The 47,254-nt window shown below is 56.2% G+C and carries 59 protein-coding genes; 54 read left to right on the top strand and 5 right to left on the bottom strand.

Annotated elements, in window-relative coordinates; translation table 11 throughout:
- The 4 genes from AS26_RS04835 to AS26_RS04825 all read right to left on the bottom strand — a co-directional run.
- The coding region (locus tag AS26_RS04835; RefSeq protein WP_062306650.1) for a recombinase family protein at positions 1-1,493 on the bottom strand (1,493 nt) is incomplete at its 3' end.
- 54 nt (positions 1,494-1,547) lie between these two features.
- Positions 1,548-1,826, bottom strand: a complete 279-nt coding sequence (locus tag AS26_RS04830) for a helix-turn-helix domain-containing protein (protein ID WP_062306648.1) — start codon at positions 1,824-1,826, stop codon at positions 1,548-1,550.
- 22 nt (positions 1,827-1,848) lie between these two features.
- On the bottom strand, positions 1,849-2,409 hold the full coding sequence (locus AS26_RS13775; protein ID WP_083515987.1) for an ImmA/IrrE family metallo-endopeptidase: 561 nt from the start codon (positions 2,407-2,409) through the stop codon (positions 1,849-1,851).
- 37 nt (positions 2,410-2,446) lie between these two features.
- On the bottom strand, positions 2,447-2,812 hold the full coding sequence (locus AS26_RS04825) for a helix-turn-helix domain-containing protein (RefSeq protein WP_157068448.1): 366 nt from the start codon (positions 2,810-2,812) through the stop codon (positions 2,447-2,449).
- A 96-nt stretch (positions 2,813-2,908) separates the two neighbouring features.
- On the opposite strand from AS26_RS04825, the gene AS26_RS14925 reads away from it, so the two are divergent.
- The 4 genes from AS26_RS14925 to AS26_RS04815 all read left to right on the top strand — a co-directional run bounded on the left by AS26_RS14925 (position 2,909) and on the right by AS26_RS04815 (position 4,728).
- Complete coding sequence (locus AS26_RS14925; RefSeq protein WP_083515986.1) at positions 2,909-3,157, top strand: helix-turn-helix transcriptional regulator; 249 nt, start codon at positions 2,909-2,911, stop codon at positions 3,155-3,157.
- Positions 3,158-3,509: 352 nt separating this feature from the next.
- A complete protein-coding gene (locus AS26_RS04820; RefSeq protein WP_062306640.1) occupies positions 3,510-4,178 on the top strand; it encodes a Rha family transcriptional regulator in 669 nt (222 codons plus the stop codon).
- 14 nt (positions 4,179-4,192) lie between these two features.
- Positions 4,193-4,354, top strand: a complete 162-nt coding sequence (locus tag AS26_RS14180) for a hypothetical protein (RefSeq protein ID WP_157068447.1) — start codon at positions 4,193-4,195, stop codon at positions 4,352-4,354.
- Between the two features lie 17 nt (positions 4,355-4,371).
- Positions 4,372-4,728 carry a hypothetical protein gene (locus AS26_RS04815; RefSeq protein WP_062306638.1) on the top strand — a complete coding sequence of 119 codons (357 nt, stop codon included), beginning with the start codon at positions 4,372-4,374 and terminating at the stop codon, positions 4,726-4,728.
- On the opposite strand, the gene AS26_RS14920 is transcribed toward AS26_RS04815, so the two are convergent.
- Positions 4,712-4,951 carry an MJ0042-type zinc finger domain-containing protein gene (locus AS26_RS14920; protein ID WP_157068446.1) on the bottom strand — a complete coding sequence of 80 codons (240 nt, stop codon included), beginning with the start codon at positions 4,949-4,951 and terminating at the stop codon, positions 4,712-4,714. The genes AS26_RS04815 and AS26_RS14920 overlap by 17 nt on opposite strands.
- A gap of 361 nt (positions 4,952-5,312) precedes the next feature.
- Here AS26_RS14920 and AS26_RS04810 point away from each other — a divergent pair, with 361 nt between their 5' ends.
- The 50 genes from AS26_RS04810 (at position 5,313) to AS26_RS04575 (ending at position 47,171) form a co-directional block, all read left to right on the top strand.
- Positions 5,313-5,594, top strand: a complete 282-nt coding sequence (locus AS26_RS04810) for a hypothetical protein (protein WP_062306635.1) — start codon at positions 5,313-5,315, stop codon at positions 5,592-5,594.
- Positions 5,585-6,028 (top strand): hypothetical protein, encoded by a 444-nt coding sequence (locus tag AS26_RS04805; RefSeq protein WP_062306632.1) that lies wholly within the window; start codon positions 5,585-5,587, stop codon positions 6,026-6,028. The genes AS26_RS04810 and AS26_RS04805 overlap by 10 nt, the downstream gene beginning before the upstream one ends.
- A complete protein-coding gene (locus AS26_RS04800; protein WP_062306630.1) occupies positions 6,028-7,212 on the top strand; it encodes a DUF2800 domain-containing protein in 1,185 nt (394 codons plus the stop codon). The genes AS26_RS04805 and AS26_RS04800 overlap by 1 nt, the downstream gene beginning before the upstream one ends.
- A complete protein-coding gene (locus AS26_RS04795; protein ID WP_083515985.1) occupies positions 7,209-7,847 on the top strand; it encodes a DUF2815 family protein in 639 nt (212 codons plus the stop codon). Before AS26_RS04800 ends, AS26_RS04795 begins: the two co-directional genes overlap by 4 nt.
- 3 nt (positions 7,848-7,850) lie before the next feature.
- Positions 7,851-9,818 (top strand): DNA polymerase, encoded by a 1,968-nt coding sequence (locus tag AS26_RS04790; protein WP_062306628.1) that lies wholly within the window; start codon positions 7,851-7,853, stop codon positions 9,816-9,818.
- A gap of 103 nt (positions 9,819-9,921) precedes the next feature.
- Positions 9,922-10,152 carry a hypothetical protein gene (locus tag AS26_RS04785; protein ID WP_062306625.1) on the top strand — a complete coding sequence of 77 codons (231 nt, stop codon included), beginning with the start codon at positions 9,922-9,924 and terminating at the stop codon, positions 10,150-10,152.
- Positions 10,116-10,454 (top strand): DUF3310 domain-containing protein, encoded by a 339-nt coding sequence (locus AS26_RS04780; protein ID WP_083515984.1) that lies wholly within the window; start codon positions 10,116-10,118, stop codon positions 10,452-10,454. The genes AS26_RS04785 and AS26_RS04780 overlap by 37 nt, the downstream gene beginning before the upstream one ends.
- Positions 10,451-11,539, top strand: a complete 1,089-nt coding sequence (locus AS26_RS04775; RefSeq protein WP_062306623.1) for a hypothetical protein — start codon at positions 10,451-10,453, stop codon at positions 11,537-11,539. The genes AS26_RS04780 and AS26_RS04775 overlap by 4 nt, the downstream gene beginning before the upstream one ends.
- A gap of 11 nt (positions 11,540-11,550) precedes the next feature.
- The gene (locus AS26_RS04770) at positions 11,551-11,739 is read left to right on the top strand and encodes a hypothetical protein (RefSeq protein WP_062306620.1); all 189 of its coding nucleotides are present in this window, start codon (positions 11,551-11,553) and stop codon (positions 11,737-11,739) included.
- Positions 11,736-12,539, top strand: coding sequence for a nucleoside triphosphate pyrophosphohydrolase family protein (locus AS26_RS04765; RefSeq protein ID WP_062306618.1), 804 nt, complete (start codon positions 11,736-11,738; stop codon positions 12,537-12,539). The genes AS26_RS04770 and AS26_RS04765 overlap by 4 nt, the downstream gene beginning before the upstream one ends.
- 375 nt (positions 12,540-12,914) lie before the next feature.
- A complete protein-coding gene (locus AS26_RS04760; RefSeq protein ID WP_157068445.1) occupies positions 12,915-13,178 on the top strand; it encodes a hypothetical protein in 264 nt (87 codons plus the stop codon).
- 77 nt (positions 13,179-13,255) lie between these two features.
- Positions 13,256-13,546, top strand: a complete 291-nt coding sequence (locus AS26_RS04755) for a DUF4406 domain-containing protein (protein ID WP_062306613.1) — start codon at positions 13,256-13,258, stop codon at positions 13,544-13,546.
- A 13-nt stretch (positions 13,547-13,559) separates the two neighbouring features.
- Entirely contained in the window at positions 13,560-16,139 is a 2,580-nt protein-coding gene (locus tag AS26_RS04750) for a virulence-associated E family protein (RefSeq protein ID WP_083515983.1), read from the top strand.
- Between the two features lie 597 nt (positions 16,140-16,736).
- Positions 16,737-17,021 (top strand): PDDEXK family nuclease, encoded by a 285-nt coding sequence (locus AS26_RS04745; protein ID WP_062306610.1) that lies wholly within the window; start codon positions 16,737-16,739, stop codon positions 17,019-17,021.
- On the top strand, positions 17,018-18,409 hold the full coding sequence (locus tag AS26_RS04740; RefSeq protein WP_062306608.1) for a DEAD/DEAH box helicase: 1,392 nt from the start codon (positions 17,018-17,020) through the stop codon (positions 18,407-18,409). Before AS26_RS04745 ends, AS26_RS04740 begins: the two co-directional genes overlap by 4 nt.
- Positions 18,410-18,412: 3 nt before the next feature.
- Entirely contained in the window at positions 18,413-18,727 is a 315-nt protein-coding gene (locus AS26_RS04735; protein ID WP_062306606.1) for a hypothetical protein, read from the top strand.
- A 543-nt stretch (positions 18,728-19,270) separates the two neighbouring features.
- Entirely contained in the window at positions 19,271-19,825 is a 555-nt protein-coding gene (locus tag AS26_RS04730) for an HGGxSTG domain-containing protein (protein WP_281176943.1), read from the top strand.
- A complete protein-coding gene (locus AS26_RS04725) occupies positions 19,822-21,039 on the top strand; it encodes a PBSX family phage terminase large subunit (protein ID WP_062306600.1) in 1,218 nt (405 codons plus the stop codon). Before AS26_RS04730 ends, AS26_RS04725 begins: the two co-directional genes overlap by 4 nt.
- 19 nt (positions 21,040-21,058) lie before the next feature.
- Positions 21,059-22,609 (top strand): phage portal protein, encoded by a 1,551-nt coding sequence (locus AS26_RS13765; RefSeq protein ID WP_157068444.1) that lies wholly within the window; start codon positions 21,059-21,061, stop codon positions 22,607-22,609.
- Positions 22,610-22,625: 16 nt separating this feature from the next.
- Positions 22,626-23,330 (top strand): phage head morphogenesis protein, encoded by a 705-nt coding sequence (locus AS26_RS04720; RefSeq protein ID WP_169793469.1) that lies wholly within the window; start codon positions 22,626-22,628, stop codon positions 23,328-23,330.
- Positions 23,331-23,351: 21 nt separating this feature from the next.
- The gene (locus AS26_RS04715) at positions 23,352-24,977 is read left to right on the top strand and encodes a DUF2213 domain-containing protein (RefSeq protein ID WP_062306595.1); all 1,626 of its coding nucleotides are present in this window, start codon (positions 23,352-23,354) and stop codon (positions 24,975-24,977) included.
- Positions 24,978-25,034: 57 nt separating this feature from the next.
- The gene (locus AS26_RS04710) at positions 25,035-25,559 is read left to right on the top strand and encodes a structural cement protein Gp24 (protein WP_062306592.1); all 525 of its coding nucleotides are present in this window, start codon (positions 25,035-25,037) and stop codon (positions 25,557-25,559) included.
- A gap of 46 nt (positions 25,560-25,605) precedes the next feature.
- Complete coding sequence (locus tag AS26_RS04705) at positions 25,606-26,613, top strand: DUF2184 domain-containing protein (protein WP_062306589.1); 1,008 nt, start codon at positions 25,606-25,608, stop codon at positions 26,611-26,613.
- Between the two features lie 14 nt (positions 26,614-26,627).
- On the top strand, positions 26,628-26,942 hold the full coding sequence (locus tag AS26_RS04700; RefSeq protein WP_245629618.1) for a Rho termination factor N-terminal domain-containing protein: 315 nt from the start codon (positions 26,628-26,630) through the stop codon (positions 26,940-26,942).
- 17 nt (positions 26,943-26,959) lie between these two features.
- Complete coding sequence (locus AS26_RS04695; RefSeq protein ID WP_217997429.1) at positions 26,960-27,457, top strand: DUF4054 domain-containing protein; 498 nt, start codon at positions 26,960-26,962, stop codon at positions 27,455-27,457.
- Positions 27,458-27,473: 16 nt separating this feature from the next.
- A complete protein-coding gene (locus AS26_RS04690; protein WP_062306584.1) occupies positions 27,474-28,142 on the top strand; it encodes a phage virion morphogenesis protein in 669 nt (222 codons plus the stop codon).
- Between the two features lie 125 nt (positions 28,143-28,267).
- Positions 28,268-28,498, top strand: coding sequence for a hypothetical protein (locus AS26_RS04685; protein ID WP_062306582.1), 231 nt, complete (start codon positions 28,268-28,270; stop codon positions 28,496-28,498).
- Entirely contained in the window at positions 28,498-29,061 is a 564-nt protein-coding gene (locus AS26_RS04680; protein WP_062306578.1) for a phage neck terminator protein, read from the top strand. The genes AS26_RS04685 and AS26_RS04680 overlap by 1 nt, the downstream gene beginning before the upstream one ends.
- A complete protein-coding gene (locus AS26_RS04675; RefSeq protein ID WP_062306576.1) occupies positions 29,062-30,183 on the top strand; it encodes a DUF3383 family protein in 1,122 nt (373 codons plus the stop codon).
- Between the two features lie 14 nt (positions 30,184-30,197).
- On the top strand, positions 30,198-30,638 hold the full coding sequence (locus AS26_RS04670) for a tail tube family protein (RefSeq protein WP_062306573.1): 441 nt from the start codon (positions 30,198-30,200) through the stop codon (positions 30,636-30,638).
- Between the two features lie 17 nt (positions 30,639-30,655).
- Positions 30,656-31,132 (top strand): phage tail assembly chaperone, encoded by a 477-nt coding sequence (locus AS26_RS04665; protein WP_062306571.1) that lies wholly within the window; start codon positions 30,656-30,658, stop codon positions 31,130-31,132.
- 175 nt (positions 31,133-31,307) lie between these two features.
- Positions 31,308-33,083 (top strand): hypothetical protein, encoded by a 1,776-nt coding sequence (locus AS26_RS04660; RefSeq protein ID WP_062306569.1) that lies wholly within the window; start codon positions 31,308-31,310, stop codon positions 33,081-33,083.
- The gene (locus AS26_RS04655; RefSeq protein WP_062306566.1) at positions 33,083-33,658 is read left to right on the top strand and encodes a phage baseplate protein; all 576 of its coding nucleotides are present in this window, start codon (positions 33,083-33,085) and stop codon (positions 33,656-33,658) included. The genes AS26_RS04660 and AS26_RS04655 overlap by 1 nt, the downstream gene beginning before the upstream one ends.
- Before the next feature lie 68 nt (positions 33,659-33,726).
- Positions 33,727-34,464 (top strand): DUF4352 domain-containing protein, encoded by a 738-nt coding sequence (locus tag AS26_RS13760; protein ID WP_157068443.1) that lies wholly within the window; start codon positions 33,727-33,729, stop codon positions 34,462-34,464.
- A gap of 58 nt (positions 34,465-34,522) precedes the next feature.
- A complete protein-coding gene (locus tag AS26_RS04645) occupies positions 34,523-34,882 on the top strand; it encodes a phage baseplate plug family protein (protein WP_062306562.1) in 360 nt (119 codons plus the stop codon).
- A 4-nt stretch (positions 34,883-34,886) separates the two neighbouring features.
- On the top strand, positions 34,887-36,350 hold the full coding sequence (locus tag AS26_RS04640; RefSeq protein ID WP_062306559.1) for a phage protein: 1,464 nt from the start codon (positions 34,887-34,889) through the stop codon (positions 36,348-36,350).
- 18 nt (positions 36,351-36,368) lie between these two features.
- Entirely contained in the window at positions 36,369-36,917 is a 549-nt protein-coding gene (locus AS26_RS04635) for a Gp138 family membrane-puncturing spike protein (RefSeq protein ID WP_062306556.1), read from the top strand.
- The gene (locus AS26_RS04630; RefSeq protein ID WP_062306554.1) at positions 36,914-37,285 is read left to right on the top strand and encodes a contractile injection system sheath initiator; all 372 of its coding nucleotides are present in this window, start codon (positions 36,914-36,916) and stop codon (positions 37,283-37,285) included. Before AS26_RS04635 ends, AS26_RS04630 begins: the two co-directional genes overlap by 4 nt.
- Positions 37,282-38,457 (top strand): baseplate J/gp47 family protein, encoded by a 1,176-nt coding sequence (locus AS26_RS04625; RefSeq protein WP_062306551.1) that lies wholly within the window; start codon positions 37,282-37,284, stop codon positions 38,455-38,457. The genes AS26_RS04630 and AS26_RS04625 overlap by 4 nt, the downstream gene beginning before the upstream one ends.
- A 17-nt stretch (positions 38,458-38,474) precedes the next feature.
- A complete protein-coding gene (locus AS26_RS04620) occupies positions 38,475-39,035 on the top strand; it encodes a baseplate wedge 1 family protein (protein WP_062306549.1) in 561 nt (186 codons plus the stop codon).
- A gap of 15 nt (positions 39,036-39,050) precedes the next feature.
- The gene (locus AS26_RS04615) at positions 39,051-40,214 is read left to right on the top strand and encodes a hypothetical protein (protein WP_062306547.1); all 1,164 of its coding nucleotides are present in this window, start codon (positions 39,051-39,053) and stop codon (positions 40,212-40,214) included.
- Positions 40,215-40,217: 3 nt separating this feature from the next.
- Positions 40,218-41,033: an H-type lectin domain-containing protein gene (locus AS26_RS13755; RefSeq protein WP_083515981.1), complete on the top strand. Its 816-nt coding sequence runs from the start codon at positions 40,218-40,220 to the stop codon at positions 41,031-41,033.
- A gap of 368 nt (positions 41,034-41,401) precedes the next feature.
- On the top strand, positions 41,402-41,908 hold the full coding sequence (locus AS26_RS04610; protein ID WP_157068442.1) for a hypothetical protein: 507 nt from the start codon (positions 41,402-41,404) through the stop codon (positions 41,906-41,908).
- 68 nt (positions 41,909-41,976) lie between these two features.
- The gene (locus tag AS26_RS04605) at positions 41,977-42,720 is read left to right on the top strand and encodes a C1 family peptidase (RefSeq protein ID WP_062306542.1); all 744 of its coding nucleotides are present in this window, start codon (positions 41,977-41,979) and stop codon (positions 42,718-42,720) included.
- Entirely contained in the window at positions 42,720-43,226 is a 507-nt protein-coding gene (locus AS26_RS04600) for a hypothetical protein (RefSeq protein WP_062306539.1), read from the top strand. Before AS26_RS04605 ends, AS26_RS04600 begins: the two co-directional genes overlap by 1 nt.
- A gap of 5 nt (positions 43,227-43,231) precedes the next feature.
- On the top strand, positions 43,232-43,525 hold the full coding sequence (locus tag AS26_RS04595; RefSeq protein WP_062306537.1) for a hypothetical protein: 294 nt from the start codon (positions 43,232-43,234) through the stop codon (positions 43,523-43,525).
- The gene (locus AS26_RS04590) at positions 43,522-43,899 is read left to right on the top strand and encodes a hypothetical protein (RefSeq protein WP_062306534.1); all 378 of its coding nucleotides are present in this window, start codon (positions 43,522-43,524) and stop codon (positions 43,897-43,899) included. The genes AS26_RS04595 and AS26_RS04590 overlap by 4 nt, the downstream gene beginning before the upstream one ends.
- A 36-nt stretch (positions 43,900-43,935) precedes the next feature.
- Positions 43,936-44,463 (top strand): phospholipase D-like domain-containing protein, encoded by a 528-nt coding sequence (locus AS26_RS04585; protein WP_062306531.1) that lies wholly within the window; start codon positions 43,936-43,938, stop codon positions 44,461-44,463.
- A gap of 40 nt (positions 44,464-44,503) precedes the next feature.
- Positions 44,504-46,645: a glycoside hydrolase domain-containing protein gene (locus AS26_RS14825; RefSeq protein WP_062306528.1), complete on the top strand. Its 2,142-nt coding sequence runs from the start codon at positions 44,504-44,506 to the stop codon at positions 46,643-46,645.
- 139 nt (positions 46,646-46,784) lie between these two features.
- Positions 46,785-47,171, top strand: a complete 387-nt coding sequence (locus tag AS26_RS04575; RefSeq protein WP_062306526.1) for a hypothetical protein — start codon at positions 46,785-46,787, stop codon at positions 47,169-47,171.
- Positions 47,172-47,254 lie beyond the last annotated feature (83 nt).

The raw sequence follows: 47,254 nt of genomic DNA, 5'->3' as shown, positions 1-47,254 counted from the left end.
TTAACCCGAACTCGCAAGTTGCAGTCGAATTCGTCGGTTCCGTTGTCGAAGGTTAGGATGACGGAGTCGACGAATTCTTGTATGACGGCCTTCTTTGCCGCGTCGTCTCCGTGGAGGAGCTGGTACTTCTTTTCACGGATCACAGCCTCAATCGCCGTGTCGTCCAGATAATCCCGTTTTTTCATGACTTCAAGACGAACAAGCGCTTTTTCGATTTCATCCTTCCGGTCCTTAGCTTCATTGATGTACGACCAGACAAGCTCCTGATCTTTAATACCTCTTAACGAATTCATCCAGGCTTGAATGTCCTGGTTAATTTCCGAAAGCTCGCGTCGCAGCGCTTCTTCGTTTTGTTTCAATTGCGTACGCTGTTCTGCGTACAGTGCTTGGGTGTTCTTCACCATCATTTGGATGGATTCGTCTGTGAAATAGGTGTCAACTAAAAGCTTGATGATCGCATTCTCGATGTCAGACTTACGAATGCTCGGAAGACCACACTTCGCAGAACATGTGTAGTACTGATACTGACTTCCTTTGTTGGTATAGCTGTTCCCGTTACAACGAGCACCGCATTGACCGCAGTACAACTTATCGCTCAACAGATACGTCGCATCGCCTTTGTAATAGCTCGGTTTGAATTTCCGTGTGGCCATGATCTGATTCACCCTCTCAAAGAGTTCACGGTCAATGATGGGAGGGACTACACCCTCCACAGCAACCTGCTCATCTCTTGGTTTGAAATCATGATTATTCCGTGTTCCATCTTCTCGCTTTGAAGACCGTACGTCCCAAGTATAAATGCCGATGTATTTCTTGTTGCAGTGCCAACCGTCAAAACTATTGATGGTGAAAGGCCGCCCGCGTTGGGTACGGAAGCCGCGTTCATTGAGCTCTGCAGCGATCTCCGACTTGTTTTTCCCCTCGGCAATACGGGTAAAGAAGATTCGGACGGCTTCTGCGGCACGTTCATCGATTTCCAAACGCTTGGTCTCTGGATTGACTCGATAGCCATAAGGCGGCCGTCCACCTGTTGTCATGCCCTTTAGGGCGTTTTCCTTCAATCCTTTACGGCTTTCCCTTGCGAGGTTTTTGGAGTAGTACTCGGCCAAACCCTCTAATACTGATTCCAAAATAACACTTTCCGGTGAATCGTCCAAGTGCTCCAGGACGCTTTCAAGACGTACACCGTTCCGCTTCAGAATGCGTTTGTAATACGCGCTGTCGTAACGATTGCGCGCAAAGCGATCTAATTTATGCACGACAACCACATCAAAGAGTCCTTTTGCGCTATCTTGGATCATCCGTTGAAAGTTCGGTCGATCATCGGTCGTCGCCGACCGTGCCTCGTCTGGGTAAACCCCAACTAGTTCGTAGCCCTTCTGTCTACAGTATTCCTCGATCGCGCGCATCTGGGCATCAATCGACTCTTCGCGTTGGTTATCGGAGCTATAGCGGGGGTAAGCAACAGCTCGGACCGCGCTCTTTTTAGCCAAACAACCCCATCCCTTCTTGCAAAATATATAAATAAAACTTTATATTACCATATCTTATTTATTTTCCACTTGCTGTCGAATCCACTCGTCAACATCCACCTGTCGAACGAAGATTTGCCCTCGCACTCGAAAGGACGGAATAGCACGTTCTCGAATCAGTCGGCGTACAGTGGGTTCGGAAACGTGCAAATATTCGGCAAGCTCCGCAATAGACATGTGTCGCGCCAACAGAGCTTGTTCAATGCGCGGCTCAAGTCGTTCCCACAGGCGCCGTTCAAGTTCTACAAGCATTTCTTCCTTCATCTGTTGAATGGCTTGTTCAAATAAAGACATAATTAGACCTCCATTTCATTTCTTAGGAGGAGAAAGAGCCTGTGTCCTTAAAAAACAAATATGCGGCTGCTCTTTCGAGCGGTACCGGAATAAGCGCTTGTAGTCGGTTACGAACTCTCCAACTCAAGTGTTCTATACGTTTTGAGGCCGGCGTAAAATTAACATCGCACTTCTCTGCCAAATAACTTGGGATAAGGTCTTCAAGAGTTTCAAAACAATAATCAGGAATAAGAAGTCGAGATGCACACCAATTTGCTTCGACTTCAAGAATATTGAGTAATCCCCTTGAAACCCTGTCCAAAGTTTTGGTCGTATTCCAAGGCAGATTCCAATGAGCGATGACATGACTAAGTTCATGTGCCAACGTCCATCTTTGTCTACGATGTACGGTTTGCGGGTCGCCTTCTAAATCAGTCGCTATGTATATGTGATACCCTGTACCCGTTCTAACGGTGTAGCCTTCTGGGCCATTTAAATAAGTGAATTGTATGTCGCAATCAAATATTCGAGCTAGAGGTGCGAGATCAATTGGTGGTTTAGGGTTTCCAATCTCCGCAAGAGCGACACAGGCGATCTGTTCCATTTCATTAAATCGAGGAGAAGACAATACTGGATGGTCGTTATTTGTGCTTGTTTCCGTCCCTCATCGCCTCCGCGAGTTTCTTCGTGAGTTCAAGGAACCGTGTATACGCTTCCTCCGAGAGCTCATCCCGGGCTCGAGTAATAAATTCAATTGCGTCCCTCAATTGTTCGTCTTCACCCGCATCTTGGGAATACCCGTGCGGGTCATTAGTACGCCCGAGTAAATAGTCTACCGAAACCCCCAACACTTCAGCAAGTTTTTGTAATCGCTCACTTGGCGGTATGGATTTATCCCGTTCGTAATTTGAAATGTTTGCCTCGGTGACTCCTAAAGCCATTGCGATCTGACTTTGAGTTAAACCTCGCCGGATGCGCGTCTGCCGAATGCGTTGCCCCAACGTCATGTACTTCACCGTCCTTAAATAAAATTTTCGATTCACCCCCTTGCTTAAGCGATACTTAAGTGCTATATTCGAGGCACAAGGAGGTGAGGCCCCGAAATGGTCACGCAAACATCATCCTCAACGCCTTTGCGCGCTCGATTGCGGGAAGCCCGCAAGCAAAAAGGGACGCAGCGCAAAGTCGCAGCGGATCTCGGGATTACAGAGACATACCTTCGAGCTATCGAACATGGTACTTACTTGCCAAGCATTCGTATCATGAAACGGATGGAGCACTATTTTGGTGTTCCTCTGGACGAGCTCTTTCCTGAGTTGAACGACCCTAGTTTTTATTTGTCTGATAGTTAAGGGAAACTTGTTGTCGACGCCTATTATAAAGCATCAATTGAACTTGCGCAAGTGACGCTTACGGTGAAGGGCCGTCTTATGCCTTCTACTTAAGCGAAACTTAACTTTATCCTTGGGCCAAATGTCAACTCACGAAGACCGGTCCAGGTGTGAACGGCCATCACGCGGAAGGGGCTGACACCAATCAAGCGCGCTAAAGGAATTCGGATCACGGTAGAAGAGGTACCACACCCCGAGCCAGAGCGGCTTGCCGAGGTTTTGGCGCAGTTCTTCTACCCCATCGTGATGGAGGAACTAGGCGTGACTTCAGAGTTGGAGAGCATTCGTGCCATCAAGGAAGGAGGCCGTATGGATGGCCAAGCTCATACTCAACCCTGAATACCGACTGTACGAGCGTAACGGGCAAGCGTTTTGCAGCAGTCGCCAAATTGCCGAGGAATTTGGAAGGCGGCACGACCACGTGCTGCGTACGATCGACGAAATCACTGCCCCCACAAGTGGGGTGAGTGAACAATTTCGGCTCCTCAACTTTGAGGAGTCCAGATACAAAGACGCATCTGGGCGGTGGAACCGAGAGTTTCTTTTGACCAAAGACGGTTTCGTAATGACGGTCATGGACTTCAAGGGTCCGAAGGCAAGAGCCTTCAAAGAAGCCTACATCGCCCGATTCAACGCGATGGAAGCCTTCATCCGCTCGCTGCAAGCCGCCAAGATGGAATTTCCGGCGTTCACGGAAGCCGTGATGAACGCGCATGAAGAGCCGAAGCATTACCACTTCAGTAACGAGATCAACATGATCTATCGCATCGTGCTCGGCATGGACGCGAAAGCCTTCAGGCAACTGCACGGGCTGGACAAGGACGCTGTCATTCGCCCGTACTTGACGGTTGAACAAATACAAGCCATCGAAGCCCTCCAGCGGGTGGACATTGGATTGCTGGTGGCCGTACCGGATTATCAGCGACGCAAACAGCTGCTTCAAGAGCATTACGTGCGAATACAAAGGAAACGAATCGCGTGAGAGGAGGGCTTCATATGAACACCATCGACAGTGACGACGTCTTGATGGAGTTTTGCGACAAGACCGGCTTTGAAGACCCACATCCCAACGATTTCCCTATGTTTCTTGAGTTCTTGCAACACGAGTATCCCGATCTCGTCGATGCGGCGTGGCTCATCTGGAAGCAATGGTTCTGAAAGGAGGGCTTATCACAATGGACGCTTACTACGTCCGGATTTACACCCTGCAAAACGGTGAACAGATTGAAGCGCCTGTCGTGCATCAATGCTACGAGCAGGCGGAAGCCGACTTGGACAAGTTCCGCCTGCACCCTGAATTTGACCTCTCTCAAGTAGCTCACATTCGAATTGAAAAGCGATACTGCCCTCGGCCCTTCTGGGTGTCAGACGTAACTGAGAGTAAAACGGATGCCACGAACCGTGGAAACCTATACACCATCAAAGTTGCGCTCGACAGGAGTGAGCTAGCTAATCAACTGCGAGAACTGGCAGACATTTTGAGCCCCCAAAACGGGGAGGGGAACGGTTCGCTGCTTAAAGTTTCAGATTGATATGCGTCGTTTGCTTCCTAAGCAACTTGGATAAGTCGTCCAGTGTCCGCTGCACCGTGTCGATCGCTTCGCGATTGTCCAAACGGATCTCAGCGTTGCAGAGAGGGCAACGCACGACAGTGTCTGGTATGAACAAACTCTCAGCTGCCACTGAGAATTTGTTCCGACAACCCGGGCATTTCAGGTCTGCTGAATCACCCTTGAAAAAGTCTTTTGGTTCCATAACGTGCCTCCAGGACTTCCGCTCCCCTGGTGACAGTTTCGATGTGTAGACGGAAATTCCTGCATAAACGAAGTACCTGAAAGGAGGTGACCCGCATGGGCAACAGACGCAGGGGCAAACGGAAAAAGGGTTCCCGCGGCAACGGGAACCCAGGCACAGCACGTCTGACACAAACCACCGCCATAAGTGTACCAGACGTGCCTGTGTCTCCGCCAGCCCCTGCTGAGCCCGACATCTGGGACAGCGTGACCGTGGCGGACGTGCGAGAGCTGGTACGCCGCTACGGCCATTGGGGACTGCGGTTCCCCGCCAAAGTGGTCATCAAACTGCTCGACGAGATCGAGCGACTGGAGGGACAGGCATGCACAAGTTCTACGTCGGACAACCCGTCATCGTCGGCCCACACGCCGAGCACTCGGTAGGCTGTCAAGGCCGCATTGAGCGAATCCGCGGACGGATGTGCGATGTCCGCATCACCACAACGCGAGGCAACTATCTCAGCACCTTTGACGCCCGTACGCTGGCACCGTCGGACAGCCACGCACTGCATCCGGAACGGGCGCTGCAGCGCGCGTTGGACAAACTCCTGGCTGAAGCAAAGGCGGCGATCGCCGCGGAGGAGGTGAAGACGACATGGAGCTGACCGTACGCATCGAAGCGCCCGAACTGACGCACGCCATTCTCGAGCTCGCCTCCGTCCTCGCCATGGGCGTCTCCGCGGAGGCGGCCAAGGCCTCGCTGGCGCATGAGCGGGCCGTATCCGAGGTGACTGCACAGACTCCGCCACCGCCGAGCCCTCAACCCACGGCGACTCCGGCAACGGCGCCGGTCGCGACAACAACCCAATCTGCGGCACCCACGCCGTCGTCCGCGCCCACAGCTGCCGTGCCGACAGCCGCGCCGACCTATACGTTGGAGCAGCTTGCGGTCGCCGCGACACAGCTCGTCGACGCCGGCCGACGGGACGAGCTCATCCAACTGCTCCAGTCGTTCGGCGCACAAGCACTTACCGCATTGGCGCCTGAACACTACGGTGCGTTCGCGACAAAGCTACGCGAGATGGGGGCGAAGCTCTAGTGGTCGGGATACACGCAGAGCGACCCCACGCACTGCTCAGCGCGTCCGCTGCACATCGATGGTTGGCTTGTCCACCGAGTGCGCGACTGTGTGAACAGTTTCCAGACACGACAAGCGAGTACGCGGCCGAGGGGACACTTGCGCACGAGCTCGCCGAGTTGAAGCTGCGCAAGGCGCTGAAGCTGGGCGATCTCAACACTCGAGAATTCAACAAACGCCGCAAAGAACTCGAGTCGCATCCGCTCTACAGTGCTGAAATGGACACTTACACGGATAGCTATGTCGACTACGTCCTTGGTATCGTGCACAGCTATCGCGTGCCACCTTACGTGACGGTAGAGAAGCAGATTGACTACAGCACCTACGCACCTGAGGGCTTTGGGACCGGCGACTGCATCGTGATCGGCGGCGAAACCTTACACATCATCGACCTGAAATACGGGAAAGGCGTGCGAGTGAGCGGAGAAGGCAACCCACAAATGCGTCTTTACGCGCTCGGCGCCTTGCAGGAGTACGGTTTCCTGTACCCGATCGCGCAAATTCACACAGCCATCGTTCAACCTCGTCTCGACAGCATCAGCGAAGAGACGATCTCCGTCGACGATCTGCTCGCATGGGGCGCATCTATCAAGCCTATCGCCGAAATGGCGTATCGAGGCGAGGGTGAGTTCAAGGCGGGCGAACACTGTCGCTTCTGTCGCGCGAAGTCCGTCTGCCGGGCTCGTGCTGAGCAGTACCTGGCGCTTGAGGAGTTCGGACAAGCGAAGCCTCCGCTCATCACCGACAGCGAGGTCGGGGAAATTCTGCGTCGAGCCAAAGCATTGGCAGAGTGGGTGGCGGATCTCGAAGAGTACGCGCTGCAGCAGTGTTTGGCCGGCAACGAGATCCCCGGCTGGAAAGCCGTCGAAGGTCGCGGTTCGCGGCAATACGTCGACCTAGACGCCGCGTTCAAGGCGCTCATCGACGCCGGCATCGATGAAGCGGTGCTCTATGAGCGCAAACCGTTAAGCGTCGCGCAACTCGAAAAGGTACTCGGCAAAGCGCAGTATCGTCAACTGCTTGAGGAACCGGGACTCGTGAGGAAGGAACCTGGCAAACCGACACTCGTGCCTGAATCGGACAAGCGTCCCGCGATCACCGCGAAAATTACGGCCCAAGAGGCCTTTGGAGGAGACGAAGGATGACAAAACCGACCGCCGTGACTACTGGACAAGTGCGTCTGAGCTACGTTCATCTGACGAAACCGTATGCCGCGAATCCCGGACAGGAGCCGAAGTACAGCGTGACGCTTCTCATCCCGAAATCCGACGTGCAAACGAAGCAACGTATCGATGCGGCTATCGAAGCAGCCATCCAAGAAGGCGTCCTCTCGAAGTGGGGAGGCGTGCGGCCCCCGGTACTCAAGATCCCGGTCCACGACGGAGACGGCGTGCGCCCGAACGGCGAACCATTTGGACCTGAATGTAAGGGTCACTGGGTAGTCACCGCCTCCAGCAAACAGCCGGTCGAAGTGGTCGACCTCAATCTGAGCCCGATTCTCGACCAAACGCAAATCTACAGCGGCATGTACGGGCGCGTGTCGATCACCTTCTTCGCCTTCAATACGAACGGCAACCGCGGTATCGGATGCGGCTTGAACGCAGTGCAAAAGGTCGCAGATGGTGAACCACTCGGCGGACGAATCAGTGCCGCGCAGGCCTTCGGTGATGGTTTCACGCCAGCTACGACTACCACACCAACTGCGCCGCCAACGGCTACGAAACCTGCCATCGATCCGATTACTGGCCAACCGCTGAGCGGAGGCGTGATGGGGTTGTGAGCGATGCGACATTTGAGCGTGGACATCGAGACGTTCTCCAGCGTCGACATCAAGAAAAGCGGCCTGTACAAGTACGCGCAAAGTCCTGACTTCGAGATCCTGCTGTTTGCGTACTCGTTTGACGGAGGGCCCGTTGAGGTCGTCGACCTGGCTCAGGGCGAGCAGCTGCCGGCAGACATTCTGTCGGCGCTGCAAGACCCGGGCGTGATTAAACACGCCTACAACGCGGCCTTTGAGTGGTACTGCATCAATCGGTTCTGGCCATCTCCGATCGAGCAGTGGCGCTGCACCATGGTGCACGGCTTGTACTGCGGATATCCGATGGGTCTCGCCAATGTCGCCAAAGCGCTCCAACTCGAGGAAGACAAGCAGAAGATGAGCGTCGGCGCTGCGCTGATCCGAACGTTCTGTATGCCGTGTAAGCCGACCAAGGCAAACGGAGGTCGCACACGGACGCTTCCGTATCACGAGCCCGAAAAGTGGGCGCTCTTCAAGGAGTACTGCCGACGCGACGTCGAGGTTGAGATGGAGGTTGCACGACGTCTGGCGGCCTTCCCGGTGCCCGCAGAAGAGCAGCAGCTGTGGGTGCTTGATCAGCGCATCAACGCGTACGGAGTAGGCATTGACACGGACCTCGTGAACGGTGCCATCAGCCTAAGCGAGAGCATCAATCAGGCTCTTATGGAAGAGGCCGTTCAGCTGTCGGGACTCAACAATCCCAACAGCACGAAACAGCTCACGCAGTGGCTGAGTGAGGCGCTCGAGGAGGACATCGACAACGTCCGCAAGGACACCGTCGAGGCCCTCCTACAGACGACAGACGACACGAAAGTAAGGAGAATCCTAGAAATTCGCCAGGAACTGTCGAAAGCTTCGGTCAAAAAGTACGTGGCCATGCGAGAAGCTACCTGCGCAGACGGTCGCGCGCGCGGATTGCTCCAGTTCTATGGGGCCAATCGAACGGGGAGATGGTCGGGGCGACTCATTCAACCTCAAAATCTTCCAAGAAATCACTTGGATTGCATGTCCTTCGCACGAGACCTCGTCAAGGCGCGCAAGCTCGATGCCATCCGGGTGATCTACGGCAACCTGGCGGACACACTCTCGCAGCTGACGAGGACTGCGCTCATCCCTTCTCCGGGACATCTCTTCGTCGTCGCCGACTTCTCCGCGATTGAAGCGCGCATCACGGCATGGCTGGCGGGAGAAGAATGGGTGCTCGAGGTCTTCCGAACCCACGGCAAGATCTACGAAGCCGCGGCTGCACAGATGTTCGGCGTGCCGCTCGAGCGGATCGTCAAGGGCAACCCGGAGTACGAGCTGAGGCAGAAAGGTAAGGTCGCAACGCTTGCGCTTGGATACGGCGGCGGTTCAGGGGCGCTCATCAACATGGGCGCGTTGAAACAAGGTCTCACAGAGGATGAACTGCCTGAAATCGTGCAGCGCTGGCGCGCCGCCAACCGACGTATCGTTGACCTCTGGTACACCGTCGAAAACGCCGCACTTGAGGTGATGCGCACGGGACAAGCCATCGGCGTGCGGGGGCTCATCTTCGCACGAGAGGGCGATGGTCAACAGGATTGGCTCACCGTGCGGCTACCAAGCGGGCGCAAGCTCTATTACGCGAGACCTGCCATCGAGTTCAACGACCGTGGGAACGAACAGTTGAGTTATCAAGGCACCGCGATGAAAAGCGGCAAACCGGAGCGGACGTCCACGTGGGGCGGGAAGCTCGTCGAGAACCTGGTGCAGGCCATCGCCCGCGACTGTTTGGCGGTATCGCTCATGCGCCTTGCTGAGGCGGGCTACAAAATCGCGTTTCACGTGCATGACGAGATCGTGCTTGACGTCCCGGCTGAACACGCAGACATCGATGCGGTGACGAACATCATGGGCCAACCCATCGACTGGGCGCCAGGGCTACCGCTGAAAGCCGAGGGCTTTGTCTGCGAGTACTACCGAAAGGATTGATGGCCTTGCATGAAACCTGCTTCTACTGCGGCCGCACGACTGAAGAGCCTCTGAATCGATACGGTGTACACGACTATTGCTGCTATGAACAGGAGGACGACACATGCGAGACACCGCACTCACAGTGGGCCAACGCGTCACGGCTCTCGACCGACTCGGCATGCGCATTGGACATCGCTACGTGGACGGCACCATCGAGTACATCTCTCCTCGAGGCTGGGCAACCGTAATGCTCGACTTTGGATACCGGGAGTGCTTCTGGCTGGAAGAACTCGAGCCTATGGAGGAGGCGACACCATGGGAGAACTGTGGGAACGCGCTTTACGCGCCTTAAAGGCGCGCGTCGATGCCGGCGAACTCGACCCTGAAGACGTCGTTACACGGTTGACCGATACCATCCTACATCCAGAATCCCCTACATACGACCCGGTCAACCATCCCCGTCACTACGTAACCGGCGGCATCGAGACGATCGACTTCATCGAGGCAAAGCTCGGACCGGAACGGTTTGAAGGTTACTGCATCGGCAACGCCATCAAGTATCTCTCGCGTTATCAGCACAAAGGCGGCAAGGAAGACCTTGAAAAGGCCGTTTGGTACCTCAACCGCATCATCGAAAGGAGTCAAGAAGCATGACAACGACCACTGATTTGACCGTTGAAATTACGCAACCCATTCTCGCTGCCATGAAGGCCGCCGCGCGGCTTGCCCCGAAGAAACACCCTGTCCGTACATTCGAGCACATCCGCATCACCGCAGAAGGCAACGACCTGATCATCGAAGCGGCAAACAGCGATGTGTACTATCAACGAACCGTCTTCCTACCTGACGTGACGGTGTCTACGTCGGCGGCCGCGGTACTTCATCGTGACGTAATCCTAAACATCAAGGCGCCGACCGCTTTGCAATTCGGCGACCGGCCACGCCTGGGCCCGATGGTGCTCAATCCTGAAATCTTGCCCGAGGACTTCCCGAAAGCTCCGCCGGAGCCGACAAGCGAGGCCATCAATTGTGACAGGGACTACTTTGATGCGCTTGAACATGCGGCGCTCTCGGCAGCGAAGTCGGAAGCACGACCGATCCTGCAGAACATCTGCCATCGCGGCGATTCGCTGTTTGCATCGGACGGCTTGTCTGCATATTGGGCGAAAACAAACAAGTCTTGGCCTCAAGATCTCGTCCTACCCGCCTCCTACGCGGCGACACTCGGAAAACTGTTCGGGTACTCAGGGGCCTACATGGCCTGGAATGATAGCCACATCTGGTATTGGGACAACGGGCATAAGATTGCCATTCGGCCGCTTGTACACCATGTAGATGGGCGGCATTACCCCGACGTGGAACGGGTTTTTCCGCGGTCGACACCTATTGCGAGCGGCACGCTTGATCGCAAGGCCTGGATGCAAGCACTCGAATCTGTGATCTCGCTTTACAAATTAGTCAAACGCCGTGATCTCGAATTCCGGATGACAATCGAGGGGTTCATCGAAAAAGCCGTCATCTCTGCGCGCGCGGAGGGGCACGAACTGCAACAGGATGTACCGTGTCAGGCCAGCATGTCCTTCTGGCTACGGCTCAACGCGCAGCTGCTCCATCAGGCGCTGCAACAGTTGGATGACAGCAACGAAGTCGAATTTGAATTCTACGGTTCAGAGACGCCGTTTCTACTTTCCCAACGAAACGGGCACCGCAAAGTCTTACTTGCGGTCATGACCAAGTGAGGTGGGGCGGAATGGGCACTCCCGTCACTTCCGATGTCGTCATCGTCGAAGCGCGTCCGCTAAAAATGCACAAGGGCTTGCCCACGGTCATTGAGCTCACGTATGTCGTCGGTCAACAGGTCCGCGTGCTCGACTACATCCTGCGTCACCCTGACCAGGGCAAAGCCCGACCTCGCAAACGCGAGGTGGACAAGTCGTGACGTATCGGAATTATCACCGCACGCTCGCCGGCACCCCGGTCCCACACGCGGACCGGGAGCGCGCGGCGGAGCAATCCAGCGAAATGGTGGTGTATCACATGAGCAAAGCCGAAATGGAAGCGTACCTCGAGGAGCGATATGGGAACAAGCGCAAGGACAAGCCCGAACCGACGCAGGAGGCGTACCTCACGTTGCGATTGAATGGTCGAGGTCGAGCCCAGGCCATTCGAGAGCTCTTCAACTCGCACAGTCAGGGCTACCAAGCCCTTGAACGGTGGGGCATTAGAGATATGCACGCGGAGGCAGCCGCGCTTGACGAGCTACGTCGTCAACTCTCTGTCCACACAGTCGAGGTCGCACCAGTTGCCGATACGGAGGTCACGGACGCACAAGATCCTGCACAAGATACCGCGCACGATGAGCCGGACGAGAAGGCCACTAGTGAATCCGAATTCGAACCGTCGCTCACCTTCACCCTCGTGTGCCACGAGGACGTAGCACGAACGGTGCTCGAGGCGCTCATCGAAGACGTACACGTCACCGCGCGCAGCAAAGGCTGGCACGACACTGAAACACCATTGCCGGTGCACCTCGCGCTCATCCACTCCGAAGTCAGCGAAGCGCTTGAAGCGGACCGCAAAGGTTATGGCATGGAGCAAGTGGCCGAGGAACTGGCCGATGTCGTCATCCGCACATTCGACACTGCCGCCGCACATGGACTGAATCTCGCGGATGCGCTTTTAACCAAAATGGCGCGGAACAAGGCACGGGCGTACCGCCACGGCGGCCGGAAGTACTAACAGGAGAGAGGCCTACTCAACATGAGCGCAACGAACCGCGGCACAGCACGACACGAATATGACGCGTATCAAACGCCAAGATGGGTCATTGAAGCTCTGTTGGACAAGATCGGACCGCTGGTGCACGGCAAGACGGTACTCGAGCCGTGCGCCGGAGCGGGTGAAATCGCTCGGGCGCTTCAAGACCGCGGCGCAGTGGTGACAGCCTTCGACATACAAGCCGGGACTGACTTCAAGTTGTGTACGTGTTGTCCAAACGCCCGAGCTTTACAGGTCGAGGCACTGACAGCGCGGATTATGCGTGGGTGTTATGGAGGCCAAGACGGCACGACACTTCTTCCACGCTTCTGGAATGGATGTGAGGTGACTAGAAACATGAATGAACAACTAGGGCCTGGTACAAGGGTTCGATGGTTCATCCGACGCCGCGGCGAGCGAATGCAGATGACGGGCACCGTCATTGCGTTCGTGCCGGCAGGACATTCGGCACTCGCGTACGCACCAAAGGGAACGCCGGAACACTTTCTCAAGGCCAAAAACATGGCGAAGGTGGACCGATATCTCGTAGAAGTACGCCCATCATTCAACGTGTGGTTGTACTACTGCCCGCGCGCGTCACAAATAGAAATTGACGAGTAGCCGAGAGCATGTTCGCACAACATGACACGAGCCGTCAGCGCTGAACTGTTGGCGGCTCTATGTAGGAGTGAGACCGAATGAAAGTCTACATAGCGGGTCCCATGACCGGGCTACCCGACTACAACTATCCTGCGTTCTTTCGCGCCGCGGAGGTCATCCGCGCCCTGGGGGGTGAGCCGCTGAACCCCGCGGAAGGCGTGACCGACCTGCATCAACCGTGGGCCTGGTACATGCGTCGGGCGCTCCGGATGCTACTCGACGCAGACGCTGTAGCGATGCTACCGGGCTGGGAGTCTTCCCGCGGCGCGCGGCTTGAGTATGTGATTGCCCAACAGCTCGGCATGCCCGTCATCGAACTGGACGAATGAGGATGTGGTGACGATGCAATACGACAAACTTCTCACCATCGCAGCGGCAGGCAGTCGTAAGGCCACGCATTGGCCGGCCCAGCAAATCTACTGGTCGGAGCTCGTCGAACGCCTGCGCGTGCCGGTGCGAGGCACGGAGACGCTCGAGCAATACCTCCAGCTCCCTAAGGCGCAACAGGACGATCTGAAGGACGTGGGCGGCTTTGTCGGCGGTTGGTTCCACGGAGACCGCCGCAAGGCCGCGAACGTAGCGGGGCGGGATCTCATCACCCTCGACCTCGACCACATTCCCGCAGGCGCCACGGATGACGTCCTGCGCCGGCTGGAGGCCCTCGGGTGCGCGTACGTCGTCTACAGCACCCGCAAGCACGAACCGGCGAAACCACGGCTACGCGCGCTCTTCCCACTCAGCCGCACGGCGACGGCAGATGAATATGAGCCGGTCGCGCGGAAGCTCGCATCTATTCTCGGTATCGAGCTATGCGACCCGACGACGTTCGAGGCCTCACGGCTCATGTACTGGCCATCCTGTTGCGCCGACAGCCAGTACGTCTTCCACTACGGAGACAAGCCGTTCGTCGACACGGACGGCCTCCTGGCGATGTACGTCAACTGGCGAGACGTGTCGGAGTGGCCGCAAGTGCCAGGCGTACATGACGCGCAGGTCAAGCGCGCGACGAAACAAGCCGACCCGACCACTAAGACGGGGATCGTCGGGGCGTTCTGCAAGGTCTACGACATCTATCGCGCGATGGACAAATACCTGCCCGGCGTGTATGAGCCGACCGAACACCCGGACCGTTATACCTACACAGGTGGCACGACGACCGGTGGCGCCATCGTGTACGACAACGGATTGTACCTGTACTCGCACCACGCCACGGATCCAGTCAGCGGGCGGCTCGTGAACGCATGGGACCTGGTGCGGTTACACAAATTCGGCGACCTCGATGACGACGCCGCACCCGGCACGCCGCCCGCAAAGCTGCCCAGCTGGTCCGCCATGCGGCAACTCGCCATCCAGGACCCGGACGTCATGGCCGTGCTCGATGCCGAGCGTTACGCGCAAGTGCGCGAGGCGTTTGCGGACGAAATCACCGCGACCTCGGAAGCGCCGGCGGCAGACGTCGGCGTTTCGGGAGCAGCTGCGGAGACGGCGTCTACGGGGACCGACCTCAGTTGGCTGAGGAAGCTAAAGCGCAACCCGAACACCGGCGCGCCGGAGAAGAGCGCGTATAACGTGCAAGTGGTCCTTGAGAACGACCCGGCACTCAAGGGGCGCATCTATTTGGACACGTTTGCGGATCGACTGATGGTGGTTCCACCATTGCCGTGGGGAACACGCATGCACGAGACGGAAGAACAGCCTTGGGGACCGCAAGACGACGCGGGATTCAGTGTGTATTTAGACTCTCTTCTTGGGATGAAGCCGAGTCGGATCATTGAAGCAGCTGTATATGAACACGCTGCGCGACATGCACGCAATCCGGTCCGAGAGTATCTCATGAGCCTGAAATGGGACGGCGTACCGCGACTCGACACCATTTATATCGACTATTTGGGCGCAGAAGACTGCCCATACACGCGGGCGGTTGCGCGTAAAGCATTAGTTGCAGCTGTGGCGCGTGCCATGAGTGATAAGCCCGTGAAATTTGACGTTATGACCGTTTTGAGCGGGCCGCAGAACAAGGGAAAAAGCACGTTATTCCGTCGTCTTGGGCGACAGTGGTTTACGGATAGTATCAAAAGCTTCGAAGGCAAGGAAGCAGAAGAGCTCATCGCAGGAAAGTGGATTGTCGAAATCGCTGAACTTCAGGCGTTCAACAAAAGCGACGTCAATCGCATTAAGCAGTTCTTAAGTAAAGAGGAGGACCAATATCGACCGGCGTACGCTCGAACCGTCAAAAGTCAGATTCGTCGCTGTATCTTTTTCGGCACGACGAACGACCATGAGTATCTACGCGATCAGACAGGTAATCGCCGTTTTTGGCCCGTGGATATTTTAGTCCAAGAACCAAAGCTGTCCTCTTATGACGATTTGCACGACCACGTTGTCGACCAGATCTGGGCAGAGGCCGTGATGCGCTGGCGCCTCGGTGAACCTTTGACGCTACCGAAGGAATTGGAGGCGGAAGCCGACCGGCGCCGCGAAATTCATCTGGAGCGTGACCCATTGCAAGGCATCATCGAGGAGTTTCTTCAGAAACCCGTCCCGGAAGATTGGTCGAAGTGGAGCCTGGGTCGACGGTTAATGTATTGGGGCGGCGAAATGCAAACCGAGAGCCTCAAACTCGTTCCACGTGACCGCGTATGCGCCTTAGAGATATGGCGGGAGTGCCTAGGGGAGAGGCGTGCCATGACAAAGGCTGACGCCGCCCGAATCAACTCCATCTTGCAAAGTTTAGAAGGGTGGGACAGAGGAACAACTCTGTGGTTTGGACCATTATATGGAACGCAACGAGGGTTTCGACGCAACTCATCCCTACACGTAGTTTCCAGGGAACACAACGGGAGCGAAACCCAAGATAAGGAGGTTGCGTTGAAGCGCAAAGAAAAAGATTCCATGCTATACAGATCTATAACGGAAAAATAGCAGGTTAAAGGTTATAGAAGACCTTTAACGACAGCTTAAAAGGTGAGGAGGGTAAGTCTGGGAATGTTTAAGATGTTATGAGTTTAAGAGTAGAAATCCTTTATATATCAAGGATTATGAAGTTAAACAACAACAACAATAGGGTTTAGAGAAACATAAAATTAAAGGATTTATAGACTTTATAACCTGCAAAAAAGTCTATAAATCCTTTACGGGTTATCTTTTTTACTATTAAGCTCCCCCTACGAATGTTAGTTAGATTGTTTAAGTCGTGAGGGAGAGAGGCGGGGTGGAATAAATGGGTCGTATGTCCAAGAACGATTTCATCCAATTTCTGTGGAAAGAGTTGCCGTATGGAGTAACGATCTTTGAAGACGGCACTATGCAATTGTTTAACCGCGACTACGAGCCGATCTATTCTCGTAAACCGTTGGATTCTTCAGTATGGGTCGTACCGATGAGGAAACGAGGACTTCACGTTTTTCGAGGAGTCGTCCCCAAAGACGGCGTACGCGACATGATTTGGTTTTATAACGACCGATGCCCTCCCTGGAGAGTGCAGAAGGTTCGAAACGTATGCAAGGAGATTTTGCGACGATGGTAAGAGAACGCGACATCGAGGCCTACCTGCGCAAGCGCGTGGCTGCGTTGGGTGGACGAGCCTATAAATTCGTGTCGCCGGGCAATGCCGGTGTGCCTGACCGACTGGTCCTTTTGCCTGGCGGCAGGGCGGTGTTCGTGGAGCTGAAGGCGCCGGGGCGGCGGCCGACGCCGCTCCAGCGGGTGCAGCAGGAACGGATTCGAGCGTTGGGCTTTGCGGTGTACGTCCTGGACAGCAAGGAGCGCGTGGACGCGTTCATCGAGGAGGTGCAAGGCACGTGAAGTTCGAGCCGCATAGCTATCAGCGCTACTGCATCGAACGCGTGATTCGGGACGAGGCGCTAATTCTCATGCTTGATATGGGCCTTGGCAAGACGGTGATCACGCTAACCGCGATTAACGACCTGAAGTACAACCGGTTCGCCGTATCGAAGGTCCTCGTTATCGCCCCGAAGAAGGTGGCCGAGTCGACATGGATTCGTGAGGCGCGGAAGTGGGATCATTTGCGCTTGTTGCGAATCGTCCCGGTGCTTGGGTCACAGACGAAGCGGATTCGGGCGCTGAATACGCCGGCTGATATCTACGTGATCAATCGCGAGAATGTTCCGTGGCTAGTCGAGTATTATCGCAACGCGTGGCCGTTCGACATGGTGGTCATCGACGAGTCGACGTCGTTCAAGAACCCGAAATCGAAGCGGTTTCGCGCGTTGAAGCTGGTGCGGGGCCATATCAAGCGCATTGTAGAACTGACCGGCACCCCCGCGCCGAACGGGCTTGAGGACCTGTGGGCGCAGGTCTACCTGCTGGACCAGGGCGAGCGCTTGGGCAAGTCGTTCGTTGGGTTTCGCGAGCGATACTTCGACCCGGATCAGCGGGACCGAGAGCACATCTGGAGCTACGCGCCGAAGCCGGGCGCGGATGAGGTCATCCGGCGTCTCATCGGCGACATCGCCATCAGCATGAAGGCGGAGGATTATCTCGAGCTGCCGGAGATCACGTATGTCACGGTGCCGGTGGCCCTTGATGCGAAGGCGCGAAGGGCTTATCAGACGTTGGAGCGAGACATGTTGTTGCGGGTGGACGAGAACACGATAGATGCTGGCAGCGCAGGCGTCTTGACCGGGAAACTGCTGCAGCTGTGTAACGGCGCGGTGTACGACGAGGAGCGTCAAGTCGTGCCGATTCATGACTGCAAGCTGGAGGCTTTCTTGGAACTCGTCGAAGCCTTGAACGGTAAACCGGCGCTCGTGTTCTACGGCTTTCAGCACGACGCGGCGCGTTTACAGGCGGCGCTGGCGAAGACCGGTCTTCGTGTGCGACAGTTGCGTGGGCCGCAAGACGAGGACGACTGGAACGCCGGGCAGATCGACGTCTTGCTGGCGCATCCGGCCAGCGCGGCGTTTGGCCTGAATCTTCAGCAAGGCGGCAATCATGTGATCTGGTTCGGCTTGACGTGGAACTTGGAGTTGTACCAGCAGGCCAATAAGCGCCTGCACCGTCAAGGGCAAACGGAACGCGTGATCGTGCATCACCTGGTGGTCGAGGACAGTGTGGACGAGGACGTGATGGAGGCCTTGGAAGGCAAAGCGGATGCGCAAGAGCGGCTGATTGAGGCCTTGAAGGCGCGCATTGAGCGCGTGCGTTCCGAGTCCGCGGTCGTGGGGGTGTGAGCGTTGACGACGTACGTGGTGGATAAGGCACGCACTCGCCAAGCGGTGCAAGCGTATTTCGCGGTGTATCGACGCTTCGTGCAGTTGCTTAACGCGGGTACGGTTCCGCGTGAAGAGCTGCAGCCCGTGCCAGGCTACGAGCATGCACAGCACCCAGATACCATCCACGCGCCGGGGTTTCGATCGACCTGGCCGTTGGTCGAGAAAATCGACGGAAAGCTGCGGTACATGCAGTGGTTTGTTCGGGACGTCGAGCGTGTGGTAGCCGGCTTGCCACGGTATCAGGAGGCGATCAGTATATGGGGCGCGAGCAACTGACGAATGAGGAGACGTATGAGGCGTTGTTGCGTGCGGATTCGCGGTGGTGCTACGGCATGCGATATTTCGAAAAACAGCGGTCGGAAGCGCTTATGGCCGTAGCGGACTTACTTGGTCTCACTCTATATCTGGAAAATTCCCAGTGAAGTGTGCGGAAATTATGCGGATTTCGTGCGGAAACCCCATGTTACAATGCCCTTGGAGAAGTGCACCCAAAATTCGAGATGAGCGATTCGGCTGCCCTACGGGGCGGCCTTTTTCGTTGACGCGGAGGAGGTCGGAATCGTGTTATGCCAGGAGGGTTACCCGTGTGTGTACATGACGCGGCTATCCGGGAGTCGTGCGAAATGCGCCTTGCCCCGGTGCGTGATGGAGCGCTACGGGAACTTTGTGCATGACACGATGACCGACCGGGTAACGCGCTATGTGGCGCAACCGATACGCGAGACAGGCGACGAAACGACGAATTGGGAATACGTGAAACGCGAACGGCAACGACAACTACGCGCGAAACGAACCTCATGCGTGTAAGAAGGTGGTGAAATGGCAAAGTGTGGTGCGAAGACGCGTAAAGGGACACCGTGTCAAAGCAACGCGATGGCGAATGGGCGATGCCGCATGCATGGCGGTAAGTCGACTGGCGCGCCGCCGGAAAAGTTGCGGGGTAACAAAAACGCGGTCACGACAGGCGAGTATGAAACGATATGGCTGGACACGCTGGACGACGCGGAACGCGTACTTTTTCACGCGATCGACATCGATGCACTCGTGCAACTGGATAACGAAATCCGTCTAACCGAGATTCGAGAACGGCGCATGCTTCAACGGATTCAGCGATTACGGCAAAGCGAAGATCTCGGCGTAGAGCAGCTCGTCCGTAGCGAGTCTGCGGACGAGACCGGCACGAAGACGTCAGAGACCGTCGTCATGCAGCCCGTATTGAACACCATTCAGCGCATCGAGGAGGCGCTCACGCGCGTGCAAGAGCGCAAGCTGAAGCTCATCGAGTTGAAACACCGTCTGCTGTCCGGAGACGGACGTGATCTCGATAGCTTGAGCGGGCTTGTCGAGGCGATTCGGGAGAGCTCGAGGCCATGAGCTTTACCTGGGGGCGATTTAGCGACAAACAGATGGCCTCAATTCGCGATTCGACGGCGCGGCTGAACATCTGGGAAGGCGCTGTGCGAAGCGGCAAAACGATCGCCAGTATGGTGCGCTGGTTGGACTACATTGCCACAGGTCCGCCTGGAGACCTGCTTATGGTCGGCAAGACCGAGCGAACCCTGAAGCGCAACATCCTCGACGTGCTCGAGCAGATCCTCGGGCCGCGACTGTACCGCTACAACAAGGGTGAGGGCGAGGTCTACATTTGCGGTCGCAAAATCTACGTCGCCGGGGCCAACGATGAGCGAGCGGAGGGCAAAATCCGAGGCATGACGTTGGCCGGCGCGTACGGCGATGAGCTGACGCTTTGGCCGGAGAACTTCTTCAAGATGCTCCTATCGCGTCTGTCTGTGCCTGGTGCCAAACTGTTTGGGACAACGAACCCTGATAGCCCATACCACTGGCTCAAGGAGCAATATCTCGACAACGCGGAACTCGATATGACGTCCTGGAGCTTCACGCTTGACGATAACCCGAACCTCGATCCGGCGTACGTGGAGTCACTGAAACGCGAATACACGGGTCTCTGGTACAAGCGATTCATCCTCGGGCTGTGGGTCATGGCGGAAGGCGCTGTGTACGACATGTGGGATGACACGCTTAATACATTCGCGGATGATGACATGCCGCCGGGGCTGAAGACAGTAGCGCGTCGATACGTGTCGGTGGACTATGGCACGCAGAACGCCACGGTGTTTCTCGACTGCCTGGATGATGGTGACACGTTGTGGGTCGTCAATGAGTACTACCACAGCGGGCGTGAGCACGGGCGGCAGAAAGAGGATGCGGAGTACGCGGACGACCTTATCCGCTTTGTCGGAGCAGACCGTCCGCGCTTTGTCATCGTCGACCCGTCGGCGGCGAGCTTCAAAGTAGCGCTGCGGCGCCGCGGCTTCTTGGTCAAGAGCGCTGAAAACGACGTGCTGGAAGGTATCCGCATGACGTCGACGATGATCGCGAAGCGGAAATTGCGCGTGAATCGTGACCGATGCAAGAACCTCATCAAAGAAATTTCGGGCTACGTGTGGGACGAGAAGGCGGCCGAACGCGGTCAGGAGAAACCGGTCAAGCAGAACGACCATGCAGTTGACGCCATGCGCTATCTCGTTGCGACGGTGGTCAGTCCGCGGCGACTCCATGCAATCTGAGGCGAGGGGGGTGAAATCTATGCGAACACTGAAGGCCCCATCCAGTGAACCCGAAGGCCTTACGCTCGATGAATTTGCGAAGGTGCTTTCGCGCGTGGTCACGATGGATGCCTTTAGCAACCCTCTTGCGCGCCTCGGCTACGGTACCCCGAACCTCATCGAGGGAACGGAATACCCGCTGACGCGTTTGACGCAAAACTATCAGTTGCTCAACAGCCTATATCGCAATAACTGGATTGTGCGGCGCGTGGTCGACATCATCCCCGAGGATATGTGCCGCAACTGGATCACCCTCCATACGCAGATCCCTCCGGAAGCGCTCGACAAGCTCAATCGCATGTGGCGTGCGAAACACTTGAAGCAGAAGATCCTGCAAGGGCTCAAGTGGGGGCGCCTGTACGGGGGTGCTGCGGGCCTCATGCTCATCGAAGGGCACGAGGATATCCTCGATGAGCCGCTTGACTATGACACCATCATGCCTGGGTCGTTCAAAGGCCTGCAGATCGTGGATCGTTGGACAGGCGTGTATCCGAGCGAGGAACTCGTTGAGGACATCAACGACCTCGAATTCGGTTTGCCGATGTACTACCTGATGACGCTCGAGGATGGGCGGGTGCTTCGGATTCACCACAGCCGTATCCTCCGCTTCACGGGTCGCGACCTGCCGTATTGGGAGCGGCTTGCCGAGGTTCATTGGGGATTGTCCGAGGTCGAGGTGGTCTATGAGGAGCTGCGCAAGCGCGACAACACGTCCTATAACATCGCGTCGCTCATCTTCCTTGCGAATCTGCGCGTGATGAAAATGGCCGATTTGGGGCAGACGCTGGCGCTGGGCGACCAGCAAGCGCAGACGGACCTGTACAACGTCCTGCAGGCCCAGAACTGGCTCATGTCCAACATGGGTATTTACGTGATGGATAAAGACGACGAGTTCCAGCAATTTCAATACACGTTTGCTGGCCTCAACGAGATCTACGAGTCGTTCATGATGGACGTGTCCGGCGCGTGTCAAATCCCTGTCACGCGCCTCTTCGGGCGGTCGCCGGCCGGGATGAACGCAACTGGCGAGAGCGACTTGCAGCACTACTACGAGACGGTGCAGCAGGCGCAGGAGACGTACCTGGCGCCGGTGCTCGATAAACTGTTGCCTGTGATGTGCATGTCGGAGTTTGGCGCGATCCCGGACGACCTGGACTACTCGTTCAACCCCATTCGCAATCCGTCGGACAAGGACATGGCGGACCTCGTCGAACAAAAGACGAATGCGCTCGTCAACCTGTACAACGCCGGCATCATTTCGCAGAAAACGGCGCTGCAAGAGCTGCGTCAGATGTCGGATACGACGGGCATGTTCACGAACATCACGGATGAACAGATCGCGGCGGCCGACGAAGGCACGTCGCCAGGTGAGGTGATCCCGGACGATGCCTTCTCGCCGCTATCCTCGGCATTATCCGCTGTGGGCGCCGAAAATGCGCATCGAGATGGAGTACCGCAGGGCGATTCGAGCGGCGCTACGGCAGCTCGGAAGTTTGTTGACTGGCTTAGAGGATCCAAGCGAGATCATTGAGCGCTTGAAGTCTGCCATGAACGAAGCGTGGTTCGTCCGGTATGCCGAAGCCGCTGCGATGAAGATGGTCACGCATCTCTTCACGGACGCAGGCCGGACGTGGCGACAAGCGGCGAAGGTGAACAGCCAAGGTCGCATGATCTATGAGGCGCTTCAACGCGAGCTGCAGGGCCCGCTAGGCGGTGCAGTCGTGGCGCAGGTGCGCAGGAATGCGGAGCTCATCCGTTCCGTCCCTGCGGACATTGCGCGCGAAATGACGGAGCACATCATGCGACGGTCATTCGAGGGCCTCCGGGCGTCCGATATCGCGCAGGAGCTCCTCTCGCTTTACCCCCACATCTCCGAAGTCAAAGCGAACCTCATCGCGCGTACCGAGACCAACAAGACGGCGACGGCGCTCACGCAGTCTCGGAGCGAAATCCTCGGGATCCGATGGTATCGCTGGCGGACGTCGGAGGACGCGCGTGTGCGCGAGAGCCACCGTATCATGGACAAGGTGCTGGTTGCGTGGGATGACCCTCCGAGCCCGGAGGAGTTGGCGCATGAGCGCAGCTACGGGCATTATCACGCAGGTTGTATCTTCAACTGCCGCTGCTATCCCGAACCGCTGATTGACCTCGACTTTGTGCAGTGGCCGTGCAAGGTGTACCGAAATGGCGCGATTCGTCTGATGACGCGGAAGGAGTTTGAAGCGATTTGGTCGCCGAGCATGGCTGGGTAAAGGGTCCGTTGAAGGGAGGTGATGCGTACGGCTAGGGCGTACTATGGTTCGCGCTTTTCGCCCAACCAGACCATGACGCCAGAAGGATTTTTGGTCGCGCACAACGTCCCCATCGCCCGTACGGGATGGTATGAGTACTGGGCGAGCGAGATCGGCGCGGACACATCGAATGGAGATCGGGTCGTGAAAGTTTATCGGTCTCCTGAAGAGGTGTTTGCACCTGCAGCCATGGCAAGTTTCGAGGGCAAACCTGTGACGGACGACCATCCTCCATCCGTGGTGACACCCGAGAACGCCCACCTCTACGCCAAAGGCGCAGTGCAAAATGTGCGGCGCGGATCTGGCGAGAACAGTGACCTCTTACTGGCCGACCTTGTCATCTATGACGAGCAACTCATCCAGGAGATTCGGGCCGGTAAGCGCGAGGTGTCGGCCGGGTACGAGTGTGATTACGTTGACAACGGCGACGGCACCTACTCGCAGCGCAATATCGTCGGCAACCATGTGGCTGTGGTGTATGCCGGCAGAGCTGGTGATAGGGTGCGAATCCTGGACCAGAAGCCGGATGTAGACGACGAAACGACAGAGGCGTCCCGGAAATATGGGATTGCGCCGAAGAGCGACGGGCATCGCTCGCCGCCCAAAGGCTACCCGGAGGACCGCGAGAAGTACGGCGATCCCGTGAACTATAAATATCCCATCGACCGGGAGCACATCGAACCAGCTGTCCAGTACTTCAATCGGGCCGGCCAGCGCGAGGATGGTGAGTACACGCCAGAAGAGTGGTCTATTATCGGCAAGCGGATAGCATCTGCCGCGAATCGGCTGCTGAGCGAGGGATATGAGTACAAGGACGGCAAGATTATTACGCCAAACGACAAGAAGGAGGCACAAGATCGTATGAGCACGAAGCTGAAGTTGCCGGCGCGCAAGCGCTCGCGTGTGACGGATTTCTTGGCGGCCATGGGCCTGAAGCACTTTGCACAGGACGCGGAACCCGAAGACATCATGGAAGCCGTGGATGCGATGGCCGAAGAGAAGGCTGAGGACCCAGCAGCGACAAACGACGAAGACACCCCCGAGGACGTGAAGGCCATCGAAGAGCTGAAGTCGCAATTTGAGCAACGCTTCGCTGCGCTTGAGGAGATGCTGAAGCAAGCGCTGGCAAAGGACGAGAACACCGAAGAGAAGTCTGCGGAAGAGCTCATCGATGACGCCATCGCGCAGATGGAGGATCCCGAAGATACGCCTCCGCGCGAGGACGAGAACGAGGAGAGCCACACGATCGACCCTGAGATGATTCAGGACGGAAATCCGGACGAAGGTCCTGTGGCACCCAAGGAAGATCGGCCGCAAAACGGGTTTGCGACGCTCGACACGGCGTATAAGATTGCGGCGCTTCGAGCCATCAAGCCCATCATTGCGGCCATCCCGGATCCTGCGGAGCGCAAGCGTGCTGCGGATGCCGCAATCAAGGCCATCAAAGGCAAGCCGAAGACCAATACGTATGCGCAGATTGAACGCGCGCGGAAGCGGGCTGCGCAGGACGCCGCTCAGAAGCAAGCTCCGAGTTTTGCGGTGGACCCGAATCTCGGCCGTGAATGGGCGAAGAAGTACAATCCGCATTACAAGAATCGGGCGCAGTGATGTCGCGAAGGCATTAGGCGCCCTATTTGTTTACCCAACAGAGGAGGTATGCACACTATGCCGGGCAGTGTGATTGGCAAGACGCTGAATTTAGGCTATCCGGGCAACGTGTCGCGCAGCGAAGACGCAGTGATCGTGAATCGTCCGGTGCGGCCGACGGATACGAACCCTATCCCCTTTGGCGCGCCTGTGGTGCTGAATGCGGACAATACGTATTCCCTGTTCGGCGCGTCGAATACTGCCGCGGATTTCGCGGGTGTCGCCATTCGCGAGGTCAAGCAGGCGACGAGTTATCTGGGTGCGCCGTATGGGATCACGCAGTACAACCCCGGCGACCCGTGCGACGTCATCGAGCGCGGTAGCGTCACGGTGACCTGCCAGCTCGGTACGCCCACCGCTGGAGGGGCTGTTTACATCCGCGTCGCAGCGAATGCTTCGTATCCGAATGCGGTGGTCGGCGGATTTGAGGCTCAGGCGGATGGTACGAACAACATCCTGATCCCGAATGCCGTGTGGAAGACCGGCAAGATCGACGGCAATAACACGGCGGAAATCACAATCCTGAACCGCAACAAGCCGTAACGATAGCCATTGTCGCGAGTTGGTCAACTAAGGGAGGTATTCACGCATGGCAGTTGTGTCTGGCTTGAAGACATACACCGTGGATGGTCTCGGTGGCGGTGTGGTCACGAATGACGCCGCCATTGCGAGCGGCTTGGCGTTTTTGAATGCTGAGCTCGAAAAGCGGGATCCCCGACTGCTCGAACCTCTGCAAAGTGTCACGTGGCCGCGGGATATCGTGGCCCGCACGGGCGGCGGCTGGGTCGAGTACAGCGGCCAGTACTTCGTCGATTACGCCACGACGGGCGGTTCGGACGGCGGCATCATCGGCGGCGAGACGAACGACATCCCCGTGATGCAAGCCAATATCTCCAAGGATATCTGGAAGGTGTTCACCTTCTCGAACATCCTGAAGGTCCCGTTTGTGGACCAAGCGAAACTGCAGGGGATCGGTCGCTCACTCGATGAGATTCTCGACAAGGGTATCCGCTTGAACTACAACAAGTCCATCGACAACATCGTGTACGTCGGTCTGCCGTCGCAAAGCATCTACGGACTGGTCAACAACCCGTCGATCACGGCGATGGCCGCTCCGAACGGTGCGAGCGGTCAGTCGGCTTGGGCCAATAAGACGCCACAAGAAATCCTGGCTGACATCAATACGGTCATTGAGACAACCTGGGCGAACAGCCAGTACGACTTGACGGGCATGGCCAACCACATCTTGATTCCGCCGGCACAGTACGGTTACATCGCGACGGAACTGGTGTCTCAGGCCGGCAATCGCTCGATCTTGGACTACGTGCTCGAGAACAACCTCGCCCACAACCAGGGCGTGGACCTGTATATCTATCCATCCCGTTGGTGCATCGGCGCGGGCGTCGGCGGTAAGGACCGTTTGGTGGCCTACGTTAACGACGAGGATCGCGTGAATTTCGACCTGACGGTGCCGCTGTCGCGTGTCATGACGCAGCCAATGGTGACCGAGATGGCGTATATGACGGCATATGCGGTGCAGTTCTCGCAGGTCAAGGTCCTCTACACGCAGACGATGGTCTACATGGACGGTATCTGATGGGAGGCGACATCATGCGTATCTTCGCGCGGCAGGCGTTGCGGTTCGACCATCCCCAGAAGGCGGAGGCGCCCGTTTTCGTGCGGGCGCTCGATTTTTCGGATGTGCCGGATTGGGTCGCGGAATCGACGATGTTCAAGTGGGCCGAAGAAGAAGGAACGGTCATGCGCGTCGATTCCAAAGCTGATGAGGTGAAGGCTGAGAATGCAGCCGCTGATCCGGAGCTCAAGGCACTGCGGGCTACAGCGAAAGAGCTCGGTATTCCGGGTTACACCAAGATGAGCAAGGAGCAGCTGACGCAAGCGATCGAAGCCGCAAAGGCATCGTGAATCGCGGGTGATGGGCGATGAGCATCAATCCGACGTTCATGGATGCCTACGGCTTTTATGCGTTCGGCGACGGCTCCAATCTGCGGAACGGGTCCAACCCGCCCTACGGCGTGTCTGATTTCCTCTCGATGTTCCCTCAATTTGGTCCGGACTCGAATGGGAACTATGTCGTGCCTCCATCCGTGATCCAGACGTTCATCAGCATGGCGAACGCCTGTCTCCAGCAAGCCAGATGGCGTAGCGTCTGGCCCTTGGCGATGGGCTGGTTTGTGGCGCACTTCTGCACGCTTTGGCTGCAGAGCCAGGCCGATCCCAACGGGGGCGCCGCTGCCGTGCTCGAGGCAGGGCGAGCCCAAGGCGTCATCACCGGTGAATCGGTTGGCGACGTCTCCTACTCAGCCGATTTGTCGCTGGCTACGGTTGACGGATGGGCGGCGTGGAATCTCACGAGTTACGGTCAGCAGTTGGTCACGTACGGCAAGCTCATCGGGAAGGGCGGCATGTACGTGTGGTGAGAGGGAGTGGTGGCGCGTGCTCAAGGCTCTCGCGAAGGTGACAAGTTCGAAGGACTTGACCAAACAGGTGCGACAGTCGCTGCGGTCGCTTGAGAAGACCGATGTGTATGTTGGTATTCCTGAAGGCCAAGACGGCAACCACCCCAACATAACGAACGCTCAGCTGATGTACGTCTTGACTCACGGTGTACGACGGAAGGAAATGCGCGATGCCATGGATGAATACATGGGGCTGACACCCGGTGGCATGCCCATCATGCGTGACTTCGAGCGCTTCCTAACCAACATGGAGACGATGCCGTACAGCGCCGCCTACCAACTCTATCTCTACGAACACGGGTCTCCGCTCTGGCGCATACCCCCGCGGCCAATTTTGGAGCCAGCAATTAACCATTACAAGGACATTATTGCAAAACCGCTTCGACAAGCAGCTGTTAACGCATTGGATGGTGGTGATCCAATGCCTGCGCTTCATCGAGCTGGCGAACTCGGTGTCGAAGCAGCTAAAGATTGGTTCGTGAATCCGCTCAACATGTGGCCGCCAAACTCGCCAGTGACCATTCACGGGAGCAAGCCCGATAAGCGCGGCCGAAAATTCATCGAGGGGAAAGGGAGCGACCAGCCGAACATCGACACCGGCAATCTCCGCAACTCAATCACCTATGTGGTGGCGAATGCGCCGTGAACGTAGGACGAGTGGTTACTGGGCGGTTAGCGCAGGACGTCACGATCTATCGGAAGTCGGGTAGTTGGGTCAGCGGACGTTGGGTCGCGAGCGAAACAGCGCTCACGGTACGCGGGGTTGTAGACATGCCAGACCCGACGGAGTTGGAGCAAATCCCCGAGGGCGACCGCCAGCGCGGCGCGATACGACTGCACACGACAGCGCCTATCCTGATCACGTCCACGTCCGGCACCTCGGACGAGATCCTGTGGCGCGGGAATCGTTATCGCGTGATGCAGGTGGTGCCTTACGCGGACTACGGCTACTACAAGGCGATCGCCGTCAAGATGGATCCATCTTCAGAGGTGACGCCGTAATGGCGGATACTGTGTTGTCCCTCGAACAACTCGAAGACTTTTTTCAATCATGGACAGGTCAAGCACTCGGCACGACCGATCCATCTGCAGTGCGCATCGGCTGGCCGACGGACGGGTCGCCAGGGTGGCAGGTCGCAGACGATGTTTGTTTCCTGATGGTGCAGTACACAGACAACTCGTACACGCGTCAGATCCAAACGGAATACGACCCGTTGGACGCTGCGAACGCACAAGTCAGTCAGGTCTACACGGTGGGAATTCGAGCCACGTGGACGTTTTACGGACCGAATGCGTGGTCGAATGCCGATCTGGTCCGTGCGTCGCTCTATCGTGACGCGACGACGCAGATGCTTGCCGCCAACAATCTGTCCCTCATCCCTGATGTCCCAATGCCTGTCAGGGTGCCGGAACTGTTTAACGGTCAGTGGTGGAATCGCGTGACGTTCTTCGCTGACTTCTATGAGCTGGTTATCCGCCAGACAAGCGTGCCGTACATCGCGGAAGTCGACGTCACGGTAGCATCAGAGGACGAAAGCGAAGGCGTCCAAATCATCGAAGGGTAGGTGCTTTATGTGACGGCACAATCGCTAAGCAATATCGTCAATGTGACCGTGAGCGTTTCGCCGTCCTTACCCGCGGCACCGTCGCTCAATGTGGGATTGATCGTCGGTACGTCGACGGTCATTCCGACATCGCAGCGTATTGCCACGTATAGCAGCACCACAGATATGCTCGGTAGCGGATGGAAAGGCACAGAGCCTGAGTTTCTGGCGGCAGAGGTCTATTTTTCACAGTCACCTGCGCCCACCAAAGTCATGATCGGTCGCCAGGACGCCACCGTACCTGAGACCGCGCTAGAGGCTGTACAGGCATGCCGTGCCGCGAGCAACGGATGGTACGGGGTGTACGTTTGCGGGGCGGCTGATAGCGACATCGAAGCGATCGCACAGTACGTGCAAAGCGCGCAGCCGCAGACGATGTTCTTCTACGATACGTCGGATACAGCCGTCGCTTCCGGTACCACCCCCAACATCATGTCTGCGTTGCAAGGGGCGAAGTATAGTCGGTCCTTCGGCGTGTATTCCGCGACGGAGCAGTATTCGGGTGCTGCGGCTATGGGGCTTGCCATGGGGTCGAATACGGGGCTTGCGAACAGCGCCTTCACCATGGCGTACAAGTCGCTGGTGGGTGTCCAGCCAGATAACCTGACTACGCAACAGGTGAACAACATTCTCGGGTGGAACGGCAACGTTTATACGATTTATGGCAACGGTTATGAGTTGCTCGTACAAGGTCGCATGGCTGACGGGACACCGCTGGACCAAGTCTTGTACCTTGATGTGCTCACGGTCGATATCCAGACGGCTGTCATGAACGCACTTGTGTCGGCGCCAAAGATCCCACTGACTGACTCCGGCGTTACGACATTGATGAATGTCATCGGCGTCGTCTGCGATCAGGCCGTCGAGACCGGTTTCTTGGCGCCGGGTGTCTGGAACGGGCCGCAGATTTTGACGCTTTCGCCGGGGGCAAACCTGTCCAAGGGCTACCAGATTCTTGCTGAGAAAGTGTCCACCCTTACCCAGGAGCAAATTCAGCAGCGGCAAGCGCCTCCGATTTACGTGTGCGTGAAGCTTGCGGGCGCCATTGAGCATGCCATCATCGGCGTGCAAGTGAGTCTGTAAGGAGGGATGACGGCATGCCAACCACCACGACTTATAGTTTCGCGGATTGCATCGTGGTTATCTCGCATCCCGCCCTCGGCCAGTACTCCGCTCAAGGGACGGGCATCGGGAGCATCACGGTTACGATGTCCACGGACCGAACGGCACACGACGTGGCGGCCGACGGTTCGGTGCTGATTAGCAAGATCGAAGGGAACAACGGGACGATCTCGTTCCAAATCCAGCAGACCTCCGGCTTCAACGCATGGCTAGTCCGCGCTTTTGACTACCTCATCACTGCGGATCCGTCGCAATGGGCGCAGATGGCCGTGACCATCCGGTCTGTTTCGTCGGGCAGCCTCATCAACGCGACAGGTGTATCGTTCCAGAACCGTGCAGAGCTATCGCTGCAGGCGCAGGGACAACAACGGACCTGGAACCTCATGGCGGCGAGTATCACGGAGACCGCGGCTTGACGAGAGGAGTAGCTTGAATGGAACGGTACAAGGTCGTGAAGGTCAAGGAGCGCGAATATCGGATCGGCAAGTGGTCGGCGCGCGAGGGCGTGTACATCGTGACCAAATTGGCTGGACTCCTGGCGCCGGTGTTTGCGCCCTTACTGAAGGGCATGGATGTGAATAAAGCGTTGAACGCGAAGGCGCCGTCAGATATCGACTTGCAAAATGTCGATATCGCGTCCATGTTCCAGCCGCTCGCTTCCATCCCGGAGGCGGATTTTCTCTACTTGCAGGACAAGTGCCTCAAAGTCGTGCAGGTTAAGTTACCGGCTGGGTGGATCGATGTGGTGAATGACAACGGCTCATTCGCCCTCCAAGACCTCGAGGAAGACGGGATGCTCCTGTTAACGTTGATGGTCCATGTCATCATTCACAACTTGGCGGGTTTTTTCGACGGAAGCCCCTTGATGGGGTTGTTTGGCGCTATCCAGGCTACGAGCTCTGCAACCTGACTAACATCGATCCATTCTTGTATGCGCCAGTGGTCGCGGGCTTCTGGAGCCATCGCGACTTAATTGAGGATGTGTTCACGCTGGACGACTTACTTGATGCCCATGAGATCTTGCAGGTGCGCGCCGAGAATGAATGGCGTTACGCCGAGTATCTACGGGAGAGGAGCGAGATGCCATGATCGAAACCATCAAGGAGTATCTCGTCTCTCTGGGCTTTTCCGTCGATAAGCCGTCTTACGACAACGCGGAGAAGGCCATCGAGGGGATTGGGAAGGTCGTCAATAACTTTGCGACAGGGGCTATGCGGATTTTCGGGCAAGCGTCGATGGCGATGGCGGCGTTTGCGACCACAGCCGCAGTGGGTATGACGAAGTTCCTGGCGGGTCTCGGTAATCAAGAGATCCAGATGGAGATCCTGTCTCGTCAGTTGTGGACGACCCAACAGCAGGCCATGGCCTTTAACGCGACGCTCAAAGCGCTCGGCGCGAACCTGCAAGAGCTGTACTTGTCGCCCACCCTGATGCAGCAATATGAAAAGCTGCACGCCGTGGCCGAGCAGATGCAGACGCCGGGGGACTATCAGCAACAGATCCAGATGGTCCAGGACTTGCAGCTGCAATTCCGTCAGTTGCGGCTTGAAGCGTACTACTCCCTGCAGTGGGTTGGTTACTACTTCATCAAGTACATGAGCGGTCCCATTACACGCGTGACCAATGTTCTTCAGGCGATCAACGACGCCATCGTAAAAAACATGCCCACGTGGACGAAGCAGGTTGCGCAGGTGATGGTGAGCTTTGTTCAGGCGGGGCAGTACATCGTCCAAGCCTTGACGTCCGTGTGGAACTGGCTGCGAAACTTGGCCCAGTACGTACCGCAATGGGCGAAGGTTGTGGGGATGGCGCTTGCGGCACTTGCGATCTCGAACCCGTTTTTTCGGATCATCACCGCTCTCACGATGGTCCTACTTCTCTTTGACGATTTTGAGACTTATCTACATGGCGGCAAAGCAATGTTTGGGTCGTTCTGGCAAAAGCTCATCGATTTCTTTGATAAGTTGTCGAAGAGTGCACACGGTCTGAAGACGCTCAAGGATGCTGTGCTGGCGGTGATTACAGCCATCTTGGGCGCTAGGGTTTTGCGTAGTGTAATACCGATCTTGAAGCTTGTTCGAGATGCTTTTGTGGGATTGTTTTCTATATTTAAGGCTAGCCCCCTCGTTACTGCTCTCACGTTGATCGGTCTCGCTATTGGCGCATTCCTCGCTCGTTTAAATCTAACTAGCAGGACAGGGAAGAAAACTCAAGGCGTGCTTCAAGATCTGCAAAACGTATTGTCGTGGCTCAATCAACAAGTGGACAAGGCCGCGAACTTCTTCGCGAAACTTTATGATCGATTCCAGCAAAACGGAACGATCAAGGCCATGACTGCAGCGATACGGTCGTTATTCAATGCCTTTGCGGATCTTGGTGCAGCGATCTTAAGTGTCGTAACAGGTCTCGGGACTTTATATGGCAAAGTTACGAACTCAAGCAATAAGAGCGGTCTGCAAAACTTCTTTCAGATGATCACCGACATGGCGATTGGCGCAATTAACATCGTAGCCAAGCTCGTTGAAGGCCTCGCTGATGTTGTGCAAATCGTAGGCGACATCCTACAGCTAAAGTGGAGCGCGGCGTGGGATTTTATCAAGAACCATATCTTATCAGGTCCAACAGTTGCGCAATATGTAGAGATGCACCAAAACAGAAGCAACTCGACCGCAGCGCAAACCACAAACTCAAAGAACGCGTATCCGTATATGTTCCAAGGATCGTCCACCACGACGAAGCACGTCACGGTGAACGTAAGTCAAACCAATCATATCCACGGGAGCAGCCCCCAAGCGACGGCGAACGCTGTCACGCGGTCCTTCAATCGTAACCTGCACAACATACGCGGGGTGATCAACTGATGGCATCGCCCATTCTCGATCTCACGAAAGCCCCGATTAAGAGCTGGGTGTACGCGAAGACGAACATCGGCGGGTGGTTCTTTGACGCGGTGCTGCAGGCTACGCATACGAGCACGCTGACCATCACGCAGCACCCAGTGCAATCCGGTTCGTCTATCACTGACTATGCCTACATGCAGCCGAGGACGCTTTCGCTAACGATCGGGATGTCCGACGTGGCGAAGAGTTTCATCCCAGGTCAGTTCAGCGGCGGCAAGTCGCGGTCTGTGCAGGCGTATCAAGTGCTCCTACAGTTACAGCAAATGCGTATCCCTGTGCAGGTCTATACGAGACTTGGCTTGTACCAGAACATGCTCATTGAGACGCTGACAGTGCAGGACGACAACACGACCACACACGGGTTACGGTGCACAGTGGACATGTCCGAAGTGCTCGTCGCGACGGTCCAAACGGTCAAGATTAGCTCGAAACCGTCCGTCACAAGCTCGGCGAACAAGGGAAAGCAGCAGGCAAAACAAGTGCCGCAGTCTATCTTGGAGACGCTGTCCCAACTGTTGAACGGTAAAGCGAGTTGAAGTGACGACATCCATATATTTCTCCTGTGTGCTATATTGGGCGCATGGGGGGATGACTAGTGCGAATAATGAAAGTTTTGGGATGGATTCTGGTACCGTATATCATGCTGTTTATTCAGTGGGGACGAATGAACAGAATTCTGCGTTTTGCCGGTTCGTTATGGGCATTAATCATCTTTGCTAATACGGTGTATGTAATTCGAGGAAACACATCACGGAGCTCATCAACGGTAAGTGCTACAACTTCTTTGGTTAATTCGACGAATAGTTCACAGGTAGCAAAGCAAGAGCAAAACTCGAGTACGCCTCCAGTTCATAAGACTACGAACTCATTGCAGCATGCGCAATATCAAGCGACTACGACATCATCTTCTCAGTCGAAGTTACGATATATCCCGTTTCAAACGTTTGGGAAGGCAGGAGACTTGGAAATTAGGGTTAACTCCCTGCAGCAAGTTAAGAGTGTGGGTTACGATGGGATGGGTGAAACCGCAAATGGTGCGTTTTGGGTTATCAATGTCACCATAAAAAATGACGGGTCTACTCCCATGGGTATCGTTGATGGCTTATTCCATTTGCAGGACTTAAACGGGAACGTTTATCAGCCTGATTCTACTGCTGAGATATATGCAAATACGAATTCAGGAACGATTCCGACCGATCTCAACCCTGGTGTGTCCATGACGACGAATCTGGTATTTGATATGCCGGATTTTATGACATATGGCCACATCGGGCAGCATTACTCACTTGTCGCTTCCATGGGTTTCTTCGGGTCAGATGAAACGACGTATGCTCTTCCGTAGGACAAAGCAGAACGTTCAGTTGCCATCTTGGCGGCTTTTTTGTTTGGAGGTGATCGCGTTGCCCAGTGTCGTCGTGCCCATCACGTCTGGGACCAACCAAACGGTCACGTGTACCTTGCCGGTGAACGGGGGCAACGTCACGCTCACCTTCTCGTTCACGTGGAACGACGTCGGCGACTACTGGTTCATGTCGATCACGGACAACAACGGGAATCTGCTCCTTGACGCCATCCCAGTCATCACGGGCCAGTATCCGGCAGCGGACATCTTACGCCAATACCAATACCTGAACATCGGAAGTGCCTATCTTGTCCCTGCTTCCGCAGGGTTGCCCGACAACCCGTCGTTCGACGACCTCGGGAGCGATTATTTGCTGGTGTGGACAGACAACGAGGGTTATCTCAGCATAGGAGCGTGAGACCATGGCGATTCAAGTGGATTCGTACGTCATGCAGCTCGCGCAAATGGCATCTCAGATTTGTGGGCTCGACGTGAATGTCATCCTCGCGCATTGGCAGTGTGAAGAAGGCATCGCAAGCGCGAACTGGCCCAGTAATAACCCGGCCGGCATCACGCCGGGGAACCCAAACGTCGATAAATTATCCATCGGCGTCAATGCACACGGGTTCTTGATATTTCCTACTCCTGCCGCGGGTGCCCAGGCGTATGGACTCCTCATCAAGACCGATCCGAATTACGCGGGTATTCGGGCGGCTATCCAAACCGGGAATCCGATCACCGAGATTCAGGCCATCGTGGCTAGCCCGTGGGACTCGGGTCACTACATGGAGTATGGATACAACCATCTCCTGACCGCCTACAACGAGATCACGGGACAGCATATCCAGCTCGTCAACAACACGAACACCAATAATTATGCGTTCCCTACAGACTCGGCCTCGACATCCGGCATCGCGAATCAGGTAACCTTTCCGCCTACCAACTACAGCGTGGTGGCGAACAGCCAACGTACCGGCAATGTTCTCTACGGACGTCGCTATCGCGTTATCGTGGCGAATTCCGGCGGCATAGCGCTCGACGTTTCGGATCTGCACTGCACATTCGACATCCAGTACGTGGTCAATCAGCAACCCCCATTCAGCACCATCGTCATCTACAACCTGAACCCGGCCACTGAAGACTTCATCCTGAACTACGGAGACCGCGTTATCGTGGAGGCGGGCTACGAAGGCAACCAGTATGGGGTGATCTTCGACGGAGAAGTCGTTGAACCCATTCGAGATAAAGAGGATAACGTGACCTATCGCCTTACGATCAACGCGCTGGCCGGAAACTCACTGCTCAATCAGTCCTTCGTGAACTTCACACTGAATCGCGGTCAATCTGCGCGGAGCCTTGTGCAGAATCTCGCAAGCATGGCCACGCATCCATCACCGATTGGAGAGCTTTCGCCACAACTAAGCACGGCACAGCTGCCGCGTGCCAAAGCGGTGTTCGGGTTGACGCGCGACTACATACGCCAGATTGCCCAGGCAAGCAACCTCGCCTTCTATACCAAGAGCGGCGAGATCAATCTCATACACGCAAGCGATCCGCCGAAAGGCGAAATCCTTGACCTTACCCCGGAGAGCGGGCTTATCGGTCAACCTACACAGCAAGATCTAGGGGTCTCGTTCCGGTGTCTGCTTAACCCAGCCATCCAAATCGGGACAATGGTGCATATCGACAGCAGTTTGATTCAGGCGCAGACCTACCAAATTGGGCAGGTTCCGCGGCCACTGGACGCACAAGGGATTTACCGCGTGGTCGGAGTGGAGCACGTCGGAGATACACGCGGGGATGACTGGTACACCAATTGCGTCACGGTTAGTCAGGCTGGCGGCATTCCGAACATGATCGCATCGAGCGCTTATGGGCCCTGGTGACAAGGCGGAGGTGATGGGATGCTCACCATCAACGACATCTTGCCAAACAATCAAGAAGAGGTCTACCGGACGCTCATGGACACGATATCTGCGAACATCCGTGTCGCCATCCCCGGCATCATTCAAGCGTTTGACCCTGTTGAGCAAATCGTATCCGTTCAGCCGGCCGTCCGCGAGCGCATTCGCAACCCTGACTTGAGTTACTCATGGGTTAAACTCCCCATCTTGCTCGATGTGCCCATCGTCGTTCCGCGCGCGGGCGGCTTTGCGCTGACGCTCCCGCCGAAGCAGGGGGACGAGTGCCTGATCGTCTTTGGGGACATGTGTATCGACGGATGGTGGAAGTATGGGGGCATTCAGAATCAGCCCGACAAGCGGCGTCATGATCTAAGCGATGGCTTTGCGATTCTGGGTACGTGGTCGCAGCCGCGAGTGTTGTCCAACTACGCAACTGACGCGGCGCAGCTGCGCACCGACGATGGGCAGACGTACATCAGCATTCGACCTGGTGAGATTGATATTGTTGCAGCCACCGTGAAGGTCAACGGGACGGTGATCTCGTCTTGATCTATCGCAAGCTGTCCCCGACAGGTGACTACGTGCTTGGTAGACCCAACGAATTCTGGACGGACGCTGACGCCGTTGCACAGGCGATCTATACGAGTCTCAAGCTCCTGCAGGGTGAGTGGTGGGAAGATACATCGGCTGGCTTCCCGCTCTTCCAAGTTGTGCTCGATACGCCGGGCTCTCCCGAACATATACGAGGGATCGATATGGTCGTTCAAGAGGCTATCTTAAATGTCTCAAATGTCCAGGCCATCACGAACTTCTCGAGTGCGTATGACAATACGACACGAACGTACACCATCGAGACTTGCACCGTGGAAACGGTGTTTGGGGAGGTCACTGTGAAGGGGGTGACGTTCTCGCCGTGAGTTATTTCGCGCCGTACATCGACGCTGCCGGATTCCACATGCCTACGTATCAGGATATCGTCGACCAACTGGTGGCGGATGCACAGAATATCTTTGGCCAAGATATCTATCTCGGCTACGACAGCCAGGACTACCAGATGATCAGCGTGTTTGCACGCATGATCTATGACTCGTTCCTCGCGGCTCAAGCTGCGTACAACAGTCGTTCCCCGTCCACGGCGCTCGGGAGCGCGTTGGACGCCATCGTCGCGGTCAACGGGCTTGTGCGCAAGCCTGCGACTTATTCCACGTGCCAAGTGACCATATCCGGCACACCGGGCACGATGATCGAGAACGGCGTCGTTAGTGACGTGAATGGCTACAACTGGTCGTTGCCGACGCCAACTGTGATTGGCTCAAACGGCACGGTGACCGTGACTGCGACATGCCAAACACCTGGCGCCATCACGGCGAACCCTGGGGATATCAACACCATTGTCACGCCGCAGCTTGGTTGGAACTCGGTCACGAATCAGGTCGCCGCAATCCCTGGCACGCCCGTGGAGACCGATTCCGAGTTACGTGCCCGTCAAGCGGTGTCGACTGCGCAACCCAGTCAGAACATGGTCGATAGCCTCATCGCCGGGCTTTCGGCTATCCCAGGCATTGGCCGCTTCCGCGTGTACGAGAACTACACGAGCCAGACGGATGCAAACGACATACCGCCGCATTCGATTTGGTGTGTGGTGGAGGGTGGCGATGCACAAGACGTCGCCAATGTGATTTGGCTGCGTAAAGGCATCGGCTGCGGCACGTATGGCAGCACAGCAGTCCAGGTCACAGACTCACAGGGCGTCGTCAACACGATCTACTACGATGTCCCTCAGTATGTCGACATCGACGTCACGATCAACGTGAAGAAGCTACAAGGATTCACGCAGGACACGCAAACCGCCATCGCGAACGCGGTGTACGCGTATCTGAATAACTCGGAGATCGGCGTACCTGTGTATAACTCCGCCCTGTGGGGTGCTGCGCTGTCGGCGAACCCGACACCAAATAACCCGACCTTCTCCGTTACAAGCGTCACCGCAGCCGTACATGGGCAGACACAAAGCACCTCCGATATTCCCATCGCCCTGAATCAAGTCGCACGCGGAAATCTGTCATACATCACGGTCAACGCGAGCTAAGGCAGTGAGGTGAGAGCATGTCGATCGCACCCTATTTGTCGCTCATCACCTCTGAGCACTCGGACAAGCCCAACTACATGGCTTGGTTGTCGGCGCTCCTGCAAAAGGTCGACGATGGCATGTCCGCATCGAATTCGATACCGAGCGCTTTTGACCTAGATACGGCCGAAGGTGTCCAACTGGACATCTTAGGCCAACTGATCGGTCAGCCGCGGGACATCGGCATCCCGTTGACGAACAGCTCATCGATTCTCGACGACGCGCATTATCGTATGGTTTTGCGATCCAGGATTGTCCGCAACCAATGGGACGGCACGGTCGGAGAGATTTATGATATCTGGAACGCGGCTTTTCCAGGCACGCAGCTTGCACTGGTCGACAACCAGGATATGACGATGACGGCCAACATCACGAATCTCGAGGATAACCTATCTGCGGAGCTCGTGACAGCAGGTCTGATCATTCCGAGACCGATGGGCGTCCTGCTCAATATCATGGCGAATACTGGAGTCGTTGACCAAGTGTTCATCGGAGGTCTTGTGAGTGGAGGAGACATCGTACAGCTTGCGACCCATTGACGAGGAGGTGGAAAGATGGCCGTTTACGGCAACATGGTCGTCACCAAACAAGGCCAGGCGCTGTATGCCAAAGTGCAAGCGGGTACTCCAATGCAGTTTACCCGGCTCCAAATTGGTAGCGGGCAACTCACGACGCAGCTGAGCAGTGCCCTAACCTCGGGGACGTCCTACACTTCCATACCCGTACAGGCGCTCACATCTCCTGTCGCGAGTGGTCAGACGATCACAATCGGCACAGGTAGCACGACGCAAACAGTCACGGCAAGTGCCGCGGTGTCCATCGGAGCCACGAGCATCCCGGTTGCGTCATTTACTGCGAACGCGAACTATCCTGCGGGCACCACGGTGACGTTGGTTTCCGACCCGACCACGCTCACGGGGTTGCTCAGTCCGATCGACTGGGTGCCGATTAACTCAATCTCGACAAACGGCAATACAGCGAATATCCTCGCTATCTACCAGAACACGAAACTCCAGCAACCCACGTACACGTGCGAGATCGGGCTATTCGCGCAAGACCCGCAGGCGGGTGAGATCCTATACGCCTACGCCAATGCTGGGGCTCAAGGTGATACTTTTCCGCCGTACTCAGCCGGGCCGTACTCGCGGCAGTTTCAGCTGGCAATTGCCATCGGGAACGCGACAGAAGTGACGGCCAATGTCCCGACCGGTACCTGGATCCCGGTGTCACAGATGGGGGTACCGAATGGCGTAGCGACCCTCGATGGCACCGGCAATGTGCCGTTATCACAGCTCGGAAACGTGCCAAAGCCGGGAACGGCGTCATCAACGGCGTTGGGGCTTATTCAGTTACCACCCTCAGCCGGCACGCCCACCAACCCGGTCGCCGTGTATCGCCCCGTCAGCGTCAAAGACATGACCCTCACATCCACATCAGCTACGACCGTGCTCACCTATACGCCAGCCGCTACAGGTCAGTTCAAGGTGAGCGGGTATCTGCGCATAGCCAACGCCGCGACAAGCGTCACAGTCACGCTTACGTACACCAGTCCATCGGGTTCGCAGTCGATTACGCTTGTTCCGCAGTACACCTTGGCCGTTGGCGACTACACCATCACGGCAACAACGTTCGAGGCTACCACAAGCGCCATCACGCTTACAGCAACGGCAGGCACAGCAAACAACGTGACAATCTCCGCAGTATTGGAGGCGGTGTAATACATGAGTCAAGCAATTGTTCCACCTTCAGCAGTACCGTTTGGTGCGCCAGCATTAACAGCGGGCGGTATCAACGGTCTCGGTAGTCTCCGATTCGTGGGCACGATCAACGGAGGACCACCGACAACCGGAACCTATCAGACAGGCGACGTGGTACTTGACCTGAACAACCTTGTGGTGTGGGTATGTCAGTCAGGCGGGACACCTGGAACGTGGGTTCGTATGAGTTATCTGCGGACGGATGCAAATGCGCCGAATCCGCAGACGGTGGCGAATCCAATTGATTTGGCATCAGGAACAACCGTTTATGGCTCTGGAAGTACAGATTTCTATGTCCAATCTAGTGGTGGAACAAATTCATGGTCACGTATTCACGTTAAAACAGCTTCCGCAGATTGGTATATTGGAACATCTAATAATTACAATGGAAACCAATTGTATATAGAACAAGGCGGAACTTCGTATTTGCTTATAAACGAGAATGGGGTTATTCAGTCCGCCGGTGGTGGAGGGGTTTACAACCTTGTTGAGTCCCTTAGCGGGGGGTATAAGGTTCAGAGTGGTCAGTACAGTTATCCAAACCAAACCTATTCCTCTAGTACGTTTTACAAACAATCGATCACATTCCCTACAGCTTTTACGACGACACCAATCGTAGTGGGGGCCATGAACAACGGGAATACAGGAGGCGGGACAACAACTGGATATTGTGACATCTCTTTTGAAAACATTAGCACTACGGGATTTACTATTGTGCTAGCATATGGAGTCCAATATACCGGTCAACCGGTATTTAGTTGGATAGCAATCGGATCATAAGGGGATAGAGTGCGTATGAATTATTGGATTCTATATCTCCTATCAACAGGGGCAATCTATGAGCGGCCATATCTCGGTACAGCCACCGAGTGGACCAACATTCCAGAAGGTTGCGGTGTCATCGGCCCGATTCCTCAATCTGACCCTACTGCAGCGATGCTTATCAGCACCCAGAACGGTATCTCATTCAAAACGACGAACTTGTCCTCCAGCCGTACCTCACGGTCACTGCATCAGAGTCAAACGGCGAATACACCGTCACCGCAACCCTCAACAATCCGCCATCTACGCCACCGTCTAGCGTCACATTCACGATTGGCTCATGGACGCAAACCGAAAGCCTCACAAACAACGAGGCCAGCATCACGGTGCAGTTGCATCCATCACTCGCATCGTATGCGGTGCCTGTGTCCGTATCTGCGACGGGATGTGTAGGGGCGTCGGCGACGATTGGCGGGACGCAACCACTGCCCATCGGAATCCAGGTATTCACACCATCAGGAACAAGCACGCCGATGATTGCGCCTGTCGGACCAGGATCAAAGAGTTTTCTTGCGGCATATTACTCGCTTTCTGCTGGTTCACTCGAAACGTACCTAGCCGACATCGGAACGGTCATCAGTCTTCTGACCGACGCAGTGTTCAACGTGCTATTCCCAGCAGTGAATCCGACACTGAATGCCAACCAACAGAACGCCTACAACGACATCAAGGCCAATGCATTGCCGAATCTGTACACGACACTCAACAATGCCTATCCATCCGGCGGCACTAAACAATTGCAGTACGCAGATTATCTCGCTGGCCTATCAAGCACGTTCAAGGCATACGAGAGTTACGCGCAAGACCTTGAGACGATTCCTGGCCTCGAATAACTGCATATCCCGTTTCCTCAGCGCTCCTTCGGGGGCGCTTTTTTCATGCTTGAAAGGAGAGTGCCATCATGCCAAAGTACCGCTACCTCCAGACCGCGACCGTGCCGTACTATCAGCCGCACGGGAATGGAAAGGTCGAAGTGGACCTGCGGAAGTTTTTCGGTCCAGTGTACAACCAGGGAGACAAAGGCGCGTGTTCTGCGTTCGCGTCTACGGCTTGGTACAGTGCTTGGCGTGTCAAGCATGGGTATCCGTGGGTTGAGTACAGCGAGGACGCGCAGTACGTCGAGGAACGCCTGAACGAAGGCACCTTCCCACAGGATTCGGGCGCGACGATTTGGGACGCCGTACTTGTCCTCGCGACAAAAGGCGTCGTGCCGGAGAACAAGGACCCGTACAACGACCAGGACTTCAACCGCATCCCGAGCGACAAGGACTTCATCCCAGGCTCCCAGTTGCCACTTCACCTCGTCCGTCGCCTGCCGCTCTCACGCCTAGTCGATTATGCGATGGATGCATTGTCCAATGACATGCCCATCCTCTTCGGCGCGGCTGTCTTCTCAGAACTCGAATCCGAAGTCACGGCGGAGACAGGCTATCTTTCCATGCCTGCTCCGTATGAGCAACCCATTGGCGGTCATGCGATGGTGGCAGTCGGGATGGACGTCGGTAAACGCCTGTTCTTGATTCGCAACTCGTGGGGCGCGGACTGGGGCCTAGGCGGCTACTTCTGGATGCCGTTCGAGTATTGGCAGGACTTCGTGAGCGAGGCGTATGTCATCGACGATTTGGCTGCAAAGAAGGTGTCTTGATGCTCAATGTCGGTGATCTCATTTTTGTGCGTGGGCACTGGTGGTCGCCAGTGTCCGACGCCATTCAGCTCGGTGAATACCTCATCTCCCGCGAGGAGAAGGAGCCCGTCGCTCGTCTCTATACCCATGTGGCCGTGTACCTCGGCGGCAATCGGATTGCAGAGGCGCAAGGCTTGCGCGTGTCCGGCACGGGCACCATCGGCCAATATGCAGGCGACTACGACATCGGCCATGTGGTCGGCATGACGTATGACCAGCGCCAGCAGTTCCTGCACGCGCTGACGAAGGAGAACGGCTATCCATACGACTGGGTGGGCATCTTCTGGCTCGCAGTCAAGGCGCTGACGGGATACAGCAAGAAGTACGAGGAGCACAAGACGCGGTACTGCTCAACGTATGTGGGATGGGCGCTGAGGCAGGCGGGGATTGTGGTCAACGACGAGACGCCATCGACGCTTGCGCTTGACCCGCGTATCCATATCGAAGTTGTTGGTAAGGGTGGGTGATCCGAATGGGCGAGAACGAAGCAAAGCTCGCTTCTCTGGAGACGGACAACGAGTGGATTAAGGCTACGCTCGTCGAAATCAAGGATAAAATCGAGGACATATCGGATCACCTCAAAAGGCAGGACCGAACGATGGACAAGTTCGTGACAAGGGAAGAACACGAGGAACTTGTGCGCAAGGTGGATAAGCTCACGCATTGGCGGTCATGGCTCACAGGCGCGGTCGGGACGCTTGTGGGCCTGTTTATTCTCGGGTTTGAATACTTGCACCAGTGGATTTATTGGGGTGGTGGGAAGTGAAAGTTCTGAACGCCATCAAGCAATTCAACCGCTGGCTTGCCATCAAAGTCACGCAGTCGGTCGGGACGATGACCACTGCGTATCTTTTTTCCGCATGGGCGTTACTCCCGCTCGTGTTCCCGCGCTTGCAGAACCTCGTGGCATACGTCAGCCAAGACTACATCCAGCTCGTTCTCCTGCCTGTGATCATGGTTGGGCAAGCCGTGATGGGGTGGGCCTCCGAAAAGCGAGCACAGGAGACACACGATGCTGTCATGGCTGAACTGTCCGAGCTTCGAAAATTGAACGAGAGCCAAGCCGCCGAAATCGCAGAACTCAAAGCCATCCATCGCGAACTCGAAGCGAAACTAGGGAGGCGTGCGCATGAACGATAAGCGCGTCGTGGAGGAGCATCCTAAAGGGGTGGTTTGATGTTTGAAATGGGGTTCAAAATGGCGACGTACTTCTCGCCCGATGACGACACGCAGTCAGTCTTTCTCAACTTTATTCGAGGAACGAATAAACACCTTCGGATTGCCGTCTACAGTCTGCATCTACCTTCTCTCATCGACGAACTAATTGAGTTACACAAACGAGGCGTCGATGTAGCCTTGGTCATTGACCACACTCAAGCGCACGGTAAAGCGGAACATCCAGATGTTTTGCAACTCATTTCGGCAGGCATTCCTCTTGTAGAAGGAACGAGCCAGAAACACAGGATCATGCATCATAAGTTCGCAGTGCGAGATAAGACGACTGTGCTCTCTGGTTCCTGGAACTTCAGCGAATCGGCCAGCCTGGAGAATAACTACTTCGACATCGTGGAGTCGTCTGAACGTGCGGCTCTTTTCTTATCGAAATGGAAAGAGATGTGGGATTGGATCAGAACCAATGAACCTGAATATCAAGAGATGGCGGTGGCGCGGGCACCAGTGAATTTGCGCACCACGTCTTCTTGATAAAGAAACGGCAAGCTCATCATGAAGGAGGCGCAGGCGAATGCCTGAAGCGGCACTCAAGTACAACACGTTTCGTTTGACTGACGACTATCTCAATCGTATCAAGAGACGCCAGAAGCTCATCGATTTCACGGTGCAAGCGGAGTCTTCCGGCAATGGCGTAGACCTATCGCAGTATTGCGGCCCCGTCATCAATCAGCTTGCGGAAGGCTCCTGCACGGCGTGCACCGTGCGAGACTACATCTGGTGGCTACAGAACAAATATGGCTATCCGCAACCCGTGGACCCGTCGGTCAATGGCCTGTACTACTGGGGACGGCTCATCACAGGCGACCTGACGCAAGACAGAGGCTCGACCTTCGAGGCCGTGGCGACTGGCGCAATGGTCTGGGGCGTCGTGCCGTCGAGCGTGGACCCACTCAGTGAAAACACGCTCTACGTCCAGCCGCAGTGGTCGGACGTCGTGATGCAGGCGTCGTCCTGCACAGTCATCAGCCCCACGACAGCCTCATTGCGCGCGATGCTTGATAGTGGCAAGCCGGTCGGTATCGCTATTCAAGTGACCAGCGCGCTCTATCAGCCCACGGTGTATAACGGCCTGTACGTGGTGGACGGTGGCACTGTGGAGCAGGGCGTCGGTCACGAAATCATCGTAGTTGGTTATCAACCGGACCCGACATACGGCTACCTGTACAAGTTCCAGAACTCGTGGGGGACAGGTTATGGGAACGGAGGCTTCGCGTACTTCAGTGAGGCGTTTTTGCAAAAGTACATGCTCGATGCAGCGACGATGGACATCCCGCAGAAGCCTACACAACCTGTCCAACCGAATCTTTCGCTCCAGATTCGTGCGACGGATGAGAACGGCAACGTCAAGTCCACGTTCAGCGTGAATGAGAACATCGGCATTGGCGTGATCCTGACCAACAACGGCCAGACGCTACTCAATCAGTACGTGGACATCACCATCAACGGCCAGTCTCCGTCGTCCATCCCCATCTCGTTCGACGGGTGGAACGGCTTCCCGTGGTCGGCCTCGAATCCGGGGACGTACACCTTCACGGCGACGTGGGCGCATCTAACCGCCAGCACGACCATCACCGTGGAGCAGGCACAACCACAGCCCGCGCCAGCACCTACGCCTACACCGACGCCTACGCCGAAACCAACCCCGTCGCCTCAACCCAAGCCCGCGCCTAACCCGACACCGCAGCCGTCGAACAAGGTCCTATATCAAGCCGTGGACTGCGCGACGAGGCTCACGGAGGCCACGGCCAAGTCCATCTACGACGCCGGGTACAAGGCCGTCATGCGGTATCTGGGGAATTGGGCGAAGTCTATCACTGCCGATGAAGTTGCGACTATCCGTGCGAGCGGCCTGAAACTCGGCCTCATCTGGGAGAGTGACCCGACCTATGTGGGCTACTTTACGACGTCGCAGGCGGCGAATGACGCCATTGCGGCGATGGCTTCTGCACAGGCCATCGGCGCACCCAAGGGCACGGCTATCGCCTTCACCGTGGATTATGACGCCGCCGTCGCAGACATGGACGCTATCATCGCGTACTTCGGCGTCCTCTTGAGCAAGGTCACGGACTACAAGGTCGGTGCCTATGGCGATGTCATCGTGATAGACGCACTCGCCAACACCTACGGAAACAAGCTCTGGTACTGGCAGACGAGCGCATGGTCATACGGCCAAACGAACGCGCACAACGATATGTACCAGCACACCTACGATGTCGTGGTCGGCGGCGTGCAGGTGGACGTGAGCGATGTGTACGCAGACCCCGGCTTCTGGGCACCGTCTGCGACACCTGCGCCTAGTCCGTCGCCATCGCCATCACCGAACAACGGAGGTGACACCGTGACGATTCTCCAACTCGGGAGCACGGGGCCTGCCGTGAAGCAGTTGCAAGAGGACCTGAACAAGATCCTGGGTCTCCATCTCGCCGTGGACGGTATCTTCGGCCCGGCCACGCAAGCGGCGGTCAAGTCGTTCCAGCTTCAACATGGCCTCACCGTGGACGGCATCTACGGTCCACAGACCGCGCAGGCCATGTACGAGGCGCTGTTGGCGCTCGCGAACAAAGGCAGCACCGTCACCGTGGACAAGGGCAAGGTGCAAGCGCTCATCAATGCGCTAGAGTCGGCACTGAACGCAGCGAAGGCGCTGCTGTAATTACGGTTGTCACTTTTCTCGATTTTTTACCTTACGGTTGTCATAAAAAGTGTAAACCGTAACACAACAATCGATGATTTGTGTAAACCGGCCCTGCGCAGACCAGCGTGGGGCTTCATCATTTTGGGGAGGGATTACGATGGCTGCACCCATCACCAGTGTCGAGGTCCAAATCCTCGAGGACGTGCTGAGCGCCTTCGGGCTCGCTGTCGGCGCCGCGCTGACGTATCTGACGACCAAAGTTGTGCCGAAGTACATCCATTCGCAGGCTGCACAGAACGCCATTGACGGGCTCGCGTCCATCGCCGAAAGTGTCGTGGCACAATTCAATCAGACCATCGTCGCTGATGCCAAAGCGAAAGGCGTGTGGAACGCCGCACTCGCCGCGAAAGTCAAACAGGACGCGGTCAAAGCTGTCCTGTCACAGGGCGCGAACCTGGTGAAACTGGCGCAGAAGGTTGTCGGGGATGTGCCGGAGCTCGTCTCGACGCTCATCGAGCAGGCGGTGGCGTCGAAGAAGGAATAATCTTGAAGTGACACATAGATGAACTACAAAACCGCGTGATGGGGCGGCAATTTGACCGCCCCAAAACTCGCTAAAACCTATAA

It is taken from the genome of Alicyclobacillus sendaiensis NBRC 100866 (genome assembly GCF_001552675.1).
Taxonomy (GTDB): domain Bacteria; phylum Bacillota; class Bacilli; order Alicyclobacillales; family Alicyclobacillaceae; genus Alicyclobacillus; species Alicyclobacillus sendaiensis.
This window is presented reverse-complemented; position numbering and strand designations above follow the sequence as displayed.

Coding starts and splice junctions, on each gene's coding strand:
- AS26_RS04620 (WP_062306549.1), top strand. CDS start 38,475: ATGTCGATCGCACCCTATTTGTCGCTCATCACCTCTGAGCACTCGGAC.
- AS26_RS04790 (WP_062306628.1), top strand. CDS start 7,851: ATGCGACATTTGAGCGTGGACATCGAGACGTTCTCCAGCGTCGACATC.
- AS26_RS14825 (WP_062306528.1), top strand. CDS start 44,504: ATGCCTGAAGCGGCACTCAAGTACAACACGTTTCGTTTGACTGACGAC.
- AS26_RS04670 (WP_062306573.1), top strand. CDS start 30,198: ATGCCAACCACCACGACTTATAGTTTCGCGGATTGCATCGTGGTTATC.
- AS26_RS04775 (WP_062306623.1), top strand. CDS start 10,451: ATGACAACGACCACTGATTTGACCGTTGAAATTACGCAACCCATTCTC.
- AS26_RS13755 (WP_083515981.1), top strand. CDS start 40,218: ATGAGTCAAGCAATTGTTCCACCTTCAGCAGTACCGTTTGGTGCGCCA.
- AS26_RS04755 (WP_062306613.1), top strand. CDS start 13,256: ATGAAAGTCTACATAGCGGGTCCCATGACCGGGCTACCCGACTACAAC.
- AS26_RS04820 (WP_062306640.1), top strand. CDS start 3,510: ATGGCCAAGCTCATACTCAACCCTGAATACCGACTGTACGAGCGTAAC.
- AS26_RS04760 (WP_157068445.1), top strand. CDS start 12,915: ATGAATGAACAACTAGGGCCTGGTACAAGGGTTCGATGGTTCATCCGA.
- AS26_RS04785 (WP_062306625.1), top strand. CDS start 9,922: ATGCGAGACACCGCACTCACAGTGGGCCAACGCGTCACGGCTCTCGAC.
- AS26_RS04680 (WP_062306578.1), top strand. CDS start 28,498: ATGGCGGATACTGTGTTGTCCCTCGAACAACTCGAAGACTTTTTTCAA.
- AS26_RS04720 (WP_169793469.1), top strand. CDS start 22,626: ATGAACGAAGCGTGGTTCGTCCGGTATGCCGAAGCCGCTGCGATGAAG.
- AS26_RS04655 (WP_062306566.1), top strand. CDS start 33,083: ATGGCATCGCCCATTCTCGATCTCACGAAAGCCCCGATTAAGAGCTGG.
- AS26_RS04660 (WP_062306569.1), top strand. CDS start 31,308: ATGATCGAAACCATCAAGGAGTATCTCGTCTCTCTGGGCTTTTCCGTC.
- AS26_RS04585 (WP_062306531.1), top strand. CDS start 43,936: ATGTTTGAAATGGGGTTCAAAATGGCGACGTACTTCTCGCCCGATGAC.
- AS26_RS04795 (WP_083515985.1), top strand. CDS start 7,209: ATGACAAAACCGACCGCCGTGACTACTGGACAAGTGCGTCTGAGCTAC.
- AS26_RS04575 (WP_062306526.1), top strand. CDS start 46,785: ATGGCTGCACCCATCACCAGTGTCGAGGTCCAAATCCTCGAGGACGTG.
- AS26_RS04665 (WP_062306571.1), top strand. CDS start 30,656: ATGGAACGGTACAAGGTCGTGAAGGTCAAGGAGCGCGAATATCGGATC.
- AS26_RS14920 (WP_157068446.1), bottom strand. CDS start 4,951: ATGGAACCAAAAGACTTTTTCAAGGGTGATTCAGCAGACCTGAAATGC.
- AS26_RS04805 (WP_062306632.1), top strand. CDS start 5,585: ATGGAGCTGACCGTACGCATCGAAGCGCCCGAACTGACGCACGCCATT.
- AS26_RS04605 (WP_062306542.1), top strand. CDS start 41,977: ATGCCAAAGTACCGCTACCTCCAGACCGCGACCGTGCCGTACTATCAG.
- AS26_RS04770 (WP_062306620.1), top strand. CDS start 11,551: ATGGGCACTCCCGTCACTTCCGATGTCGTCATCGTCGAAGCGCGTCCG.
- AS26_RS04745 (WP_062306610.1), top strand. CDS start 16,737: ATGGTAAGAGAACGCGACATCGAGGCCTACCTGCGCAAGCGCGTGGCT.
- AS26_RS04725 (WP_062306600.1), top strand. CDS start 19,822: ATGAGCTTTACCTGGGGGCGATTTAGCGACAAACAGATGGCCTCAATT.
- AS26_RS04615 (WP_062306547.1), top strand. CDS start 39,051: ATGGCCGTTTACGGCAACATGGTCGTCACCAAACAAGGCCAGGCGCTG.
- AS26_RS04825 (WP_157068448.1), bottom strand. CDS start 2,812: ATGACGTTGGGGCAACGCATTCGGCAGACGCGCATCCGGCGAGGTTTA.
- AS26_RS04695 (WP_217997429.1), top strand. CDS start 26,960: ATGAGCATCAATCCGACGTTCATGGATGCCTACGGCTTTTATGCGTTC.
- AS26_RS04815 (WP_062306638.1), top strand. CDS start 4,372: ATGGACGCTTACTACGTCCGGATTTACACCCTGCAAAACGGTGAACAG.
- AS26_RS13760 (WP_157068443.1), top strand. CDS start 33,727: ATGAAAGTTTTGGGATGGATTCTGGTACCGTATATCATGCTGTTTATT.
- AS26_RS04830 (WP_062306648.1), bottom strand. CDS start 1,826: ATGTCTTTATTTGAACAAGCCATTCAACAGATGAAGGAAGAAATGCTT.
- AS26_RS04700 (WP_245629618.1), top strand. CDS start 26,628: ATGCGTATCTTCGCGCGGCAGGCGTTGCGGTTCGACCATCCCCAGAAG.
- AS26_RS13765 (WP_157068444.1), top strand. CDS start 21,059: ATGCGAACACTGAAGGCCCCATCCAGTGAACCCGAAGGCCTTACGCTC.
- AS26_RS04685 (WP_062306582.1), top strand. CDS start 28,268: ATGCCAGACCCGACGGAGTTGGAGCAAATCCCCGAGGGCGACCGCCAG.
- AS26_RS04710 (WP_062306592.1), top strand. CDS start 25,035: ATGCCGGGCAGTGTGATTGGCAAGACGCTGAATTTAGGCTATCCGGGC.
- AS26_RS04635 (WP_062306556.1), top strand. CDS start 36,369: ATGCTCACCATCAACGACATCTTGCCAAACAATCAAGAAGAGGTCTAC.
- AS26_RS04640 (WP_062306559.1), top strand. CDS start 34,887: ATGGCGATTCAAGTGGATTCGTACGTCATGCAGCTCGCGCAAATGGCA.
- AS26_RS04810 (WP_062306635.1), top strand. CDS start 5,313: ATGCACAAGTTCTACGTCGGACAACCCGTCATCGTCGGCCCACACGCC.
- AS26_RS04750 (WP_083515983.1), top strand. CDS start 13,560: ATGCAATACGACAAACTTCTCACCATCGCAGCGGCAGGCAGTCGTAAG.
- AS26_RS04600 (WP_062306539.1), top strand. CDS start 42,720: ATGCTCAATGTCGGTGATCTCATTTTTGTGCGTGGGCACTGGTGGTCG.
- AS26_RS04730 (WP_281176943.1), top strand. CDS start 19,271: ATGGCAAAGTGTGGTGCGAAGACGCGTAAAGGGACACCGTGTCAAAGC.
- AS26_RS04595 (WP_062306537.1), top strand. CDS start 43,232: ATGGGCGAGAACGAAGCAAAGCTCGCTTCTCTGGAGACGGACAACGAG.
- AS26_RS04705 (WP_062306589.1), top strand. CDS start 25,606: ATGGCAGTTGTGTCTGGCTTGAAGACATACACCGTGGATGGTCTCGGT.
- AS26_RS13775 (WP_083515987.1), bottom strand. CDS start 2,409: ATGGAACAGATCGCCTGTGTCGCTCTTGCGGAGATTGGAAACCCTAAA.
- AS26_RS04715 (WP_062306595.1), top strand. CDS start 23,352: ATGCGTACGGCTAGGGCGTACTATGGTTCGCGCTTTTCGCCCAACCAG.
- AS26_RS14925 (WP_083515986.1), top strand. CDS start 2,909: ATGGTCACGCAAACATCATCCTCAACGCCTTTGCGCGCTCGATTGCGG.
- AS26_RS14180 (WP_157068447.1), top strand. CDS start 4,193: ATGAACACCATCGACAGTGACGACGTCTTGATGGAGTTTTGCGACAAG.
- AS26_RS04780 (WP_083515984.1), top strand. CDS start 10,116: ATGGGAGAACTGTGGGAACGCGCTTTACGCGCCTTAAAGGCGCGCGTC.